Here is a 57,208-nt window from a genome sequence, read left to right as displayed (position 1 = left end):
TGAGGAGCTGTATGGATATTACCGAGCTGCTGGCCTTCAGTGCCAAGCAAGGCGCGTCGGACTTGCATCTCTCTGCCGGCCTGCCGCCGATGATCCGCGTCGATGGCGATGTGCGGCGGATCAACCTGCCCGCACTGGACCAGAAAGAGGTTCACGGGCTGATCTACGACATCATGAACGACAAGCAGCGCAAGGACTTCGAGGAAGATCTGGAGACAGACTTCTCATTCGAAGTGCCGGGCGTGGCGCGCTTCCGGGTCAACGCGTTTAACCAGAATCGCGGCGCGGGCGCCGTGTTCCGGACCATTCCGTCGAAGGTCCTGAGCATGGAAGAGCTGGGCATGGGCGAAGTGTTTCGCAAGATTACCGACGTGCCGCGCGGCCTGGTTCTGGTCACCGGTCCGACCGGCTCGGGCAAGTCGACCACCCTGGCTGCCATGGTCGACTATCTGAACAGCAACAAGCATCACCACATCCTCACCATCGAAGACCCGATCGAGTTCGTACACGAGTCCAAGAAAAGCCTGATCAACCAGCGCGAAGTCCATCGCGACACCCACGGCTTCGCCGAAGCGCTGCGTTCGGCACTGCGGGAAGACCCTGACGTGATTCTGGTGGGTGAGCTGCGCGACCTCGAAACCATTCGTCTGGCGCTGACGGCGGCAGAAACCGGCCACTTGGTGTTCGGCACGCTGCATACCACCTCCGCAGCCAAGAGCATCGACCGTATCGTCGACGTGTTCCCGGCGCAGGAGAAGTCGATGATCCGCTCGATGCTCTCCGAGTCGCTCCACGCCATTGTTTCTCAGGCGCTGCTGAAGAAGGTCGGCGGAGGTAGGGTTGCGGCCCACGAGATCATGATCGGCACGTCGGCGATCCGTAACCTGATCCGCGAGGACAAGGTGGCGCAGATGTACTCGTCGATTCAGACCGGGGGATCGCTGGGGATGCAGACGCTGGATATGTGCCTGAAGGACCTGATCAGCAAGGGGCTGATCACGCGCGAGAGTGCGCGGGAGAAGGCGAAGACGCCTGATAATTTCTGATCAGGAATACAAACGACTGTGGGGAGCGAGTGAATTCGCTCCCCACAGTGTTTTTCAGACGGCGTGTGCGATCAGCGCTGGGCGATGCGCACGGTGCCTTTCTGACTTGGCGGCTGCTTTGGCAGCACACGCTTGGCGACGACGTAATGGCTGTCCCAATACGGCTTCTTCAGCGTGTCGATCGTCACGGATTTGCCACGGCGTGGCGCGTGAACGAATCGGTCGTTGCCGAGGTAAATCGCAACGTGGTTCACCGTGCGGCTCTTGATGTTGAAGAACAGCAAGTCGCCCGGCTTCAAATCCTTGCGGTCAACCTTCTGCCCGTGACCTTCGGCCATGGCGTTGGACGTGCGCGGCAAATCGACTTCGCTCACGTCGTTGAAGGCGTATTTCACCAGTCCGCTGCAGTCGAACCCTTTTGTTGGGCTGGTGCCGCCCCAACGATAAGGTGTACCGATGGCGTTAACGGCCCGGTTGACCACGGTGCTGCTCTGTTTGGTACCCATCTGCGCCGTGTTGGCCAGGGCGACAGTGTTCTGCGAAATCTTGCGAGTGCTGCGGGATGGTTTTCCCTTAACAGCTTTGGCTCGCTTGCCAGAGGTCTCGAGTGGAGTAGCCGTCTGTTCCAGTGCAGCCATTGCAGCTCGTTGAGCAGCGATGTTGCGTGAAACGGATTCCGGCGACTCGGACCTGGCGGTGAAACCGGTGAAGCTCGGTGGAAGCGTTTGCTCACGATTGGTGGCGTGGGCGGCCAGTGGCATAAATAGACAAATAGTCAGCCATGTCTTGAAAAATGGACGCATTAGGCAGGGCTCTTGTTGGTCAGCGCGCAACTTTATAACAGCTTTTTGCGAAATTCTGAGCCCCCTTGTCGAACAATTTACTGCCCTCAAAGTCAGTTTTGGCTGCAGAATCGTCATCTCAGTGTGCTGATCACCTTGCAGAACAAGGGTTTGCACGATTGAAAAGAGGTTCAAGCCATACGTCGGACGGCGTCACGAAAGTCACAAAACTTACGCATATTTTTTTCTATTGCAGCAAGCGAGGTCAACAATGAACACCTATCAACCCGACGTTCAACGTCCGGACACCCACAGCAAGGTCATGGGCTATCTGCTCTGGATTGTGGGATTTACCGGGGCGCATCGCTTTTATTACGGCAAGCCGGTGACCGGCACGATCTGGTTTTTCACGCTGGGCCTGTTTGGCATTGGCTGGCTGATCGACTTGTTCCTGATCCCTGCGATGGATCGGGAAGCGGACCTGCGATTCAACGCAGGCTCGACCGATTACAGCCTCGCCTGGATTCTGCTGACCTTTCTGGGCGTGTTCGGTGTGCACCGGATGTATCAGGGCAAATGGATCACCGGGATCATTTACCTGTTCACGGGAGGTCTGGCGCTGCTGGGCGTGCTGTACGACTTCTGGACGCTGAATGACCAGATCTCGGTGAAGAACGCCCGCCGGTAATAGAGGTTGCTTTGGGCTCGTCCGTGGAAGTGAGAGAGGTCATCCCACCATGAGGCGAGTCATCGGTGAAGGCAGCGCGCGACACAAAACCTGTGGGAGTGAGCTTGTTCACGAAGGAGCCGGCACATTCAGCCGTTTTCTCAGAGGCTGAAAGTAAGCCTTCGCGAGCAAGCTCGCTCCCACATAATCAACGTCTGCCTGAGGTTGGGCATCTCACCCGTTATAGCTAACCCGCCCATCCACAAACGTGTACTTCACGGCGCTTGGCAGGCAATGGCCGAGGAATGGGCAGTTCTCGCCTTTCGACAGCCATTTCTCGCCCGCCACCGTCGACGCAGCGGGGTCGAACAGCACCAGGTCCGCAGGCGAGCCGGCAATCAGTGTTCCGGCCGGCAGGCGCAGCGCAGCGGCGGGTCCGGAGCTGAGGCGTGCCAGCAGCGTCGGCAGGTCCAACAGGCCGTCTTCGACCAGCGTCATCGCCAGGGGCAGCAACAACTCCACGCTGCTGATGCCCGGCTCGGTTGCGCCAAACGGGGCCAGCTTCGCATCACGCTCATGGGGCTGGTGGTGACTGGAGATCGCCTGCACCACGCCCGACTTCACCGCCTCACGCAATGCGTCGCGATCCGCGCGGGTGCGCAGCGGCGGCTGCACATGATAAAGACTAGAGAAGCCTGTCAGCGCCTCGTCGGTCAGGATCAACTGATACAGCGCCACATCTGCCGTCACCGGCAGGCCTCGCGCCTGCGCCTGGGCAATCAAGGCCACGCCGCGCGCACTGGTCAGTTGCGTGAAATGGGCGCGCACACCGCTTTGCTCGACTAGCAGCAGGTCACGTGCCAGTGCCACCGTCTCAGCCGTTTCCGGAATGCCCGGCAAACCCAGAAACGCAGCCGTCGGGCCGTCGTGGGCCAGGCCGCCTTCAGCAAGGTCGTGGTCCTGGGAATTGAAAATCACGGTCAGATCGAACGTCGCCGCATATTCGAGCGCGCGGCACAGCGTGCGATTGCTGCGGAAATTCACCATCCCGTTGGTGAACGCCACGCAGCCGGCGTCGCGCAGGGCAATCAGCTCGGCCAGTTGCTCGCCTTCCAGACCCTTGCTCAAGGCGCCGATCGGAAACACCTTGCTGTGGCCGGCTTCGCGGGCGCGGTCCAGAATCAGCTCGGCAACGGCAGAGGTGTCGAGCACCGGTTTTGTACGTGGCGGACAGCACAGGCTGGTGACGCCGCCGGCCGCCGCTGCGCGGGTTTCGCTGGCGATATTGCCCTTGCGGCTGTAACCGGGCTCGCGTAACGACACGTTCAGGTCGACCAGCCCGGGGGCGGCGATCAGGCCGGCGGCGTCGATGGTTTCCATAGGGCTGAAGCCGGCAGGTGCCGCGCCGAGGGCAAGAACCTTCCCCGCTTCAAGATGGATGTCGGTGACTTGATCCAGACCGCTGACAGGGTCGATGACGCGAGCGCCGAGGATGCTGAACTTCACTGGGCGATCTCCTGCTCGAACTGACGTTGTGCGGTTTGGCCACTCATGGCCATGGACAGAACGGCCATGCGCACGGCAATGCCGTAGGTCACCTGATTGAGAATGACCGAGTGCGCACCGTCCGCTACGGCTGATTCAATTTCCACGCCGCGGTTGATCGGGCCCGGGTGCATCACGATGGCATCGGGCTTGGCGCCGGCCAGACGTGCCGTGGTCAGGCCGAACAACCGATAGAACTCACTCTCGCTCGGCAGCAGGCCACCCGACATGCGCTCGCGCTGCAGGCGCAACATGATCACGACGTCGACGTCCTTCAGGCCCTCGGTCAGATCGGTGTACACCTTCACGCCGTATTGCTCGACGCCCACTGGCAGCAGGGTTTTTGGCGCGACCACGCGGATGTCCGGGCAGCCCAGCGCTTTGAGCGCGATCATGTTCGAGCGCGCGACGCGGGAATGCAGGATATCGCCGACGATCGCCACCGAGAGGTTTTCGAAATTGCCCTTGTGGCGACGGATGGTCAGCATGTCCAGCATGCCCTGGGTCGGGTGCGCATGGCGGCCGTCGCCGCCGTTGATGATCGCGACCTGAGGGCTGACATGTTCGGCGATGAAGTGCGCCGCACCGGAGTCACCGTGGCGCACCACGAACATGTCGGCGGCCATGGCTTCAAGGTTGCGCAGCGTATCGAACAGCGTCTCGCCCTTGCTGGTCGAGGAGGTCGACACGTTCAACGTAATGACGTCCGCCGACAACCTCTGGGCCGCCAGTTCGAACGTGGTGCGGGTGCGTGTCGAGTTTTCGAAGAACACGTTGCACACGGTCTTGCCGCGCAGCAACGGGACCTTCTTCACCGCCCGGGCGCCGACTTCGAGGAAGGAGTCGGCGGTGTCGAGGATTTCGGTGAGCAGTTCGCGGGGCAAACCGTCGAGGGAAAGGAAATGCTGCAGCTGGCCCTGATGGTTCAGTTGCAGCGGGCGCTTGGCGTCGAGAGGCGTCATCGCAAAGGACTCTTAGAGGGCGGCGGAATCGGTGGAGAGGTCTTGCAGTTCGAGCGTCAGCGGCGTTGGCCCGGACAGCTTGACCCGTTCATTCGGCCCCAGTGACAGGGTCGCGCCCGTCACGTTCGGCCGGATCGGCAGGTCAGCAGCGTCCAGATCCAGCAGCGACACCAGGGTCACGCTGGCCGGGCGGCCGTAATCGAACAGTTCGTTGAGCGCCGCACGAATGGTGCGCCCGCTCATCAGCACGTCATCGATCAGCACCAGATGCTGGCCTTCGATCTCGAACGGCAGCTCCGACGGGCGCACTTGCGGGTGCAGGCCGTTCTGGCTGAAGTCGTCGCGGTAAAAAGAGACGTCCAGCGTGCCCAGCGGCGACTGGATGTTGAGGGCTTCAAGGAGCGCCTGCGCGACCCACACGCCACCGGTGCGAATGCCGATGAAGCGAGGCTCCTGGATGCCGCGTTTGTTCAGGTGCGCGTTGAGATCAATCGCCATCTGGCTGATCAGTTCGGCGGGATTTGGCAGACTCATGGTTGCTCCTTCAGGTGCCCCGGCGTGCGCTGCACGAACGTCCTGGGTAAATCGAATTCGGTTCAGCGTAGATGGATCAGGTTTCAAACAGCGCGGTGTTGGCTTCCAGCCAGCTTTGCAACAGCAGCGCTGCGGCGATGGCGTCCACGGGATTGTCCCGGTAGCTGCCATGCTGGCCGCGAGAGGCGCGTTCGCCCTTGGCTTCGAACGTGGTGAGGCGCTCGTCGTGGGTGTAGACCGGCAGGTTGAAGCGGCCATTGAGCTTGCGCGAAAACTTCTCGGCACGGGCGCTCATCTCGCTCGGTGTGCCGTCCATGTTCAGCGGCAGGCCGACGACGATGGCGTCCGGTTTCCATTCGGTGATCAGCGCCTGCACCTTGTCCCAGTCCGGCACGCCGTTCTGCGCTTTAAACGTGCAAAGCTCGCGGGCCTGCCCGGTGATCACCTGGCCGACTGCCACGCCGATCTGTTTGGTGCCGTAGTCGAATCCCAGTAACAGACGCAGTCCGGCCATCAGGCGTGACCCGCCTGACTGGTCAGCAGATTGAGGTTGACGCCCAGTTTGGCGGCAGCGGCGTCGAGGCGGTCTTCGCTTTCGACGTCGAAAAGGATCGCCGGGTCGAATGCGCAGTTGAGCCACGCATTGGCGGCGAACTCGGCGTCAAGCTGGCCGGCGTCCCAGCCGGCATAGCCGAGGGTGATCAGATTTTGATCAGGGCCGTAGCCGTCTGCGATGGAGAAGAGGACGTCCTGAGAGGTCGAGAGCGAAATGCCGCCCAGGTCCACGGTCGCCTGGAACACCTGGCCGGAAGGGTGCAGGACAAAGCCGCGATCGGTTTGCACCGGCCCGCCAAGGTGAATGGCGATGTCCTTGCACCGCGCAGGTGGCGGCAATTCGGGGCGCAGCTGTTCCAGAATGTCTGCCAGCGACAGGCTTTGCGGTCGGTTGATGATCAGACCCATGGCGCCATTGGCATTGTGCTCGACGATGTAGGTCAAGGTCTGAGCGAAGTTCTCATCGTGCATGTGGGGCATGGCGATCAGAAACTGGTGTTTGAGGTACGACGGAGAGACGTTTTTCATGAGCCCTAGTGTGGCGTCGTGGGGCTGTTGTGACAACTGGCAGAACCGACTCACGGGCGGATAAATCGCGACGCAGGTCAGGTTTCATATTGCGCGGCATTGGCTGATCAATTACTCGACAGCTTGTCTCCGCGCGCGAATTTCCAGGTGCGGATGATTTCAAGCCGGTCGATATCGGCCAGATCGCCACTGAATGGCGCAAACGGTGCTGCCAGCCGGACAATCTTCTGCGCCGCCTGATCCAGCAGAGGCTGGCCTGATGACTCCAGAATCAGCACTTCGTAGAGTGAACCGTCACGGTTGATCGAGACCATCATCCGCAGGCTGCCGTAGATCTGCTTGCGGCGCGCTTCGTCCGGGTAGTTCAGGTTGCCGATGCGCTCGATCTTCTTGCGCCAGTCTTCTTTGTACCAGGCGCCCTTGTCGCGCATCGTTGAGGCCGCGCTCAGGCGGTGGATCTTCGGACGCTTGGCGTACGCCTGCTGCTCATCCGCCAGCTCGGCTTCAAGGCTGGCGATTTCGCTGTTCAGCTGCGTGCTGTCGATGGTCGGCGCGACCTTCTTCTGTTCTTCCGGCTTGACCTCATCGCGCCTGGCGACGGTCTTCTGCGGAGACTGGGCTTTCGTGGCGACAGCGGTCTTCGGCGCGTCCTGCTTGATCACCGGTTTGGCGGCAGGCGGTGGCGTGACCTTGTTGATCTGGTTGTCTTGATACGGGGCGATTTCGGTGGTCTTGGGCACCGCTTTCTTGTCGAGGGTGCCGCTGCCCTGCTGGTTTTCCTGGGCGAGGAAGTCGGCGTCCTTGGGCTTGGTGTCGCTTCTGAAGGGGGCGAGGGTGATCTCCAGGGTCTGGCTGATCTTTTCCGGTTTGACGTAGGTGAAACCGACGCCAAGGATCACCGCCAGATGCACCAGTGCGGCGATCATCAGGGTAAACCCGAGGCGATCGGCAGGGCGCACGCCGGTGCGGGTCAGGGACAGGGGGAGATCATCGTCGACCGCAGCGTTCATCCACGCTCCGGCAGCACATGTGCCAGCATTACTACTCACCTAGCGCAAAAATTCAGGCCGCGCATGATAACGCAATGTCAGGACTGGCTTGGCGTTTGATGTCACCGGGCCGATTAGTGGGCGGTGCCTTTCCCGTTGGGAGCTTGCTCACAAAGACCTGCTTCAAGCCCCAGAGAAAGAGGATGAATGTCCTGGCCTCTTCGTGAGCAAGCTCACTCCCGCCGGTTCTGCGACTTTCCCGATACCTCGAACAGACGAATATCCTGTGGGGGCGAGCTTGCTCGCGAAGCGGCCTGAGCATCCGCTGAATCCTCGGCGGCTGGAACGCCGCCTTCGTGAGCGAGGTGGAGCCCACCCCGGTCACTCCCACAAGGAGCCGGGTTAAGCTCGGGCCTGCAGCTTCTTCTCGATCACATCCATCAACATGCCGCCAATGTCCGTCCCGAACGCGTTATCGATCTCGCGGATGCACGTCGGGCTGGTGACGTTGATTTCGGTCAGGTGCTCGCCAATTACGTCCAGGCCTACAAACAGCAAGCCTTTTTCCCGCAGCGTCGGGCCGATTTCGGCGGCGATCGCGCGATCGCGGTCCGTCAGGGGGCGGGCTTCGCCACGACCACCTGCTGCCAGATTGCCTCGGGTTTCGCCGGCGGCCGGGATGCGCGCCAGGCAATACGGCACGGGTTCGCCGTCGACCATCAGAATGCGCTTGTCGCCGTCCTTGATCGCCGGCAGATAGGCCTGCGCCATGATCTGCTCATGGCCGTGCTTGGTCAGGGTTTCCAGGATCACCGACAAGTTCGGATCACCGACGCGGTGGCGGAAGATCGACGCGCCGCCCATGCCGTCCAGCGGCTTGAGAATGACATCGCCGTGCTTGGCGGCGAATTCGCGAATGATGTCCGCGCGACGGCTGACCAGCGTAGGCGGGGTGCATTGCGGGAACAGCGTGGCGAACAGCTTCTCGTTGCAGTCACGCAGGCTTTGCGGCTTGTTGACCACCAGCACGCCGGCGCGCTCGGCTTGTTCGAGCAGGTAGGTGGAGTAGACGAATTCCATGTCGAACGGCGGATCCTTGCGCATCAGGATCACGTCGAGGTCGTCCAGCCCGCTGTCGACTTCGGCCTCCAGCTCGAACCAGTGGGCCGGGTCGGCGAAGACTTTCAGCGGCTTCATGCGGGCGCGGGCCTGGCCGGCGTCCTGATACAGGTCGTGCTGCTCCATATAGAACAACGACCAGCCGCGGGCTTGCGCTGCCAGGAGCATGGCCAGCGAGCTGTCCTTTTTATAGGAGATGCGCTCGATGGGGTCCATGACGATTCCCAGGCGAATGCTCATGGGTAATATCCTCTGATCGGTAATGGCCACGACAGGCCGAAAATAGGCGTCAGGGTGGCGCCGCGCCGGCTTTGGGTCAAGGGGCAAGGCTTTATGGATTGACCGTGGAGAGTGTGCTAAAAAGGCTCGGCATCCGGTGTCGCGCCAGCTGTCTTTGGCGCCTCCCGATGATCCCGACCCAAAACCAGATGCCCGGCAGAAGGCAACCCATCTGATTCGCCGCGGCGATGGTAGAGCAGATATGGAACAGCATTCAGCCCCATTGAAAGTGATGGTCATCGACGACTCCCGGACGATTCGTCGCACCGCCGAGACCCTGCTGAAAAACGTCGGCTGTGAAGTGATCACCGCCATCGACGGCTTCGACGCACTGGCCAAGATTGCCGACAATCATCCCAGAATCATCTTCGTCGACATCATGATGCCCAGGCTCGACGGGTATCAGACGTGCGCGTTGATCAAGAACAACCGGGCGTTCAAATCCACGCCGGTGATCATGCTGTCCTCAAGGGACGGGCTGTTCGACAAGGCCAAGGGTCGCATCGTCGGTTCCGATCAGTTTTTGACCAAACCTTTCAGCAAGGAAGAACTGCTCAGTGCGATCAAGGCCCACGTGCCCGGTTTCGTTGCAGTAGAACAACAACTATCTTGATGCCGACCCCCTCGTGCGGGACGGCTGTTTCTATGGGGAAGCACCATGGCTCGAATTCTCATCGTCGATGACTCGCCGACCGAAATGTACAAGCTGACCGGCATGCTGGAGAAGCACGGCCATCAGGTCCTCAAGGCCGAGAACGGTGCCGATGGCGTGGCCCTGGCCCGTCAGGAAAAGCCCGATGCCGTCCTGATGGACATCGTCATGCCGGGCCTGAACGGTTTCCAGGCGACCCGTCAGCTGACCAAAGACGCTGACACCAGCATGATCCCCGTGATCATGATCACCACCAAGGATCAGGAAACCGACAAGGTCTGGGGCAAACGCCAGGGCGCGCGGGATTACCTGACCAAGCCGGTGGACGAAGAAACCCTCATGAAAACCCTGAACGCGGTGCTCGCGGGCTGACCCCCGGCTGACGCTCATGGCTCAGTCACAAACCGCCTTCCAGCTGCTGCTCGATATCGACCAGCGCTGCCGCTCCCTCGCTGCCGGCCTGCCGCTGCAGGAAACCCGCCAGCAAGGCTGGAGCGGCATTGGCTTTCGCATGGGCGAGCGCCATTACGTGGCCCCCATGGGCGAGGTCGACGAAATCCTCCACGAGCCGCGCTGTGCGGTGTTGCCGGGTGCCAAGGCGTGGGTCTGCGGGATCGCCAATCTGCGCGGCCGCCTATTGCCGATCATGGATCTGTGCGCCTTCTTCGGCCACGAACTCTCACCCCTGCGCAAACACCGCCGCGTGCTGGTCATCGACTTCGAGGGTGTGTTCGTCGGTCTGCTCATTGACGAGGTGTTGGGCATGCAGCATTTCAGCGAGCGCAGCCTGATGCCTGAACTGGCGCACGACGGCGAACCCCGCGTCGCGCCCTACATACAAGGACGGTTCGTCCGTGAGCAGGCCTGGCAGGTGTTCAGCCCGCGCGCTCTGGTGCAGTCGGCTGAGTTTATGGACGTGGCGCTCTGATGCGCCGGGCTGAACAGTGCAGGTCCAGAAGGCTGATGCCCTCCCTCAATCGAACATCAGGCGGAGCCCTGAGCAATGAGTAATACCGGCAAGTCACTGGAAGGCGCGCGCAGCCGATCGCAGATCGTTGTGCTGTTCATCTGCCTCATCGTTTTCATCATGCTGCTGTTCGTCAACTTCGCGTACCTCAGCACGCAGTCCAACTACGACAAACAATATATCGGCCACGCCGGCGAGCTGCGCGTGCTGTCCCAGCGCATCGCCAAGAACGCCACGGAAGCGGCGGCGGGCAAGGCGGCGGCATTCAAGTTGCTGGCCGATGCGCGCAACGACTTCGACACGCGCTGGCAGTATCTGAAGAAAGGCGACAAGAACACCGGCCTGCCTGCTGCGCCAGCTGCGGTGAGCGATGAGCTGAAAGCGGTGCAGACCGACTGGGAAAACCTGCGCAAAAGCACCGACGTGATTCTTGCCCGTGAGCAGACCGTGCTCTCGCTGCATCAGGTGGCGGCAACCCTTGCCGAGACCATTCCGCAATTACAGATCGAATCGGAAAAGGTCGTCGACATCCTTCTTCAAACCCGTGCGCCCGCCAGCCAGGTGGCCCTCGCCCAGCGCCAGTCCCTGCTGGCCGAGCGGATACTGGGCGCGGTCAACACCGTGTTGTCCGGTGACGAAACGGCGGTTCAGGCAGCCGATGCGTTTGGTCGCGATGCCAGCCAGTTCGGGCGCGTGCTCAACGGCATGCTCGAAGGCAACGCCACCCTGAAAATCGCCCAGGTCGAAGACCGCGATGCGCGAGCGCGGCTGGCCGAGATTGCCGAACTGTTCCAGTTCGTCTCCGGGTCGGTCGACGAAATCCTCGAAACCTCGCCGGAGCTGCTGGAAGTCCGTGAAGCGTCGGGCAGCATTTTCAACCTCTCGCAGACGCTCCTCGACGAAGCCTCGGTGCTGGCCAACAGTTTCGAGCACATGGCCGGTGGTCGCGCAGCCTACAGCTATGGCGGCTACATTCTGGGCCTGTTGGCGCTGGCGTCGATCATCCTGATTGGCTTGGTGATGGTGCGCGAAACCAACCGGCAACTGCGCGAAACCGCCGAGAAGAACGAGCGCAACCAGAACGCGATCATGCGCCTGCTCGACGAAATCGAAGACCTTGCAGACGGCGACCTGACCGTGGCCGCCTCGGTCACCGAGGATTTCACCGGCGCCATTGCCGATTCGATCAACTACTCCATCGATCAACTGCGCGAATTGGTGTCGACCATCAACCTCACCGCCGAGCAAGTGTTCGGCGCCGTGAAGGACACGCAGACCACTGCCACCCAACTGGCCGCGGCGTCCGAGCATCAAGCTCTACAGATTGCGGCGGCGTCCAATGCCATCAACGACATGGCGACGTCCATTGATCAGGTCTCGGCCAATGCGTCCGTGTCCGTCACGGTGGCCGAGCGGTCCGTGACCATTGCCAACAAGGGCAACGAAGTGGTGCACAACACCATCACCGGCATGGACAACATCCGCGAGCAGATTCAGGACACGTCCAAGCGCATCAAGCGTCTGGGCGAGTCGTCCCAGGAGATTGGCGACATCGTCAGCCTGATCGATGACATTGCCGACCAGACTAATATTCTTGCGCTCAATGCCGCGATCCAGGCGTCGATGGCTGGCGATGCCGGGCGCGGCTTTGCGGTGGTGGCCGATGAAGTGCAGCGGCTGGCCGAGCGCTCGTCGTCGGCGACCAAGCAGATCGAAACCCTGGTGCGCGCGATTCAGAACGACACCAACGAAGCAGTGATCTCCATGGAGCAAACCACGGCGGAAGTGGTGCGCGGTGCGCGGCTGGCGCAGGATGCCGGTGTCGCGCTCGAAGAAATCGAAGGCGTGTCGAAGATCCTCGCCGGGCTGGTCGAAAGCATCACCAACGCGGCGCAGCAGCAGGCTGCATTGGGTCAGCAGATATCCTCGACCATGCTGGTGATCCAGCAGACCACCACACAGACCACCTCAGGCACGGCGGCGACCGCCCGGAGCATGGGCAATCTGGCGAAGATGGCCAGCGAGATGCGCCGCTCGGTGTCCGGCTTCAAGTTGCCGGCCTCGCGGCATTGATGGCCTGCTTGATAGCCCCGTTAATAATCCAGTCAATGCACATGAAGCAGCGTCAAGGCACAGGCAACCGGAGTCACCATGGCTGACCGTCACGATTACGTGGCCCTGGAGTGGGTCAAAGGCGAAATAGCCGAAACCCTCACACACGCCCGACAGGCGCTGGACACGTTCGTCGCCCAACCGCACGACGCCGCGGCAATGGACGAGTGCCTGGAGCTCATCCATCAGGTTCACGGCAGCCTGCAGATGATCGAGTTCTACGGCGCCGCGCTGTTCGCCGAGGAAATCGAACAGCTGGCGCTGGCGCTGAAAGAGGGCCACGTCGCCCAGGAAAGCGAAGCGATCCAGCTGCTGAATCTGGCGATGACGCAATTGCCGGTTTACCTGGAGCGTGTGCACTCCGCCCGCCGTGACCTGCCGCTGGTGGTGCTGCCGCTGCTCAACGATTTACGCAGCGCCCGGGGCGAAAGCCTGCTGTCGGAAACCAGCCTGTTCTCGCCGCAATTGCTGTCTATCCCCGCGCTTGATGCTCAGGCATTGGCCGAACGCGACAATCCCGAATTGCCCGCGAAATTGCGCAAGCTGCGGCAGACGCTGCAAACCGCGCTGGTCGGGCTGCTTCGCGATCAGGACGTGCAGACTCAACTCGGTTACATGGGCAAGGTGTTCGCGCGGCTTGAGATGTTGTGCGAGGACGCGCCCCTCGAACCGCTGTGGCGTATCGCGTCCGCGCTGGTCGAAACCATGCTCAGCGGCAATTTCACCAACAGCCCGGCGCTGCGCAGCCTGTTCAAGGATGCCGACAAAGAACTCAAACGTCTGCTGGATCAAGGCATTGAAGGCATCAATCAGCCTGCGCCCGACGAACTCCTGAAAAGCCTGTTGTTTTACATCGCCAAGTCCGACAGCGAGGCGCAGAAGATGACGGACTTGAAGGATCAGTACGCACTCGCCGATGCGCTGCCCCACAGCGCCTTGGTCGCTGAAGAACGTGCGCGCATGGCCGGGCCGGATCGCGACGCCATGCGCTCGGTGATCATTGCCCTGTGCGACGAGCTGGTGCGGACCAAGGAACGGCTCGACGTTTTTGTGCGCGGGGACCGTCAGCACGTCAGCGAGCTGAACGCCTTGCTGCCCCCGTTGCGGCAGATCGCCGATACCCTGGCGGTGCTGGGTTTTGGCCAGCCGCGTAAAGTCATCATCGATCAGATGACCGTGGTGCAGGGCATGGCCCAGGGGCAACGCGCACCCGACGATGCCACCTTGATGGACGTCGCCGGTGCGCTGTTGTACGTCGAATCCACCCTCGCGGGCATGGCCGGAACGGTTAACCAGAGCAGCCCTGAAGAAAGCCGTCTGCCGACGACTGATCTCAGTCAGATTCACCAACTGGTCATCAAGGAAGCGCGCATCGTTCTGCAGCAGGCCAAGGACGTGATCGACGAGTACGTCGACGGTGAAATGGACCGGGCACGTCTTCTGCCGCTGTCCGAGCAACTGGTTCAGGTGCGTGGCGCGCTGGCGATGATCCCGCTGGCGCGGGCATCCGGCTTGCTGGCGGCCTGTAACGATTACATCACCGAACACTTGCTGGTTGACACCGAAAGCCCGGCGGCCTCGCAGCTCGATCACCTGGCGGACGTGATCATCGGCGTCGAGTATTACCTCGAACGCATGGCCGAAGACCCGGAAGCGCCGGGCGAACATGTACTGGATCTGGCCCAGGAAAGTCTCGCCCGGCTCGGCTACTCGCCGGTCCCCGATGCGCTGGACGTGCCGGTGCTCGAAGAAGTCATCAGCGAAGAAGAGCTGCAGGATTTGCACGAGCGGCAGGCCTTGGTCAGCCCGAGTCGGACCCTCGCCGAAGTGCTGGCCAGCCCGCTGTCGGCGGTCAACCCGCCGGCGCGGAACATGCCGGCCAGTCTGTTGCCGCCGCCGAAGGGTGAGCAGGCGATCGATGACGAGCTGCGCGAAGTCTTCCTCGAAGAAACCGACGAGATGCTCGAAGCACTGCGCGAGTACGTGCCGCGCTGGATTGCCGATCCCGGCAACCTTTCGGCGCTGGGCGAGATTCGTCGTGCGTTTCACACGCTCAAGGGCAGCGGCCGGATGGTGCGCGCGCTGATTCTGGGCGAACTGGCGTGGTCGGTAGAAAACCTCCTGAACCGCGTACTGGAGCACAGCGTCGAGCCGGACGCGCGGGTGCAGCAGTTGCTCACGGACGTTCAAGCCTTGCTGCCGGACGTGATTCGCGATTTCGCCGAGGACGTTCAGCGTCAGCGTGACGATGTCGACCAACTGGCCGCCCAGGCCCATGCGCTAGCCCAGGGCGAAGCGGGTGACATCGAGCCTGCGCAACGGCTGGAGGACGAAGAGGGGTTTGACCCGCAGTTGCTGGAAATTTTCCGTCAGGAAGCCCACACCCACCTGAACACGATAAGCCGCTACCTCGATGCTGCTCAGGATACTGACGCACCTGTATTCAGCAACGATTTGCTGCGCGCGTTGCACACCCTCAAGGGCAGCGCGTACATGGCGGGCGTCCTGCCGATCGCCGAGCTGGCGAGCCCGCTGGATCAACTGGTCCGCGAGTTCAAGACCAACCTGATCGAGGTCGGCCAGGCCGAGATCGACCTGCTGCGTGCGGCCGGGCCTTTGTTTCATTTAGGTCTCGCCCAGCTGAATGTCGACCCGCTGATGCCCATCGAAGGCGCAGCCCCCCTGATTCAACAGGCCCAGGAGCTGCTCGACGCACGGCTGGCCGATGCCTTGAGCGACGACAGCAATGGCCTGCGCACGCGGCGTAATCCGCAGTTGATCGCGAGCTTTCTGGCCGAAGGCATGGACATCCTGCTGGACGCCGACAACTTGCTCAAAGACTGGCGCCAGCACCCCGGCCACCGCCAGGAATTGAACGCGTTGCTCGACGAACTGACCATGCTCGGCCACGGCGCGCACGTCGCCGACCTGCCCCAGGTCGATGAGCTCTGCGAAGCGCTGCTCGACCTGTATGGCGCCGTAGAGGAGAGCAGCCTTGCCGTCAGCGAGCGTTTTTTCGACGAAGCCGAAAAAGCCCACGAAGCACTGATCAACATGCTTGATCAGGTCGCCGCCGGACAGGAAGTCCAGCCGTGCCCTGAGCGCGTGAGCGCCTTGCGCGGTCTGCTCGCCGAGGCGCTGGACCCCGGCGCGATGGGGGTGATCAAAAGTAATGGCGCCGGAGCAACAAGCATCACGGAGATGGAAGAGGTCAGCGAACGCCTCGCTCAACCCGCCCGGCCTTCGCGCGATGATTTCGATCAGGAAATCGTCGAGATCTTCCTCGAAGAGGCGGTGGATATTCTCGACATCGCCGGTCCTGCGCTGCAACGCTGGCTCGACGACCCGGAAAACCCGCTGCCGCTGTCATCGTTGCAACGTGACCTGCACACCCTCAAAGGGGGCGCGCGCATGGCCGAAATCGGGCCGGTGGGCGACCTCGGCCATGAGCTGGAATCGCTCTACGAAGGCCTGATTGATCGACGTTGCGGTTACTCGCCACAACTGGCGGAGCTGTTGGTGCACAGCCACGATCACCTGTCGCTGATGCTTGAACAGCTGCAGCACCGTTCGGCATTGACCAGTCCCGCGCCGCTGATCGAGAAGATTCGCGAGTTTCGCCAGCGCAATTGCTACCTCCTGCCCAATGACGGCCAGACGCGCAATGTCAGCTCGATGATTCACTCGCTGGACGAACGCGATCCGGAACTGCTGGAAATCTTCCTCGAAGAAGCCGACGACATCATCGAGAGCAGCAGCGCGGCGTTGGTGCGCTGGCAGACCGATCCGCAGAACATGCTGGAAGTGGAAAACCTGCTGCGCGATCTGCATACGCTCAAGGGCGGCGCGCGCATGGTGGAGATTGCGCCGATCGGCGACCTGGCCCATGAGCTGGAGTCGCTGTACGAAGGACTGTCGACCGGCGCGCTGAAAAACAGCGCGCTGCTCAACGGCCTGATGCAAAGCGGCCACGACATGCTCGCCGACATGGTCGATGCCGTTCGCGGTTACGAGCCATTGCCCAACCCGGCGCTGCTGATCGAGAGCATCGGTCATTACACGTCATCCGGGGCCGCCCGCGAACCTGTCGAAAAACCTCAGGAGGCGCCGGCTGTGCTGCCCGCGCCGGTTGTTGATACGGCGGCGCAGGCCGAGGCCGACGGCGAGCGCACCGGCCCGGAGATGATCAAGGTACCGGCCGAGCAACTGGAAGACCTGGCGAATCTGGCGGGGGAAACCTCGATATTCCGGGGCCGTGTCGAGCAGCAGGTCAGCGACGCGCAGGTCACACTGGTCGAGATGGAAACCACCATCGAGCGGATGCGCGATCAACTGCGCCGACTCGACATCGAAACCCAGGGCCGTATTCTCAGCCGCGATCACCCCGTTGATCGGCGCGGTTACGAAGCATTCGACCCGCTGGAAATGGACCGGCATTCGCAGCTGCAGCAGTTGTCCCGCGCGCTGTTCGAGTCCGCATCCGACCTGATGGACCTCAAGGAAACCCTCGACACCCGCGCCCATGAGGCCGAAACCCTCTTGCAGCAACAGGCGCGAGTGAACACCCAGCTTCAGGAAAGCCTGATGCGCACGCGCATGGTGCCGTTCGAGCGCATGGTGCCGCGCCTGCGTCGGATCGTCCGTCAGGTGTCGGGCGAGCTGAACAAGAAGGTCAAGTTCGACGTCATCAACGCCGAGGGCGAGATGGACCGCAACGTGCTCGAACGCATGGTCGCGCCGCTGGAGCACATGCTGCGCAACGCCGTCGACCATGGTCTGGAGAGCGTCGAGGAACGCCTGGCCGCCGGTAAATCCGAGTGGGGGCATATCACGCTGAGCCTGGCCCACGAAGGCGGCGACATCGTTATCGAGATGCGCGACGACGGCGCCGGTGTCGACTTCGAGGCTGTGCGGCGCAAGGCGATCAAGCGCGGCATCATCAGCCCCGACGCCGAGCTGAGCGAGCACGACATCCTGCAGTTCATCCTGCGCCCGGGCTTTTCCACCGCCGAGACCATCACCCAGATTTCCGGGCGCGGCGTCGGCATGGACGTGGTGCATGCCGAGGTCAAGGATCTCGGCGGTTCGATGGTCATTGATTCCAAGGCAGGAGAGGGCGCGCGTTTCCGTGTCCGCTTGCCGTTCTCGGTGTCGGTCAACCGTGCGCTGATGGTGCAGTGCGGCGAAGAACAGTACGCCGTGCCGCTGAACAGCATTGAGGGTATTGTGCGCGTGATGCCGAGCGAGCTGGAGACCTGTTATCAGTCCGTGCCGCCGCGCTATGAGTACAACGGGCGAACCTACGAGCTGCGTTATCTGGGCGAGCTGCTCAATAACGGTCATCCGCCGAAACTGGGCGGCCAGACACAGACCCAACCGCTGCCGGTGCTTCTCGTGCACGTACACGATCAATGGATTGCGGTGCAGGTGGATACGTTGGCCGGCTCGCGGGAGATCGTGGTGAAAAACCTGGGTCCGCAGTTTTCGTCGATACCCGGCATTGCCGGCGCGACTATTCTGGGCGACGGCCGCGTGGTGCTGATTCTCGACCTGTTTGCGCACATCCGGCGCTTTCACGCCAAGCTGCTGGCATTGCAGGTCGCCGGGCATGCGCCGGTGCGCTATGTCGAACCCGAACAGGCGCGGCCGTTGCTGGTGATGGTGGTGGATGACTCGGTGACGGTGCGCAAAGTCACCGGCCGCCTGCTGGAACGCAACGGCATGAACGTGCTGACGGCCAAGGATGGGGTCGATGCCATGGCGTTGCTGCAGGAGCACACCCCGGACATCATGCTGCTGGACATCGAAATGCCGCGCATGGACGGCTTTGAGGTGGTCAGCAAGGTTCGCGGAGACGACGCCCTGAAGCACCTGCCGATCATCATGATCACGTCGCGATCAGGGCAGAAGCACCGCGACCACGCCATGGCGCTGGGGGTGAACGAATACATGAGCAAGCCGTATCAGGAAGCCGCTCTGTTGCAAAGCATTGCTCACTGGAGCCACGCCCATGTCTGACACCACGACGCAAACGGCGCGGCTGACCAGCCTGACCGGATTGCTCATCCCCCTGAGTGATCGGCACCTGCTGTTGCCCAACGTGGCGGTCGCCGAGCTGATCGACTATCAAGACAGCGTCGCCGACCCCGCCGCGCCACAGTGGTATTTGGGACCGATCAACTGGCGTAACCGCAGTTTGCCGCTGCTCAGTTTCGAAGCCGCCTGCGGCAGCCGCGCCCGGGTCGGAGGCCGCGCCCGCATCGTCGTGCTCAACGCACTCGGCGGTCGCCCTGACCTCAAATTCATCGCGCTGCTGACCCAAGGCATTCCGCGCTCCTGCAAACTCGACAGCCAACTCAGCTACGTCGACGTGCCGCTGGCCGAGCTGGAACTGGCCGCGGTGCAAGTGGGCGAGACAGTCGCGAAGATCCCTGACCTCGTGGCGCTGGAGGAGTGGCTGGTGGAGGCGGGGTTGGTTCAGATGACGCCGAATTTGTAAGAGACTTCCCGGCTCTCAAACCCCGCAGACTGCATGCCGGACACAGCCCCCTGTAGGAGTGAGCTTGCTCGCGAAGGCTGCATTTCAGCCGCTGCAGATTTAGCGGCTGTCCCGGCCTATTCGCGAGCAAGCTCGCTCCCACGAATGCATGTCAGCCGCCGCAGATTGCATGCCGGACACAGCTCCCTGTAGGAGTGAGCTTGCTCACGAAGGCTGCAGTTCAGCTGCTGAAGATTTAGCGGCCTTCCCGGCCTATTCGCGAGCAAGCTCGCTCCCACGAATGCATGTCAGCCGCCGCAGGTAGCATGCCCAACACAGCCCCCCCTGTAGGAGTGAGCTTGCTCGCGAAAGCTGTATTTCAGCCGCTGAAGATTTCATGCCGGACACAGCCCTTGTGGGAGTGAGCTTGCTCACGAAGGCTGCATTTCAAACGCTGAAGATTTAGCGGCTGTCCCGGCCTATTCGCGAGCAAGCTCGCTCCCACGCCTGCATGTCAGCCGCCGCAGATTGCATGCCGGACACAGCCCTTGTGGGAGTGAGCTTGCTCACGAAAGCTGCATTTCAAACGCTGAAGATTTGGTGGATGTACCGGCCCCTTCGCGAGCAAGCTCGCTCCCACGCCTGCATGTCAGCCGCCGCAGATTGCATGCCGGACACAGCCCTTGTGGGAGTGAGCTTGCTCACGAAAGCTGCATTTCAAACGCTGAAGATTTAGCGGCTGTCCCGGCTCTTTCGCGAGCAAGCTCGCTCCCACCATTTGATCTCCAGCATGCTCAACTTGTGTCTGTCTGGAGCATCCAGGAACTGCCAGCGGAAGCCGGCTCATATCAGGCTGAAGTATTTCGCTTTTACAGATTCGATATCGGTAAGGTTTGCTGCGTTGGCATCTGCTATGCCGTCCGAAATAGCCTGCATCTGGCGCATCTCGGCTTCCAGGTAGCGGCTCAGTGCTTGCTGAAGGTGATATTGCCGATCACGCCCAATCCCTCCTAGACGATGAGCCGAATAAACCGCATATTCGGCTCATACCTTGAGCCGAATATGACGGGGTCTGGCAGAGTTGATGCTGGATGCCACCCAACAACATGACGCGCCGCTGACGTCCGAACGGCTGATGCATTGGCATCGCTTGTTGTTTCCCGAGACGATCGCGCCGACGGCAAACCCCATCCAGGTTGGCGTGCTTAGGGGCCCCGAACCCATGCAGGTCTTGTCCGGTCGCATTGACCGACCCGTGGTGCATTTCGAAGCACCTCCGCGCGAAGGCCTGGAGCAAAAGCTCGATGACTTTTTCTACTGGTTCAACAGTAGCCGCGCCGACCCTACCCTCGACCCGCTGATCCGCGCGGGCGTCGCACATTTCTGGTTCGTGACGCTGCACCCGTTCGACGATGGCAACGGACGTTTGACCCGCGCAATCACTGATCTGGCCATGGCCCAGGGCGAACACCAGGCCATACGCTTTTACGCCATGTCCGTCAGCATCCTCGCCCGCCGTCAGGACTACTACCGGGTCCTGGAGGCGACCCAGCGCGGTTGGCTGAATATCACTGAGTGGCTCGTTTGGTTTTTGCAGACGCTGCTCCATACGTTTGAGCAGGCCATCCAGCGCATCGACCGGGTTTTGGCGAAGGCGAGATTCTGGCAAGCCCATCGGGATGACGGGCTATCCACCGAGCAAATCAAAGTGCTCAACCGTTTGCTGAATGGCGACCTGTTGTCGGAGAGGCCGGACGCGGGTTTCACCGACGGCATCAGCGCCGCTCAATACCAGGCGGTCGCCAAGGTCAGTAAAGCCACCGCCACTCGGCATCTCGCAGATCTGTTGGGAAAAGACTGCCTGCGTAGACTTCCGGGCGGCGGGCGCAGCACCCGCTATCAGATCAACTGGCCCGACTGATCATTACTCTCACGGTAATGATTAGCGCATTTGCTTGATTGATGCCGAGCCGCCGCCCCTCCTAATCTGCCCCACGACAGCGAACTCGTGGAGTCAGCATGACCACAACAACGAAACTTGACCCGCGCTGGTCGCGTCGTCGCACTGAAAAACTGCGACGGCTCGACCTGGTGCGTTCCTTCGCCGATGGCGTTGTACTGCCCACCGACAAGATTGTCGCGGCGCTTGAGGCGCTGATTGCGCCGGGCGATCGCGTGGTACTTGAAGGCAACAACCAAAAGCAGGCGGATTTTCTTTCGCGCTCACTGGTGAAGGCCGATCCCGGCAAGCTCCACGACCTGCACATAATTATGCCCAGCGTGGGTCGGGCCGAGCATCTGGACCTGTTCGAACGCGGCATCGCCCGCAAGCTGGATTTCTCTTTCGCCGGTACCCAAAGCCTGCGCATCAGCCAGTTGCTGGAAGACGGGCTGCTGGAAATCGGCGCGATTCATACCTACATCGAGCTGTATTCCCGCCTGCTGGTCGACCTGATTCCCAACGTCGTGCTCTCGGCCGGTTTCATGGCTGACCGCGCCGGCAACATCTACACCGGCGCCAGCACCGAAGACACCCCCGCCCTGATAGAACCGGCCGCCTTCAGCGACGGCATCGTCATCGTGCAGGTCAACCAGTTGGTGGATGACGTCAGCGACCTGCCGCGCGTGGACATCCCGGCGTCATGGGTCGATTTCGTGGTCGTCGCCGACAAGCCGTTCTACATCGAGCCGCTGTTCACCCGCGACCCGCGCCACATCAAGCCGGTGCACGTGCTGATGGCGATGATGGCGATTCGCGGGATCTACGAAAAACACAACGTCCAGTCCCTCAACCATGGCATCGGCTTCAACACCGCGGCGATCGAACTGATCCTGCCGACCTACGGTGAATCTCTGGGCCTGAAGGGCAAGATCTGCCGCAACTGGACGCTCAACCCGCATCCGACGCTGATCCCCGCCATCGAAAGCGGCTGGGTCGAAAGCGTGCATTGCTTCGGCACCGAGCTGGGCATGGAAAACTACATCGCGGCACGGCCCGACGTGTTCTTTACCGGCCACGATGGCTCGATGCGTTCCAACCGGATGATGTGCCAGCTGGCCGGGCAATACGCGGTTGACCTGTTCATCGGCGCCACGCTGCAAGTCGACGGCGACGGCCATTCCTCCACCGTCACCCGTGGGCGCCTCGCCGGCTTTGGCGGCGCGCCAAACATGGGCCACGACCCGCGCGGCCGACGTCACGCCACGCCTGCCTGGCTGGACATGCGCCAGCAGAGCGGGGACGGGCCGGACGCCTATCTTGAGCGCGGCAAGAAGCTTGTCGTGCAAATGGTCGAGACCTTCCAGGAGGGCGGCAAACCCACGTTCGTCGAGACACTGGATGCCGTCGAAGTCGCGAAAAAAAGTGGCATGCCCCTGGCGCCAATCATGATCTACGGCGACGACGTCACTCACCTGCTGACCGAAGAAGGCATCGCCTATCTGTACAAGGCGCGCAGCCTGGAGGAGCGTCAGGCCATGATCGCCGCCGTCGCTGGCGTGACCTCCATCGGCCTGCGCCACAACCCCAAAGACACCGCCCGGATGCGCCGCGAAGGGCTGATTGCGCTCCCCGAAGACCTGGGCATTCGCCGCACCGACGCCAGCCGCGAACTGCTTGCCGCCAAGAGCATCGCCGAACTGGTGGAATGGTCCGGCGGTTTGTACAACCCGCCTGCGAAATTCAGGAGCTGGTGATGCGCGCATTCAACGTAGCTTTCGATGCCTTCGATGCAACGACGAACCCTGCATCACTGGCAGAGCGCCTGGCCGATCTGGCGGTGGATGCACTGATCGACGAAGCCGACCTGTCGCCAAAACCGGCGCTGGTTGACCGTCGCAGTAGTGGCGCCCACACGGATTTGCACTTGGGCCTGATGCACGCATCAGCGCTGTCGCTGTGGCCCGCGTTCAAGCAAATGGCCGACGCCGCCATTGCCATCGGCGAGATCAATCCGCTGTTGCGGGAAACCATCGGACGCCTCGGTCGCGAAGGCGAAGCGGCGATGATGCGCACGACTAACGGGGTGAATACCCATCGCGGCGCGATCTGGGCACTGGGTTTGCTGGTCACCGCTGCAGCGCTGAATCCCGATCACATTTCCCCGGAGGGGCTGTGCCAACGCGCCGGCCAGCTGGCATTGATCGAGGATCGTCACCAGACCGCCAACCAGAGCCACAGCCAGAGCCATGGCCAAACCGTTGCGCAGAAATACGGCGCAATGGGCGCCCGGGAGCAAGCGCAAGCGGGTTTCCCTGCCGTCATCCAAACCGGCTTGCCGCAACTCCTCCGCAGCCGCGCCGCCGGACATGGCGAGCAGAACGCGCGACTCGATGCGCTGCTGGCGATCATGACCACGCTGTCCGATACCTGCGTGCTGTATCGCGCGGGTGAAGCAGGCCTGCACGCCATGCAACACGGTGCGCAGCGGGTGCTGGACGCCGGCGGCAGCGCGACCCTCAGCGGCCGTCGCGCGCTGAATCAGCTGGATCAACAACTGCTGGGCCTGAACGCCTCCCCCGGCGGCGCCGCCGATTTGCTCGCCGCTTGCCTGTTTATTGATCGTCTGGAGCCTGCGCTCGGCGATGAAACGAGGAACGTCTGATCATGGAAACCCTGTCTTTTGAATTCCCAGCCGGGCAGCCGCCAAGGGGGCGCGCGCTGGTGGGTTGTGTCGGTTCGGGTGATCTGGAAGTGCTGCTTGAACCGGGCCAGCCGGGCAAGCTGACCATTCAGGTGCTGACGTCGGTCAACGGCAGTTCGGCGCGCTGGGAAAACCTCTTTCAGCGCATGTTCGACGGCCAGACGCCGCCGGCCATGAGCATCGACATTCATGATTTCGGCGCCACGCCGGGCGTGGTTCGGCTGCGCCTGGAGCAAGGTTTCGAGGAGGTCGGTCATGACTGACAGCACGCGGCTTCTGCAGCAGCACAGTTTCGTCGAGCTCGGCGCCCGGCAACGCGCGCGCGCACTGCTGGACGACGGCAGTTTTCGTGAGCTGATCGATCCCTTCGAGCGCCTCGTCTCCCCTTGGCTGGCCAAGCAAGGCGTCGTGCCCCAGGCCGATGATGGCGTGGTCATCGCCAAAGGCACCATCGATGGCAAACCGGTGGTGATCTGCGCCATCGAAGGCGGCTTTCAAGGCGGCAGCATGGGTGAAGTCGGCGGCGCGAAGATGGCTGGCGCGCTGGAGCTGGCCGCCGAAGACAATCGCAAGGGCATTCCCACCGCAGCCGTTCTGTTGCTGGAAACCGGGGGCGTTCGCTTGCAGGAAGCCAATCTCGGGCTGGCGGCCATCGCTGACATTCACGCCGCGATTGTTGATCTGCGTCGCTATCAGCCGGTAATCGGCGTAGTGGCGGGCAGCGTCGGCTGCTTCGGCGGCATGTCGATTGCGGCGGGCTTGTGCAGTTATCTGGTCGTCACCCAGGAAGCGCGTCTCGGCCTGAACGGCCCGCAAGTGATCGAGCAGGAAGCCGGCATTGAAGAATACGACTCCCGCGACCGGCCGTTCATCTGGAGCCTGACCGGGGGCGAGCAACGTTTTGCCAGCGGTCTGGTGGACGCCTTTGTCGCCGACGACATCAGCGCCATTCAGCAACAGGTGCATGCGTTGTTGCACAAGGGCAAGCCCGAGCAGGAACGCAGCAGTCGATACGCGTGGTTCCTCGAGCGTTTGTCGCACGTGGAGACTGCCCAGCAGATAGCGCCCGCTTCGGTGCGCGCTGCCTATCAAGGAGACCGGTCATGAGTGCTTACTCACTCCGTGGATTGAACTGGTTCAACGCGCTGGCCGCAAACGCCGCTGAAGTGGCGGGGCTGCCTGCGTCGGTGAAAGCAGCGGATGGCGTACTGGGTGATCGCCCGGCGCGATTCCTGGCGGTGGTCGCTGACCCTGCCAACCGCTTTCCCCGCGCACAAAGCGGCGAAGTCGGATTGCTTGAAGGATGGGGTCTGGCCCAGGCCGTGGACGGCGCCATCGAACTGGATCAGAACAGCGACACCAAGCGCACGCTGATTGCGATCATCGACGTGCCGAGTCAGGCCTATGGTCGCCGCGAAGAAGCGCTGGGTATTCACCAGGCACTGGCCGGCGCGGTAGACGCCTATGCTCGGGCGCGCCTGGCCGGGCATCCGGTGATTGGGCTGTTGGTGGGCAAGGCCATGTCGGGGGCGTTCCTCGCCCACGGCTATCAGGCCAATCGCCTGATTGCCCTGCGGGACCCGGGCGTCATGGTTCATGCCATGGGCAAAGCTTCCGCGGCGCGGGTGACTCTGCGCAGCGTCGAGGAACTGGAAAAACTCGCCGCCAGCGTGCCGCCGATGGCCTATGACATCGACAGCTATGCCAGCCTTGGTTTGCTGTGGGAAACCCTGTCGGTCAGTCAGATCGAGCAGCCCACGGCGTCTGATCTTACGCTGGTCCAGGACTGCTTGATTGCAGCGATCAAAGACACCCTCGCCGGCGCCAATGACCTGAGTTCACGCCTCGGCGCGCCGAACCGTGGGGCGTCGTCGAAAGTCCGCGAGCTGTTGCGGGCGCAGTGGTAATGAGTGCTTTCCAGCCGGTGCTGCCCCACGACCTGTTGTGGGGTTTGCCGACGGCTGCGTTGCCGATCGACGCACCGGCGTGGGCGTTCGAGGCCATCGGCCTGGGTCATCCAGTGGTAGTGCGCCGCGCTCGTGTCGGGGCAGGACTGGTGGCGGTGGGCGTGAGAGGTCAGTCCCGGGATCAGCGCTACGCCACCCACATGAAACTTGATGATGTGCAGCGGCGCGTGCCGCCTGAAGAGTTGATCGCCATGACGCCCGAAGCTGACTGGCCGGCGTTGCGCGCCTTGCAGCAGATTCGTCCAGTGATGGACTCGCTCGGCCTGCCGTGGGGCGTGGCGGGTGGCGCCGGTTTTGAGCTGGCGAGTGGCGTGGCAGTACTGCACGCGGACAGCGACCTCGATCTCATTCTGCGCACCCCTGAACTCTTAGATCGCCAGCACGCCGCTCGTTTGGTCGAGCAGCTTGCCGGCGCGGTCTGCCGCATCGACCTTCAGTTGCAAACACCGTCTGGTGGCGTGGCGCTGCGCGAGTGGGCAGGACCGTCACGCCAGGTGCTGCTCAAAGCCGAAGACGGCGCGCGGCTTGTGGATAACCCTTGGCTGGCGCAGGCGGTTGCGGCATGAGCAGTTTCTGGGCGTTTCCCGGCCAGGGCGCGCAACAGCCGGGCATGCTCCATGGGCTGCCGGAGCATCCCTTGGTTGAACAGTGCCTGGCAGAAGCGAGCGCTGCATTGAGCGAGGACGTCCTGACGCTGGATACGGCCGCCTCCCTGCAATCGACGCGAGCTGTTCAGCTGTGCCTGTTAATCGCGGGCGTCGCGTGCGCCCGGGTGCTGATGGCCGATGGGAACACTCCCGACATGGTCGCAGGTTTGTCCATCGGTGCTTATCCGGCGGCAGTGATCGCGGAGGCTCTGGATTTTTCGGATGCCGTGCGTCTGGTGGCGCTGCGGGGTGAGCTGATGCAAAGCGCTTATCCACAGGGCTATGGCATGACCGCGCTGATCGGGCTGGACCAACCCACGGTCGAAAGCCTGATCGCACGCATTCACAGCGTTGAGACGCCGGTCTATCTGGCCAACATCAACGCTGATACCCAGTTCGTTATTGCTGGCCGAGACGAAGCCATGACGGCCGTCGCTGCGCTCGCGAAAGAGCAGGGCGCTGCGGCGGCCAAGCGGCTGGCGGTCAGCGTACCGTCCCATTGCGAACTGCTGGCCGAACCGGCACGCGCCCTTGCCGATGCATTCGCCCGAGTTTCCGTGAAAGCGCCGACGCTGAAATACCTCAGCGGCAGCACCGCGCGGCCGATGCTCAGCGCCGACAAGGTCCGTGACGATCTGGCGTTCAACATGTGCCGGGTGATCGACTGGCGCAGCACGGTGCAAACCGCCTACGAGCGAGGTGCGCGGCTGCACATCGAGCTGCCGCCGGGCACCGTGCTGACAGGCCTGGCGCGTCGCGTTTTCGAACAAGGATCGGTCGTCGCCTTTCAGGGCGCCCGGCTGGACACGCTCAGCGCGCTGTCGCGAGAGGAGGAACGCCGCCACTCATAAACCGACTGCTGCTTTCGAAGGAACACAAAAACAACAACTTCGACGATGCAATTTGAGGATAAGAACAATGGTGATTTATGGCGTGGCGTTACTCGCAATCTGCACCCTCGCGGGGGTGATTCTCGGTGATCTGCTTGGCGTGCTGCTGGGCGTCAAATCCAACGTGGGCGGCGTGGGGATCGCGATGATCCTGCTGATCTGCGCGCGGCTGTTCATGCAAAAGCGCGGCGGCATGAGCGAAGGCTGCGAAATGGGCGTCGGCTTCTGGGGCGCCATGTACATCCCGGTCGTCGTGGCCATGGCCGCTCAGCAAAACGTCGTGACGGCGCTCAAGGGCGGGCCGATCGCGGTCATCGCGGCGGTGGTGTCAGTGGTGGTCTGTGGCTGCACCATTGCAGTCATCAGCCGCATCAACAAGGGCGAGCCACTGCCCAAAGAAGACGAACTCGCGCACCCGCTTCCGGTAATCGCGCCGACTGTTTCGCCAGCAGGAGGCCGCTGATATGTGGGAGCTCATTCAGAAAGACCTGATCAGCCAGGGCCTGGTCACCGCGTTCGCCGTGGTGGGCGTGGTGATGTGGATTTCGGTGGTGCTGTCCAAGCGCCTGACGTTCGGGCGCATTCATGGTTCGGCCATTGCGATCGTCATCGGCCTGGTGCTGGCGTGGGTGGGTGGCACGATGACCGGTGGCCAGAAAGGGCTGGCGGACCTGGCGTTGTTTTCCGGGATCGGCTTGATGGGCGGGTCGATGCTGCGTGATTTCGCCATCGTCGCCACGGCCTTCGAAGTGCAGGCCACCGAAGCGAAAAAGGCCGGCTGGATCGGCGCGTTCTCGCTGCTGTTGGGTACGTTGCTGCCATTCATTGTCGGTTGCTGTGTGGCGTACGCGTTTGGCTATCGCGATGCGGTGAGCATCACCACCATTGGCGCGGGCGCAGTGACGTACATCGTCGGGCCGGTGACCGGTGCGGCATTGGGCGCGACCTCGGATGTGATGGCGCTGTCGATCGCGACCGGTCTGATCAAAGCCATTCTGGTGATGGTCGGCACCCCGATGGCTGCGCGCTGGATGGGGCTGGATAACCCGCGCTCGGCGATGGTTTTCGGCGGCCTGGCCGGCACCGTGAGCGGCGTAACGGCCGGGTTGGCGGCGACGGACCGGCGGCTGGTGCCTTACGGCGCGCTGACGGCGACATTCCACACGGGGCTCGGCTGTCTGTTGGGGCCTTCGCTGCTGTACTTCATCGTGCGCGGGATTCTGGGCTGAGGTTCCAGGATGCGTGGCGTCAGCAACGTGCTGCCGTTCCGCGCCAGAACGCTGATGTATCTGCCGGCATCGGAATTGCGGGAGCGAGCTTGCTCGCGAAGGGTTCGTTACAGCCACCAAATTTTCAGCGACTGAAATGCCATCTTCGTGAGCAAGCTCACTCCCACAGGGGACGTGTTTGATGCAAGAAAGCGCGGTGTCAGAGTGAGCCGCAGATGTATCTACTGACAGGTAATTTGTGGGAGCGACCGGGGTGGCGATCCACCTTGCTCGCGAATGGGCCGGTACATCCGCTATAAATTCAGCGGCTGAAATGCCGCCTTCGCGAGCAAGCTCATTCCCACAAGGGATGTGTTTGATGCAAGAAAGCGCGGTATCAGAAGACGCCGCAGATGTATCTACTGACAGGTAATTTGTGGGAGCGAGCTTGCTCGCGAAGGGGCCGGTACATCCACCGAACTTTCAGCGGCTGAAATGCCGTCTTCGTGAGCAAGCTCACTCCCACAGGGGATGTGTTTGATGCAAGAAAGCGCGGTGTCAGAAGGTGCCGCAGATGTATCTACTGACAGGTAATTTGTGGGAGCGACCGGGGTGGCGATCCACCTTGCTCGCGAAGGGGCCGGTACATCCACCCAACTTTCAGCGGCTGAAATGCCGTCTTCGTGAGCAAGCTTTCTTCCACACGGGGGAGTCAGACTCAGCCTTGCGCCAGCCGGTTCGAGTACATCCGGCATTCCGCCAGCAACGCCAAGAGATTCGGGTCACGCTCCCGGGCTTTGAGGAAGACCAGTCCGATGTGCTGCTGCATGCGATATCTCGCTTGCAGCGGCACCAGGCGGACGCGGTTTTCGTAGACGGCGGCGATTCGCCCGGGCAACAGCGCATAGCCCACTCCAGAGCTGACCATGCTCAGCAGCGTGAAGATGTCGTTCACTTGCATGGCGATCTTCGGTTCAAAACCGGCTTGTTCAAACACCCGCGCGCCATCGCGGTGGGTGGCGAAGCCTTGGGTCAGGGTGATAAAGGTCATTTCCCGCAGGTCGCTCAGGTCCACCTCGCTCTGTAGCGCAAAGGGTGAATCAGCCGGCGTGGCGAGAAAAATATCGTCGGAAAACAGCGGCAACTGCTCGCAATCCGGATCACTCACGGATTCGTTCAGCGACACCAAAATCGCATCCACTTCCATGTTTTTCAGCTTGTAGAAGAGATCGATATTGGAGCCCAGGATCAGGTCGATGTTGAGTTCGCTGCGGCGGATCTTCAGGCCCATGATCAGCTGCGGCACGGTTTTAACCGTGAGTGAATACAGCGCCCCCAGTTTGAACCGCGCCGCCGAAAACCCCGCCGCCTGCCGCGTCTGTTCGATGGTGCTGAGCACGTCCTGCACCAGCTTCTGTGCGCGCTCCTCCAGCACATAAGCGCCTTCGAGGGGCGTTAGGTTGCGACCCTCGTGCTTGAACAGCGGACACCGCAACGCGCTTTCCAGCGAGTGAATCGCCCGGTGCACGCTGACCGTGCTCGTCTGCAGCTCCGCCGCCGCGCGCGCGAGATTCCCGGTGCGCATGAACGCCAGAAAGATTTCCAGCTTCTTGAGGGTGAGCTCTTCGTCGATCTGCATCGTGTGGATCCGCGCCGGATTCTTGTTTTGAGAGCGCCCGATTGTGCCGAAGAGATCGGCGGCTGACTGCATTAAATTCTCGATAACACCACACTAGACGTTGTCATCGCGGTTCAGAAGCAGGACGCTTGGCGCGTGTCATGCAATTGAGAGAGGTAAATTGCGGATGTACTACGGAGAAAAATTCAACGCCTGGACCCATTTGGTCGGCGCGATCCTGGCAACGATCGGTGCCGTCTGGATGCTGGTTGTCGCCACGATGACGGGGGATATCTGGAAGATCATCAGCGTTGCGGTCTACGGTGTGGCGCTGGTGATGCTGTACAGCGCGTCGACGGTTTACCACAGTGTTCGCGGCCGGGCGAAAGTGATCATGCAGAAGGTTGATCACTTTTCGATCTATCTGCTCATCGCGGGCAGCTACACGCCGTTTTGTCTGGTGACGCTGCACGGGACGTGGGGCTGGACGTTGTTCGGTATCGTCTGGGCGCTGGCGATCATCGGCATCCTCCAGGAAATCAAACCCCGCTCCGAAGCGCGGGTGATGTCCATCGTCATTTACGCGGTCATGGGCTGGATCGTGCTGGTCGCGGTCAATCCGCTGATCGCCGCGCTGGGCATTGCCGGATTCATCTGGCTGGCGCTGGGTGGCGTGTTCTACACCGTGGGGATCATTTTTTTCGCGTTCGACACCAAGGTCCGACACTTTCATGGGGTCTGGCACCTGTTTGTCATCGCCGGCAGCCTGCTGCACTTTGTTGCGATTTCGCGTTACGTGCTTTAGGCGTATGGGGCAAGACTGGCGCTCCCGCTTGCTCGCGAAGATGACGATTCATCTGCTGGATTTTCAGCGGCTGGGATGATGTCCTCGTGAGCAAGCTCACTCCCACAACAGGCGATATCCGACGCACCGCGAGCAATCCATGCGCCGCTTCGGTGCATATCATCTTTCACATCACTGATCATTTTCTGTACACCCCACAGCCTTGCGCGCTTTCCGCTCTGCACCAATGCGGATAACTTTCGCACCCCATTGAAGCATTTAATTCATTTATTTTATTTGTTGAATTATTTGATTCGTCATCCTAGTCTGATCCTCGAAACGCCCCCTCTGTGGTAAGGCGGCCTTCTTGAACTGACTGATCAATCGGGGAGCAAGACATGAATGTGAAAGTACTCTTGAGCATGGCCGTGGCAACCGCCTTTTCCGCATCCACCTGGGCCGCTGACTGGACCGTCGGCGCCAACGTGGGCAACGTACCGTGGGAGTTTCAGGACGCCAAAGGCGAGATCGTCGGCTTTGAAGTCGACGTCGTGAAAGAAGTCGCCAAACGCGCCGGCAAGACCGTGGAATTCGTCAACATCCCGTTCAACGGCCTGTTCAGCGCCGTGCAATCCAAAAGGGCTGACATCGCCATTTCATCGATCACCATCACCCCCAAGCGCCTTGAATCCGTTGGCTTTGCCCAGCCGTATTACGACAGCGACCAATCCCTGTCGGTGCTCGCCAAATCCGGCATCAACGGCCTGAAGGACATGGACGGCAAGGTGGTCGGCGTCGACACCGGTTCCACCGGCGACATGTGGGTCAACGCCCATCAGGCCGAGTACAAGTTCAAGGAAGTCTCACGCTACGAAGGGCTGTCGCCTGCGATGCTCGATCTCGCGTCCGGCCGCATGGACGGCTACATCAGCGATATCCCGGCGGTCCTGTACTACATCAAGGACAAGCCGCAATACAAAGTCGTCGCGAAAATTCCTACCGGTGAGAAGTACTCGTTGATGCACGCCAAGGGCTGGGCATCGGCCGGTCAGGTCAACGACATCATCACCACGATGAAGAAAGAAGGCGTGATCGCCGACCTGCACAAGAAGTGGTTCGGTGCCGACGCTGATCCGGAGTCCAGCACCGTCAAAGTGGTCGATGTGCTCAAGTAACCCCTGACCGCTCACGCCCGCGCCCGCCACTGCTCGCCATCAAGGAATCGCAATGGAGTTGTTAGAAACGTTCTTCAACTGGAGCGTGTTCGTCGATGCGCTGCCATTGATGCTCCGCGGCCTGGGCGTGACGGTGATGCTCGGCGTGGTCAGCATCATTCTCGGCCTGGTGGGCGGGCTGGTGCTGGCAATGCTGCGGCTGTATGGGTACGCCCCGGTGCGGTTTCTGGCGCGGGTGTACATCGACGTGCTGCGCTCGATTCCATTGCTGGTGCTGTTGGTGCTGATCTATTACGCGCTGCCGTTCGTAGGCATTCGCCTGTCGTCGTTCGCGGCGGCCACGGCGGCGCTGTCACTGGTGTCCTGCGCGTATTCGGCGGAGATCTTTCGCTCCGGCATCGAAGCCATTCCCCGCGGGCAATTCGAAGCCTCGGCCTCCCAGGGCATGGGCTTTTTCAACACCATGCGCGACATCATCCTGCCCCAGGCCATGCGCATCGTCATGCCACCGATGACCAGCAACTGCATCAACGTCATGAAAGACACCGCGCTGGCGTCGGTCGTGGCGATGCCCGATTTGCTCAAACAAGCCACTCAGGCCCAGGCGCTGGCGGCCAATCCAACACCGCTGGTGGGCGCGGCGGTCATGTACCTGTTGCTGCTTCTGCCGTTGGTGCAATTGGTGAGCTGGATCGAGCGACGTAACGGCGCCGGGAGGAAAAGCGCATGAGCACCGTGATTGAAATGGAAGGCGTGGCCAAATTCTACGGGCCATTCCAGGCCCTGACCGACATCAACCTGACCGTCGATCAAGGCGAAGTGGTGGTCATCCTCGGGCCGTCGGGCTCCGGGAAATCGACACTGATCCGCTGCATCAATCTGCTGGAGGAATATCAGCAGGGCGACATCCGCGTCGGCAGCCAACGCGTTGAAACGGGCCCGAAGCTGGCCGGCATCCGTTGCGAAGTCGGCATGGTCTTCCAGAATTTCAATTTGTACCCGCACCTCACCGTGCTCGCCAACGTGGCGCTGGCGCCGGTCCGTGTGCGCGGCATGTCTCGCCGTGACGCCAACGAACGCGCGCGCCTGCTGCTGGAGAAAGTCGGCATGGGCGCCCACGCGGCGAAATACCCGAGCCAGTTGTCCGGCGGCCAGCAGCAGCGCGTGGCCATCGCCCGGACCATGGCCATGGAGCCCCGGGTGATTCTGTTTGACGAGCCCACTTCGGCACTCGACCCGGAGATGGTCGGCGAAGTGCTTGACGTCATGCAGAACCTCGCCCGCTCCGGCGTGACCATGGTCGTCGTGACCCACGAGATGGGCTTCGCGCGGAAGGTCGCCGACCGGGTGATCTTCATGGAGAACGGCCGAATCATCGAACAGAACAACCCGCACGATTTCTTCACGGCCCCGCAAGAGCCGAGAACCCGCGCGTTTTTGCAGGCCATCCTGCATCACTGATCAGACTCTGGAGCTCATCCCTTGAATGCCTTGGACATCGATTACGTACGCAGCCAGTTTCCCGCCCTCGCCAGCGGCTACGCCTACCTGGACAACGCCGGCGGCTCGGCCGTGCTCAAGCCGGTCGCCGAGCGCATCACGGATTACTTGCTCAACAGCGCCGTGCAACTGGGCGCGTCCTACAGTGAGTCGGTGGACGCTGGTGCGCGGGTCATGCAGGCGCGGGAATCGGTCGCGCAATTGATCAACGCGCGCTACCCGGAAGAGTGCGTGATGGGCGGCTCGACCACCCATCTGCTGCAAATCCTCTGCCGCGCCATCGCGCCGTCGATCCAGGCCGGGGACGAGATCATCGTCACCAACTGCGACCACGAGGCCAACATCGGACCGTGGGTGCGGCTGTGCGAAGAGCGCGGCGCGACGTTGCGCGTCTGGGCGGTGAACGCCGAAAGCATGGACTTGGAGCTTGGCGATCTGGACGCGCTGCTCAGCGACAAGACCCGCTACCTGGCCATGACCCATGCGTCGAACATCCTCGGCAGCGTCAACCCGGTCGCCGAGGTTGCGCGCCGTGTGCACGCGGTGGGTGGCAAGGTGTGCGTCGATGCCGTGGCCTACGCGCCCCATCGGCTGGTCGATGTGCAAGCCAGCGGCGCCGATTATTACGTGTTCAGTTTCTACAAGACCTTCGGCCCGCACTTCGCTGTGCTATGGGGCAAGCGCGAGGCGTTGCTGGAGCTGCCGAGCCTGAACCACTTTTTCATCAGTCAGGAAGTCATTCCCTACAAGCTGCAGCCCGGCAACTTGAACTACGAGCTGTCCTACGGCTGCATCGGCATCAGCGATTACCTGATCGACATCGGCCGACGCCTCGGCGCCAGCGGCAGCGAACGTCAATTGATGCAGGCCGCCTTCGATGCCTTTGAAGTGCAGGAAGACCTGCTAGCCGAGACACTGCTGGCGTTTCTGCGGGAGACACCGGGTGTACGAACTATCGGAAAATCCCGTGTGACCGACGGCGATCGCGTGCCGACCATCAGCTTCGTGGTGGAGGGCGTTCAGTCGGAAGCCATCGTGCGCCGCGTGGATAATCACCGCATGGGCATCCGCTTTGGTGACTTCTATGCGCGCCGCCTGATCGAACAGTTGGGCCTGACCCCTTACGGCGGCGTGGTCCGTGTGTCGATCGCACACTACAACAGCGTCGATGAGCTGAATCGTCTGGTTGAGCACTTGGCCCAAGCGATCACAGAACTGCGTCCCTCCTGATTTCTATCGAGCCTTTTTATGCCTGTACCCCAAACTCTGGCCGAGCTGCGCGCCGCCATCGTCGAACATCAGGAACGCCTGACCGCGCGGCAGCGTGATGCGGCGCATTACCTGAACGAGCACCCCCACGACGTGGCGCTGAACACGGTCGCGGCGCTGGCGAAAATCTCCGGCATCCCGTCGTCGGCGTTCATTCGGCTGGCCCAGGCGCTGGGGTTTGGCGGGTTCAGCGACCTGCAGCGCCTGTTCAAGCAGCCGTTGCAGCAGGCCGGGCAGGGCAGCTTTAAAGAGCGCATCCGGCACTATCGCGGCGAACAATTGCTCGACGATCCCACCGATGTGGGCGCCATGCTCTCGGCGTTCAGCCGCGCGAATATTGTGTCGCTGGAGCACTTGGCCGAAGGCGAGCAAGTCGAGGCCATCGAGCGCGCCATCGAGCTGTTGGAACAGGCGCGCACCACCTTCGTGGTCGGCATGCGCCGTTCGTTTCCCATGGCGTCCTACCTGAGTTACGCCCTCAGCCGTGTCGGTCGTCGTGCCGTACACATTAGCGGTCTGGGCGGCAGTTTGCGCGAGCAGGTCGGCGCGCTCCACGGCGATGACGTGCTGGTGGCGGTGAGTTTTCCGCCGTACGCGCAGGAAACCATCGACGCCTGTGAGCAAGCCGTCGCCGCAGGGACGCCCATCGTGGCGATCACTGACAGCATTCTCAGCCCCATCGGACAAACCGCGTCGGTGATGATCGAGGTCAACGACGCCGAGCTGCTGGGCTTTCGCTCGCTCACCGCCGCGTTCTGCATCGCGCAGACCCTGGCCATGGGCCTGGCCTTTCGCACCGGCCAGAACCTCGATGGCCCCGACCACGATGCACTGAAAACCATCGACTGCTGAGCCTTGGCTTGGCGGTCTGCCGACTGTTCGAACGTTGCAGGAGTAGGCTTTTATGGCATCACCCATTCGAGATCTGGTCGGCTACGGCCGGCAGCGGCCCCAAGGCACGTGGCCCAACGGTGCGCGGCTGGCCGTCAACTTTGTCATAAATTACGAAGAAGGCTCGGAGCGTTCCTTGGCCATGGGCGATCCTGACCAGGAGAGCATGACCGAATGGGGCAGCTATCAGTTTCCCGACGGCGTGCGCAATCTGGCGATGGAATCGATGTACGAGTACGGCGCCCGCGTCGGCATCTGGCGGATCCTCGACATCCTGCAACAGGCCAACGTCCCGGCGACCTTTCATGCCTGCGCGGTCGCCTTTGAACAGAATCCGGATGTCGCTAAGGCGGCGGTCGAGTTGGGCCATGAAATCTGCAGCCACGGCTATCGCTGGGAAGAAGTGTTCCGCCTGACCGAAGCCGAGGAGCGCGAGCACATTCGTCTGGCGATCGAGTCGTTCGAGCGCACCTGCGGCAAGCGTCCGGTGGGCTGGTATTGCCGCTACGGCGCCAGCGTTCATACGCGGCGGCTGGTGGCAGAAGAGGGCGGTTTTCTCTATGACTCGGACGCCTACAACGATGACGTGCCGTATTTCGTCGACGTCGAGGGCAAGCAGCATCTGGTGGTGCCGTACACCAGCGACGTCAACGACTTCCGTTACTGGAACTCCCCGGGCTTGTCCCAGGCGTCCGATTTCCTCGAGTACATGAAGGAAAGCTTCGATGTGCTGTACGAAGAATCCGCCGACGGCTTGCGAATGATGTCCATCGGGCTGCACCCACGCATGGTCGGACGTCCAGGCCGTGTCCGCGCGATCAAGCATTTCATCGAGTACGCCCAGGCCCGCGAAGGCGTCTGGTTCACCACCCGCGAAGAGATCGCCAAGGCCTGGCTGACCCGCGCCTGACGGAGTGAACGACATGCAGGTTTTTGATCTGATCATCCGCAACGCCAATGTGGTGACGGCGGCGGACGGTTTCCTGTGCGACATCGGCGTGCGCGACGGCCGAATTGTCGCGCTGGGCCTGGGCCTGCAAGGTACCGCAGAGGAAGTCGATGCGCGGGGGCGAACTGTGACGCCGGGCGGGATCGACAGCCATGTGCATCTGGATCAGCCGACCGGCGACGGTTCGGTCATGGCCGATGATTTCGAAAGCGGCACCCGTTCAGCCGCGTGTGGCGGGACGACAACGGTGATTCCCTTTGCCTGCCAGCAGAAGGGACAAAGCCTGCGGGCGGCGGTCGAGGATTACCATCGGCGCGCGGACGGTCGGGCAATCATCGATTACGCGTTTCACCTCATTGTCACCGACCCCACCGACGACGTGCTGCGCCGCGAGCTGCCCGAGCTGATTGCCGAGGGCTACACCTCGTTCAAGATCTACATGACCTACGACGCCCTGAAACTCAACGACCGCGAGATTCTGGAAACCCTGTCGGTGGCGCGGGCGGAGGGCGCGATGGTGATGCTGCACGCCGAAAACAGCGACTGCATCGCCTGGCTGACCGAGCGCCTGCTCGCCGCCGGTCACAGCGCGCCGCGTTATCACGCCACGTCGCGGCCAATGCTGGTGGAGCGCGAGGCCACGCACCGGGCCATTGCGCTGGCCGAGTTGGTGGATGTGCCGATTCTCATCGTCCATGTTTCGGGGCGTGAGGCCATTGAACAGATCCGCTGGGCGCAGAGCCACGGCTTGAAGGTCTACGGCGAAACCTGTCCGCAGTATCTGTTTCTGACCGCGGAATCGCTGGGCTGCGATGACAGCTTCGAAGGCGCGAAGTGCATCTGCAGCCCTCCGCCGAGAGACGCCGGCAATCAGCAAGTGGTCTGGGACGGCCTGCAGAATGGCTCGTTTGAAGTGTTCTCGTCGGATCACGCGCCGTTTCGCTACGGCGGCCCGGACGGCAAGCGAGCCCACGGCGAGGCGGCGCCGTTTTCCGAAGTGGCCAATGGCATTCCGGGCGTCGAGACACGCATGGCGCTGCTCTGGTCGGAAGGCGTGCGCAAAGGGCGAATCACCCCGCAGGCATTTGTCGCGCTGACGGCGACTAACGCGGCGCGGTTGTACGGTTTGTATCCGCGCAAGGGCAGCATCGCCATTGGATCGGACGCGGATCTGGTGATTTGGGATGAAGACCTGGACATCGAGCTAACCAATGAAATGCTGCACCACAACGTCGATTACACCCCGTACGAGGGTATGCGCTTGAGTGCATGGCCGGCGATGACCTTCGCCAGAGGTGAACGGGTGTGGGATGGCAGTCCGTTGGGTGAACCGGGGCGCGGAGAATTTCTGCCCTGCGCCCGGCCGGAGCCTGCGAAAGCCCGGCGTCGAGAGTCGGAGTTACCGGAGTGATGACGGTGATACGCGTCGTGCATCAGATACCCCGCAATATGAGCTGATTCACCCCATTCCTGTGGGGGCCGAGCTTGCTCGCGAACAGGCACTCACATCCGCTAAATCTTTGGCGGATGTACGCGACCCCTGTAGGACCGGCTTCAGCCGGGAAGAGGCCGGTGTGTGCGCCATCAATCTTGCAGCGTGACGCCTGACGCTTTCCCGGCTGAAGCCGGTCCTACAAATCCCCCCACAACTGCTGTGCGATGCTCAGCGCAACCACTGGCGCGGTTTCGGTGCGCAGCACGCGTGGGCCGAGGCGGGCGGCGTGGAAACCGGCGTCTTGCGCCTGGGCCACTTCAGCATCGTTCAGCCCGCCTTCAGGGCCGATCAGAAACGCCAGACTGCCGGGCTTTTCGTGACTGTTCAGCGGCTCGGCCACGGGGTGCAGCACCAGTTTCAAGTCCGCTTCAGTCTGCTTGAGCCAGTCGGCCAGGGTCACTGGTGCATGAATCACCGGTACCACCGAGCGCCCGCACTGTTCGCAGGCGCTGATCGCGATCTGCTGCCAGTGCGCCTGACGCTTTTCCGCACGCTCGTCCTTCAAACGCACTTCGCAGCGCTCGCTGATGATCGGGGTAATCTGCGTCACGCCCAGCTCGGTGGCTTTCTGAATCGCCCAGTCCATCCGCTCACCCCGGGAGAGACCCTGGCCGAGATGGATGTGCAACGGCGACTCCGGCTGACCGGCGAAGCTTTCAGTCACCTGCACCCGCACCTGCTTTTTGCCGACTTCCGCCAGCGTGGCGCGAAACTCATTGCCCGAGCCATCGAACAGCTGCACCGCGTCACCTTCGGACATGCGCAACACGCGGCTGATGTAATGGGCCTGGGCCTCTGGCAGTTCGTGCTCACCGACGCTGAGGGTGGCATCGACGAAAAAGCGGGACAGTCTCATGGTTGTGTCTCTAAAGATTGTGTTGAATGCAGCACCTGGAAAATGGGTGTAACGGCCTGCTAGCCCGGATCACGAAAGTCCGGATGGAAGTTTTCCCTCACCGCCACACTCACGCTGCTGCGCGTCGCGATGTCGATCCCCTCGGTCGCCACTTCCGCCAGGAAGTCGATCTGCTCTGGCGTAATCACGTAGGGCGGCAGGAAGTACACCACGCTGCCCAGCGGACGCAGCAGCGCGCCTCGGGTCAGCGCGTGCTCGAACACCTTCAGCCCGCGCCGCTCCTGCCACGGATACGGCGTTTTGCTGGCCTTGTCCTGCACCATCTCGATGGCAATCGCCATCCCGGTCTGCCGCACTTCGGCGACATTCGGGTGATCGACCAGATGCGCCGTCGCGGTCTTAATCCGCTGGGCCAGCGCCTTGTTGTTTTCGATGACGTTGTCCTGCTCGAAAATATCCAGCGTCGCCAACGCCGCCGCGCAGGCCAACGGGTTGCCGGTGTAACTGTGGGAGTGCAGGAAAGCGCGCAGGGTCGGGTAGTCGTCGTAAAACGCGTCGTACACATCATCGGTGGTGATGCAGGCCGCCAGCGGCAGATAACCGCCAGTCAGTGCCTTGGACAAGCACAGGAAATCTGGGCGGATGCCGGCTTGCTCGCAGGCAAACATGGTCCCGGTACGACCAAAGCCCACCGCGATCTCGTCATGAATCAAGTGCACGCCATACCGGTCGCAGGCCTCGCGCAGCAGCTTGAGGTAAATCGGGTCGTACATGCGCATGCCGCCGGCGCCTTGAATCAGCGGCTCGATGATCACAGCCGCAACGCTGTCGTGATGCTCGGCCAGGGTCTGCTCCATCACCGCGAACATCGTGCGGGTGTGCTCTTCCCAGCTCACGCCTTCAGGGCGGTGGTAGCAGTCCGGGCTCGGTACCTTGATGGTGTCCATCAGCAGCGCTTTGTAGGTCTCGGTGAACAGCGGCACGTCACCGACCGCCATCGCCGCCATGGTTTCGCCGTGGTAGCTGTTGGTCAGGGTGACGAAGCGTTTCTTGTCCGGCTTGCCGCGATTGAGCCAGTAATGAAAGCTCATCTTCAGCGCGACTTCGATGCAGGACGAACCGTTGTCGGCGTAGAAGCAGCGCGTCAGGCCTTCGGGCGTCATCGCCACCAGACGCTCGGACAGCTCGATGACCGGCTGATGACTGAAACCCGCCAGGATCACGTGCTCCAGCTGATCGACCTGATCCTTGATGCGCTGATTGATGCGCGGGTTGGCGTGGCCGAATACGTTGACCCACCACGAGCTGACTGCGTCGAGGTAGCGCTTGCCTTCGAAGTCCTCCAGCCAGACCCCTTCGCCACGCTTGATCGGAATCAGCGGCAGTTTTTCGTGGTCTTTCATCTGGGTGCAGGGGTGCCAAAGGACCTTCAGGTCGCGCTGCATCCACTGGTCGTTAAGGCCCATTACTCTTCTCCACATAGCGGCTCGCATGGCGCGAGGGCAAACAATCGCGCAAGCCTATGCAATGCATGCCAGCGGGACAACCTTTAGCGCGTTGTTTCAGTCGCCGCGCGCGCGAAAATCAGGCTCGCCGACATTGCTGGCGGGCGTTTCGCGGCTCGCGTATCCTTCGCGCTCTTCGAAAAATCGGACAACAAAATCCGACAATTCCCCCCGTTTTTCTCCGGAGTTCGCTGAATGCTTTCAGGTTGGCTGCGCGCCTGTGCGCTGGTGATGGTTGGGCTGGTCAGCGCTTCAGCGCTTGCCGTGGATAAACCGCATACGGTGATCGTCGTCGGCGGCGGTCTGGCGGGACTTACAACGGCTTACGAGCTGCAGAGCAAAGGCTGGCAGGTCACCTTGCTGGAAGCCAAACCCAACGTCGGCGGCCGCTCCGGTCTGGCCGGCAGCGAATGGATCGGCAACGCCAAGGCTCAGCCGGTCCTGAATCAATACATCGATCGCTTCAAGATCAAGGCGGTGCCTGCGCCGGAATTCGTGCGGACCCCGAGCTACCTGATCGAAGGCGAATACTTCACTGGCGCCGACCTGGCGACCAAACAACCGGCGACCGCTGAAGCCATCAAACGCTACGAAGCGGCGGTGGATGACCTGGCCCGCTCGATCACCGACCCGGACAACCCGGCTGCCAACAGCACGCTGTTTGCGCTGGACCAGATCACCGTCGCCAACTGGCTGGACCGTCTGAGCCTGCCACCGACCGCGCGCCAGCTGATCAACCAGCAGATTCGTACGCGCTACGACGAGCCTTCGCGTTTGTCGCTGCTGTATCTCGCACAGCAGACGCGGGTCAATCGCAACGTTGACGACCGCGACCGTCGCGCCGCTCGCCTGCCAGGTGGCAGCGCGGTGTTGGCCGAGGAATTCGTCAAACAGCTGAAAGTCATCAAGACCAATTCGCCGGTGTCGGCGATCAATCAGGACAAGGACGGCGTGACGGTCAAGGTCGGGTCGCTGGGCTACGAAGCCGAGTACGTGGTCCTGGCCGTGCCGTTGCGCGCGCTGAGCAAGATTCAGATGACCCCGGCGCTGGACGCCCAGCGTCTGGGCGCGATCAAGAGCACCAACTACGGCTGGCATGACCAGATCATGCTCAAGTTCAAGACCCCGGTCTGGGACAGCAAAGCGCGCATGTCCGGCGAGATCTACAGCAACACCGGCCTGGGCATGTTGTGGGTCGAGCCTGCGTTGAAGGGCGGCGCTAACGTCGTGATCAACCTGTCCGGCGACAACGCTCGCATCATGCAGGCGTTCGGCGACAAGCAGCTGGTGGATCAAGTGCTGATCCGCATGCAGGCGTTTTATCCACAGGCGCGCGGCGCGTTCACCGGCTATGAATTGCGTCGTTCCAGCATCGACCCGTCCAGCGGCGGCGCGTACCTGGCGTTCGGCCCGGGCCAGATCAGCAAGTACTGGCGCTTGTGGGAACGTCCGCTGCAGCGTGTAGCCTTTGCCGGCGAACACACCGACACTTTGTACCCGGGCACCCTGGAAGGCGCATTGCGTTCAGGTCAGCGCGCGGCGATTCAGGTGCAGGGTCTGTCTGAGGGCAAGTCGTACGAACCAGTCAAAGCACCGCCACCGAAGGCCCCTGAACCGGCCAAGGAAAGCAGCGGCGGCATTGGCGGCTTCTTCTCGAACATGTTCGGCGGTTCCAAGCCTGAGCCGAAACCGGCCGAGAAAGCGCCAGCACCTGCTCCGGCCCCGGCTCCAGCGCCTGCCCCGGTAACGCCGCCGCCAGCTCCAGTGGTTGAGCCGGCCAAGCCTGCGGCTGTGGAACCTGCGAAAAAGGCACCGGCCAAGAAAGAACCGGCGAAGAAGGAGCCCGTCAAAAAGGCCCCGGCCAAACCGGCAGCCACCCACAAAGCCCCTGCCAAAACCGACGCTGCGAAAAAAGCGCCGGCCAAGGCCACAGGTGACAAGGCGGCACCGGCCACTCCGGCGGCTCCGGCAACGGCTCCGGCAGCACCCGCGACCGACAGCAAAAACTGATCGGTAACGGCTGAAAACAAAGGCGCGGCTTGATACCGCGCCTTTTTTTCGCCTGGATGAACCGTAACGCTGGCTTAATCTCATTCGGACGAAAATATGTCAGGAGATTTCAATCGGATTTCCTGATTCTTCAAAGCAACATTTTGCGCTTTCTTTCGATAGGTAAAGCGCTAGTCTCTCCCTCGGCCCTCACAGGATATTCAGCATGCAGCTACGCAACTCTTCTTCTCGCTATGGCTGGGTCAGCATCGTTTTGCATTGGGGTGTCGCGCTGACGGTGTTTGGCATGTTTGCGCTAGGGTTGTGGATGGTGGGGCTGGGCTATTACGACACGTGGCGCAAGGCTGGCCCGGACCTGCACAAGAGCATCGGCATCACGCTGTTCCTGTTCATGCTGATCCGGGTGATCTGGCGCTTCGTCAGCCCGCCGCCAGCAGCGCCTGCCACCCACAGCCGGTTTGTGAAAACCGCTGCGAAATTGGGGCATGCGTTTCTGTACCTGGACCTGTTTTTGGTGATGTTCGCCGGTTACCTGATTTCCACCGCAGACGGTGTCGGGATTCCGGTGTTTGGATTGTTCGAAGTGCCTGCATTGATCAGCGGACTGCCCGACCAGGCAGACGTCGCAGGCACCGTGCACTTGTACCTGGCCTGGACCCTGGTGATTTTCGCTGGACTCCACGGGCTGGCCGCTTTGAAGCATCACTTCGTTGATCGTGATGCCACGCTTGTACGTATGCTTGGCCGCAAGGCCTGATACTCAATTCAACTGAAAAGGAAGAAGACGTATGTTGAAAAAGACACTGGCTGCACTGGCCCTCGGTACCGCGCTGCTGACAGCGGGTCAGGCCATGGCCGCTGATTACACGATCGACAAGGAAGGCCAGCACGCCTTCATCAATTTCAAGATCAGTCACCTGGGCTACAGCTTCATCTACGGTACGTTCAAGGACTGGACCGGCACATTCAGCTTCGACGCCGCCAAGCCTGAAGACAGCAAGATCAGCATCGACCTGAAGACCGCCAGCGTCTTCACCAACCACGCTGAACGTGACAAGCACATCAGCAGCAAGGACTTCCTCGACGTCGCGACCTATCCTGACGCCAAGTTCGTTTCCACCAAGGTCACTAACATCGGCAAGAATGCTGATGGCAAGACCACTGCTGACGTGATCGGCGACCTGACCCTGCACGGCGTGACCAAGCCGGTCACCGTCAAGACCACTTTCCTGGGTGAAGGCAAGGATCCATGGGGCGGCTACCGTGCCGGCTTCGAGGGCACAACCTCGATCAAGCGTTCTGATTTCGGCAAGATGATGGACCTGGGTCCACAGTCCGATACCCTGGACCTGATCATCTCGTTCGAAGGCGTCAAAGCCAAGTAAGACGAGTTGTTGTGGTGATAAAGCGCCGACCTTTGGGTCGGCGTTTTTGTGTGTGGCATTGCTTGAATCACGCAAACAAAAACGCCCCGAACCAGTCGGGGCGTTTTATTGGCTGCAGAACAACCGGCGCTGCTTAACCTTCGCGGTTGCGGGTCAGCAGGGCTGGTTTTTCACCGCGAGGGCGGCTTGGCAGCTGATCAAGTTGTTCAGCCGAAGGGAAACGATCACCCTTGGACTCTTTGTGCATGATCTTCGGTGCTGGCTGACCGTCGCGAGGCCCGCGAACCGCTGGCTCCTGACGCGCTGGTTGCTCTTCGCGTGCCGGACGACGGGCACGCGGCGAGTCTTCACGGCGAGCCTGACCATCACGGCCGGAGCCATTGCGAGGACCGCTGCGCTTGGCCTGAGCGCCGGCGCTGTCGGTGCTGGCAGGGGCGCCAGATGCCGAACCGCCGCCTGAACCACTGCGCGGGCCGCTACGGCCTGGCGCCTGACCACGCGGTGCCGGTGCAGCGCCAGTGGCAGGAGCGCCCGGACGACGACCGCGGCTCTGGTTCTTGTTCTGGTACGGGCTGACGTAGTCGGCGCGGTTGCCGAAGTTGTCCACTTCGTCATCCAGGAATTCGTCGGGTGCGCGATTCGCACCTGACGCTGCTGGCTGCGACTGACGTGACTCGCTCGACGCGGTGCCCTGACGCGGCTTTTGCGGACGCGCCGTACGTGCCGGACGCTCACCCGAAGCGGCGGCCGCTGCCGGCTTTTCCTTGCCCTTGTCTTTGCCTTTGTCCTTGCGACCGCCACCACCACCGCCGCCGTTCGGACCGTCGCCACGGGGGCCACGGGCATTGCGCGGGTTACGCACGTCCGGACGCTCGCGGACTTCCGGCTTCTCGGCTTCAACGGCCGTGATGTCAAAGCCCATCAGATCGCCGTCGGCAATCTTCTGCTTGGTCATGCGCTCGATGCTTTTCAGCAGCTTCTCTTCGTCCGGCGCAACCAGCGAGATCGCCTCGCCGCTACGGCCTGCGCGACCGGTACGACCGATGCGGTGCACGTAGTCTTCGTCGACGTTAGGCAGTTCGAAGTTGACCACGTGGGGCAACTGGTCGATGTCCAGACCACGGGCAGCGATGTCGGTCGCGACCATGATGCGAACGGTGCCGGCCTTGAAGTCGGCCAGCGCTTTGGTGCGCGCGTTCTGGCTCTTGTTGCCGTGGATCGCCACAGCGCTGAGGCCGTGCTTGTCCAGGTACTCGGCCAGGCGGTTGGCGCCGTGCTTGGTGCGGGTAAACACCAGCACTTGCTCCCACGCGCCTTGAGTGATCAAGTGCGCCAGGAGCGAGCGTTTGTGGTTGGCCGGCAGACGGAAAACGCGTTGTTCGATGCGCTCGACCGTGGTGTTCGGCGGCGTGACTTCGATGCGTTCCGGGTTGTGCAGCAGTTTGCCGGCCAGCGCGGTGATGTCCTGAGAGAACGTTGCCGAGAACAGCAGGTTCTGACGCTTGGACGGCAGGCGCGCGAGGACTTTCTTCACGTCGTGAACGAAGCCCATGTCGAGCATGCGGTCGGCTTCGTCCAGCACAAGGATTTCAACGTGGGACAGATCGACGCTGCCCTGACCGGCCAGATCGAGCAAACGACCCGGGCAGGCGACCAGTACGTCAACGCCGCGGGCCATGGCCTGAACCTGCGGGTTCATGCCGACACCGCCGAAGATGCAGGTACTGACGAACTTGAGGTTCTTGGCGTAGATCTTGAAGCTGTCGTGAACTTGAGCGGCCAGTTCACGAGTCGGGGTCAGGACCAGAACACGCGGTTGGCGCGGGCCGTGACGCTGGGATTTGTCCGGATGACCGTTGGGAAACAACCGCTCCAGGATAGGGAGGGCGAAACCACCGGTTTTACCAGTACCTGTCTGGGCGGCGACCATCAGATCGCGGCCTTGCAACACGGCGGGAATGGCCCGCTGTTGCACTGGGGTAGGCTGGGTGTAGCCAGCAGCCTCGATGGCGCTGACTAAAGCCTCGGAGAGACCGAGGGAAGCAAAGGACATGAGTAATCCTGTCTTGAGTTGGGGCCATAGAGGCCCAAATAGGGATGATCTTCCAGGCGCAGACTAAGGTTCTGCACGTAACGTGAATGCGCTCGACCCTGCTGCGGTCATCGCACACTCCTTGGAAGGTGCAATGGCGTCCGGTCCTGTGGAGGTCTGTAAGTTCAACTCGGGGCAGGGGCGCAAAAAGTGCGCTGCTGACGTGTTCGAGAAGTCTTCTGTGAGACCGTGCACCCGGGCGCAAGCCTGGCGGGGACGCCGGAGTATAACAGAGCAATCACAACGCGCTGCTTTCCTGCTGCTCAACGGTTTTATCGACACTTTCTCCCGATTCTGCAGGGATCGTCGTCGGTGTTTCGCCGGTATACCGCTCCACCAGTTTCGCGTAGGCGGGTTCTTGCTTGAAACGCTTCAGTTCTGCACTGAATCGCTGGGCCAGCAAGTCCATACCGGCATTGCGGCGCAGCGCCAGGTACTGCCCCCTGTGAGTGAGCACGACCGGCAACTGACTGACCTGGTCTTGCAGCTTGAGCCGCTCAATCATCTGCCGCCCCAGCAGGCGATCGGTCACCATTAAATCGATGCGGCCGCGAATCAGTTTGCCGAAGTTCGCTTCATGGCTTGGCGCAGGCTCACGGATGAACGCCGTTGAGCTGTCGAACTCCGGCGTGTATCGATAACCGGGAGAGACGCCGACAGTCAGCCCGTGCAGGTCTTCCACGCCATTGAAAGCATGCGGCCTGGCATTGGCCTGAAACAGCACCCAATCGATGGTCGACAACGGTTCGTTCGGATACAACAGATCCGCGCGCGTCTCGTCCTTGAAGATGTCGAGCACGCCGTCAGCTTCGCCGTCACTGAGCATCATCAGGCAGCGTTTCCACGGGAGAAACTGCCACTCGACGTCGATGCCCAAGCGCTCGAAGACAATTGCCGTAGCGTCGTAATCCAGGCCGGAGGCATGGTTGCCGTCCACGATGACGTAGGGAGACCAGGGTTCGGTGACGATCCGCAGTTTTTCACCCAGCGCGCTGAAGCTCAGGCAGGTGAGGAGTGCAGCAACGGATAGGGAGAGGATGAGCGGCATGCGCGCGAGATTACGACGCGAGCTAACTAAATAGAAGCAGTGATTCTCAACAAAAACAGAAGCCTGGACGCAACGACCCGACTGGCAGGCGTCTTGGTTACTAAGCCTGCCGGTGAAGCCAGCGCGGTTTCAATCCGTATGGATTGAAACCGATATTACGCAGAAAGCTTCAGGTTGTTCCACACCGCCAGACTCGGTTCGGCCTGATTCAGCGTGTAGAAATGCAGACCGGGGGCGCCGCCGTGCAGCAGTCGCTCGCACATTTCAGTGATGACCTGCTCTCCGAACGCCTGAATGCTTGCCGTGTCGTCGCCGTACGCTTCCAGCTGCTTGCGAACCCAGCGCGGGATCTCCGCACCGCACGCGTCCGAAAAGCGCGCCAGCTTGCTGTAGTTGGTGATCGGCATGATGCCCGGCACGATCGGAATGTCCACGCCCAGCTTCTGCACGCGCTCGACGAAGTGGAAGTAGCTGTCGGCGTTGAAGAAGTACTGGGTGATCGCACTGTTGGCGCCGGCGTTGGCCTTGCGCACGAAGTTTTTCAGATCGTCTTCGAAGTTGCGCGCCTGCGGGTGCATCTCCGGGTAGGCCGCGACTTCGATGTGGAAATGATCGCCGGTTTCTTCACGGATGAAGCTCACCAGATCATTGGCATAACGCAGCTCACCGCTGGCCATGCCCATGCCGGAGGGCAGGTCACCGCGCAGGGCGACGATGCGTTTGATGCCGGCTTCCCGGTACTGCGTCAGCAAGCTGCGCAGGTCGGCCTTGCTGTCACCGACACACGAGAGGTGCGGTGCGGCCGGAACGTGTACTTCTTTTTCCAGCTGCAGCACGGTGTTGATCGTGCGGTCGCGCGTGGAACCCCCTGCACCATAAGTGCAGGAGAAAAAACTTGGGTTGTAGCTGGCCAGCGTACGCGCCGTGGCAAGCAGTTTTTCATGACCAGCGTCGGTCTTCGTCGGGAAGAATTCGAAGCTGTAGCTACGGTCTTGGCTCATGGAGCGAGTCTCCAGCGGCAAGCTACAAGCCGTAAGCTGCAAGAGTGGCGGTGCGCCGTATCCTGCAGCTCAAGGCTTGTCACCTGGTGCTGCTAAATGCTTGGACGATTTAAAGCCTGACGCGGCAAGTCATGACAATGGTGATGCCTTTACTTGCCGCTTGAAGCTTGCCGCTTACTGCTTAGTAGCGATAAGCGTGCGGCTTGAACGGACCTTCGACGGTCACGCCGATGTAGTCGGCCTGGGTCTTGGTCAGCTTGGTCACGACGCCGCCGAAGCCACGTACCATTTCCAGCGCCACTTCTTCGTCCAGCTTCTTCGGCAACACTTCGACGGTCAGACGCTCGGCTTTCTGGGCAGGGCTCAGGTCAGCGTACTTCTGGCCGAACAGGAAGATCTGCGCCAGCACCTGGTTGGCGAACGAGCCATCCATGATGCGGCTCGGGTGACCGGTGGCGTTGCCCAGGTTCACCAGACGGCCTTCGGCCAGCAGGATCAGGTAGTCGTCATTCTGAGGATCGAACGAGCCCGAGCCGGTGCGGTGGATCTTGTGCACTTGCGGCTTCACTTCTTCCCATGCCCAGTTCTTGCGCATGAAAGCCGTGTCGATTTCGTTGTCGAAGTGACCGATGTTGCAGACCACTGCGCGTTTCTTCAGCGCCTTGAGCATGTTGGCGTCGCAGACGTTGACGTTACCGGTGGTGGTGACGATCAGGTCGATCTTGCCCAGCAGTGCTTTGTCGATGCTCGCTTCGGTGCCGTCGTTCTCGCCGTCGATGAAAGGCGAAACCAGTTCGAAACCGTCCATGCACGCTTGCATGGCGCAGATCGGGTCGACTTCGGTGACCTTGACGATCATGCCTTCCTGACGCAGCGACTGAGCCGAACCCTTGCCCACGTCGCCGTAGCCGATGACCAGCGCTTGCTTGCCGGACAACAGGTGGTCGGTGCCGCGCTTGATGGCGTCGTTCAGGCTGTGACGGCAGCCGTACTTGTTGTCATTCTTGCTCTTGGTGACCGAGTCGTTGACGTTGATCGCCGGGATCTTCAGTTCGCCCTTGGCCAGCATGTCCAGCAGGCGGTGAACGCCCGTGGTGGTTTCTTCGGTCACGCCATGGACGCGGTCCAGGATGGCCGGGTATTTCTTGTGCAGCAGCTCGGTCAGGTCGCCGCCGTCGTCGAGGATCATGTTGGCGTCCCATGGCTGACCGTCCTTGAGGATAGTCTGCTCCAGGCACCACTCGTACTCGGCTTCGGTTTCGCCTTTCCAGGCGAAAACAGGAATCCCGGCAGCAGCAATAGCGGCAGCGGCCTGATCCTGAGTCGAGAAGATGTTGCAGGACGACCAGCGTACTTCGGCACCCAGGGCAACCAGGGTTTCGATCAGCACGGCAGTCTGAATGGTCATGTGGATGCAGCCGAGAATCTTCGCGCCCTTGAGCGGTTGCTCGGCAGCGTACTTGCGACGCAGGCCCATCAGGGCAGGCATTTCGGATTCGGCGATGATGGTTTCGCGACGGCCCCAGGCAGCCAGGGACATGTCGGCGACTTTGTAGTCGTTGAAATCGTTGGGCGTCAGTACAGCACTCATTAAGAGTCTCCATTCGTAGGGTGCGAATGGGCGCCGTTGTGCGTTTAAAGCTTGACCGGCGGGAAGCCTGATCAAACAACGCCCTCTCCGAGCCTGACAGGTCTGACCTGCTGCAGCGCCCCTCGGAAAGGTGGCGGGAAAACGGTAACAAGGTGTGATGACCGTTTTTTGAAGCGGTGGCGATTATCTTTCTTTGAGCTGCAAGTGGCAAGCTGCAAGCGGCAAGCGGTAAACAACAGCGGACCTGCTTTTGACTTGCAGCTTCAGGCTTGAAGCTTGAAGCTGGAGCACATCCACCACCGTCGCCCAAACACCCCGGAGTCCCCATGAACTTCCACACCCGCAAATGGGTAAAACCCGAAGACCTCAACCCCAACGGCACGTTGTTCGGCGGCAGCCTGCTGCGCTGGATCGACGAAGAGGCGGCCATCTACGCCATTGTTCAGTTGGGCAATCAGCGCGTCGTGACCAAGTACATTTCCGAGATCAACTTCGTCAGCGCCTCGCGTCAGGGCGACATCATTGAGCTGGGGATCACTGCCACCGAGTTCGGCCGCACCTCCATCACCCTGACCTGCCAGGTCCGCAACAAGATCACCCGCAAGAGCATTCTCACGGTCGAGAAAATGGTCTTCGTCAATCTGGGTGAAGACGGCCTGCCGGCGCCACATGGCAAGACCGAAATCAGCTACGTGAAGGATCAGTTCAAGGAAGACGTGATCAACGAGTGATCGCGCAATGGACGCGGATGACTGATCAAGGAAGACCTCGTAGGAGTGAGCTTGCTCGCGATTGCGGTGTGTCAGGCGAAGAAGCTTCGTCTGGTCTGACGCATCGCGAGCAAGCCCACTCCCACAGTAAAAAGACAGCGCCTGTTATGCCGGATGACGTGCCTGCCAATCGCGCAGCCACTGCAGGCCTTCGCTGGTATCGCCTTTCGGACGGTATTCGCAGCCGACCCAGCCGGTGTAGCCCAAGCGGTCGATCTCTTCGAACAGCCACGGGTAATTCACTTCCCCCACGCTCGGCTCATGGCGGTCCGGCACGCCGGCGATCTGGATGTGGCCGATGCCGGCGAAGTCGCGGCGCAGTTTGCTGGTGACGTCGCCTTCCACGATCTGGCAGTGGTAGCAGTCGAACTGTACCCGCAGATTGTCGGCGCCCACTTCTTTAAGCACAGCCTGGCCCTGATCCTGACGGTTGAGGAAGAAGCCCGGAATATCGCGGGTGTTGATCGGCTCGATCAACACCGTCAACCCGACCTTGGCGGCTTGCTGTGTGGCGAAGCTCAGGTTTTCCAGGTACACCGCGTGATGCTTCTGGCGCAGGTCTTCACTGGGCAGCAAACCGGCCATGACGTGAATCCGGTCGTTGCCCAGCACCGCTGCGTAATCCAGCGCCTTCTGGAAACCGTCGCGGAATTCACTCTCCCGGCCCGGCAACGAAGCAATGCCACGCTCGCCCTTGGTGAAGTCGCCGGGCGGGGCGTTGAACAGCGCCTGGGTCAAACCGAAGTCGTCCAGACGCAGCTTGATTTCCTCGGCCTTGAAGTCATACGGAAACAGATACTCCACGCCCTTGAAGCCGTCACTCGCCGCAGCCGAGAAACGCGCCAGAAAGTCGTGTTGCGGATACATCATGCTGAGGTTGGCAGCGAAGCGAGGCATGGTTATCTCCCAATTGAAGCCGTTAGACGAAAGGCCAGAGCAGCAGCGTCATCAAGAAACCGAGGGTGCCCAGAATGGTCACCAGAAAGGTCCAGGTGCGCAGGCCATCGGCAACGTTCAGGCCCGCCAGTTTGGTGAACATCCAGTAACCGGCGTCGTTGATGTGCGACATGGCCAGACCGCCACCGCCCATGGCCAGGCAGAGCAGGGCCATGTGGTTGGCGCTCAGGTTCAGCGTGGCGATCAGCGGGCTGAGAATACCGGCCGTGGTCACCAGCGCCACTGTGGTCGAGCCCTGTACGGCGCGCAACAGCAGTGTCAACAGAAAGCCCAGGGCGAGAACCGGCAGGCCGGTGTTGCGCAGCGCTTCGGAGACGACCGCGCCAATACCGGTATCGACCAGCACCTTGCCGAACACGCCGCCCGCGCCTGCAATCAAAATCACCATCGCCACGCCGGGCAGTGCCGAACCCACGACATCGGACACCTGACTGCGGCTCCAGCCCCGGCGCGAACCCAGTAACCACGCGCAAAGCAGCGTGTCGATCAGCAGCGCCACCAGCGGTGCACCGAGAACGGTCAGCACGCTGCGCAGCATTGAGTCGGCCGGCAACATCGTGGTCGCCAGTGTGCCCAGCAGGATCAGAATGATCGGCAGCAGAATCAGCGCGATGATGATGCCTGCGCCCGGCGCCGGCGCTTTTGGCAGACGTGCCGCCAGGCTGCTGGCGCTTTCTTCCAGGCCCAGCACCTTGGCGTGTGCCGCTTCGGAGGTCGTTGAGTAATCGTTGTTCGCCCACGCCACCAGATCCTGGTTGGTGATGTGCGGACCGTAGACTTCGCTCCGAATATCGTCAGTCATCGGGTAGGTCTTGCGGGTGATGCGACCGGCAATCAGGTAGCCGATCAGGCACAACACAGCAACGATCGGCAGCCCGAACATCAACACGCGACCCAGGTCCGCCCCCAGCTGACCGGCTGCCGCAACGGCGCCCGGATGTGGCGGCAGGAAGGCGTGAACCGACAGCAGCGCGGCGCACATGGGCAGCGCGAAAATCAGCAGCGGTTTACGTGCGGCGCGAGCGACACCATAGGCCAGTGGCATAAGGATGATCACGCCCACTTCGAAGAACACCGGAATACCGACCATGAACCCCGCGACGGTCAGGGCCAGCGGCGTGCGCCGGTTGCCGAAGCGGTTGATCAGCGTCTTGGCCAGCGCCTCGGCGCCACCGGACAGCTCGATGATGCGGCCGATCATGGCGCCCAAGGCAATGATGATCGCGATGTGGCCGAGGGTTTTGCCCATGCCGCCTTCGATGGTCGCCACCAGATCGCTGGGTTTAACCCCGGCCACCAGCGCCACGATAATGCTGACCAGCATCAGTGCCACGAACGGTTGGAATTTGTATTTCAGGACCAGAAGCAGCAACAGCGCAATGCCGGCTCCGGCGATGATCATGAGCAATAGAGGAGTCATGTTGTGTCCCGTTGTTATTGTTTTCCGGCGAAGCCGGTCCGCCGAAAACCGGGAGTCCGGTTTTCGATCAAAACGCCGTTGGGGTTACCAGTTCACGCCAAACGTCTGGCGCAGTTCTTCCAGAGCCGCTGCGTCCAGCGGTTCAGGTTTAGGGTTGCTCATCAGCCAGAGGCGTGCCGTCTCCTCCAGCTCTTCCAGCGCATAAGAAGCCCTGGCGACCGAGCTTTCCCAGATCACCGGGCCGAGTCGCTCGAGCATCACGCCGCGCACGCTGTTCGCCAGTTTCGCCACCTGATCGGCAACGTTCGGCGAGCCGGGGCGCTCGTAGGCAATCAGGGGAATGTGCCCGACTTTCATCACCTGATACGGCGTGATGGGCGGGAGGATGTCGTCCGGTTTCCAGACGCCGGCCAGTGTCAGCGCGACCAGATGCGTCGAGTGGGTGTGCACTACGCCGCCGACGCTGGCATTGCGGTCGTAGACCTGACGATGCAGGGCCAGGGTCTTCGAGGGCTTGTCGCCGGACACCCATTCGCCGGCCAGATTGACCTTGGCGATGGCGTCAGGATCAAGACGCCCCAGGCACGCGTCAGTTGGCGTGATCAGCCAGCCATCGTCGAGACGCGCGCTGATATTGCCTGCGCTGCCAACGGTGTAGCCGCGCCCGAACAGCAAGCGGCCGATGGTGCAGATTTCTTCACGCTGCTGGTTTTCGGCGCTCACTGAACTGCTGGTTACGTTGCTCATTGCGCACTTCCTGCCAGCTGCTTGAGGGCTTTGTCGAAAAAGTCGCGGCCACCGAAATTCCCGGACTTCAGCGCCAGGGCCAGAGGCATCGCGCCGCTGCTGATGGTCGCTGGAACACCCGGGTCGATCTGCGCGCCGATCTTCAGCAGGCTCACGCCCAAAGCCTGAACCACGGCACCGGAGGTTTCGCCGCCGGCGACGACAAAGCGCTTAACGCCCGCGTCCAGCAGTCCGCGAGCGATCTGGCCCAGTGCGTCCTCGACCAGCGCGCCGGCACGTTCGACGCCGAGTTTTTGCTGCACGGCTTTGACTTCTTCCGGGCTGCTGGTCGCGTAGATCAACACGGTTTGCCCGGCATCGCGGGCGAACGCCAGCGCATCGGCAACAACCGGTTTGCCTTCAGCCAGTGCCAGTGGATCGATGCGCAGCGCAGGCCGGCTGGCCTCAAGCCAGGCGGCCACCTGGCCGTTGGTGGCGACCGATGCGCTGCCCGCCAGCACCACTTCACCGCCGTCGATCTGCTCAAGCTTCGCGGCATCGATATCACGCAATTTGCCCGCTTTACGGAAATTGCCCGGCAGCCCCAGCGCCAGACCCGAGCCGCCCGTGAGCAGCGGCAGGTCGGCGCAGGCCTCGCCCAGCGTGTACAGATCAGCGTCCGACAATGCGTCGGCAATCGCCATGATGACGCCTTCGGCACGCAGCTCGCTGATGCGTGCCCGCACGCCGTTGACGCCTTTGGCGATGCTGTCGTAACGCAACAAGCCCACCTTTTGGGTGGTTTGCGATTGCAGCACGCGTACCAGATTGGCGTCGGTCATCGGCGTCAGCGGATGGTTCTGCATGCCGCATTCGCTGAGCAATTGGTCCTGCACGAACAAGTGGCCGCGGAAAATCGTGCGACCGTTTTCCGGAAATGCCGGGCACGCCAAGGTGAAGTCGCTGTTCAGCGCCTTGAGCAGCGCCTCGCTGACCTGACCGATGTTGCCTTTGGCGGTGGAGTCGAACGTCGAGCAGTACTTAAAGAAGATCTGCTCACAGCCGCGATCACGCAGCCACTGCAGCGCGGCAAGGGATTCCTCAACCGCTTCTGCAGCCGGCGTGGTGCGGGATTTCAGCGCGATGACGATGGCGTCGGCATCCAGTTCGGCCAGGCTGTCGGCGCTTGGGATGCCAATGCTCTGCACGGTGCGCATGCCGCCCCGCACCAGCATGTTGGCCAGGTCGGTGGCGCCGGTGAAGTCATCGGCGATGCAGCCCAACAGAGGGCGCGGAGTCGTGGTGCTCATCAGCGTCATCTCAGTTGTTTTCAGGCTTGGCGGTCGGCAGTTCGATGCCCGGGAAAATCTTGATCACGGCGGAGTCATCCTCACGGCCAAAGCCTGCGGTGGAGGCCTGCATGAACATCTGGTGGGCGGTGGACGACAGCGGCAGCGGGAATTTGCTGGCGCGGGCGGTATCCAGCACCAGGCCCAGGTCTTTGACGAAGATATCCACAGCCGACAGCGGCGTGTAGTCCGCCTTGAGGATGTGCGGCACGCGGTTCTCGAACATCCACGAGTTACCGGCGCTATTGGTGATCACTTCGTACAGCGCGTCCGCGTCGACGCCTTCGCGCAGGCCCAGGGCCATGGCCTCGGCGCTGGCGGCGATGTGTACCCCGGCCAGCAACTGATTGATGATTTTGACTTTGGAGCCCAGGCCGTGGACGTCTCCCAGGCGATAGACTTTGCCGGCCATGCCGTTGAGGATCGCGTCGGCCTTGGCGTAGGAATCAGCCGGGCCGGAGGTCATCATCGTCATTTCACCCGCAGCCGCTTTGGCCGCGCCACCGGAGATCGGAGCGTCGAGGTAAAGCAGGCCTTTTTCGGTGAGGCGTTGACCCAGTTCGATGGCGAAGGTCGGTGCGACCGTGGCGCAACCGATGATCAGGCTGCCCGGGCGCAAGGCGGCGACTGCGCCGTTGTCGCCGAACAATACGGTTTCGGTCTGCTCGGCGTTGACCACGACGGTGATGATCACGTCGCAGGCAGCGGCCATGCTCGCAGGAGATTCACAGGCAACGCCGCCTTCGCTGGCGAATTGCTCGGTGACGGCCGCGCGCACGTCACAGGCATGAACGTTGAAGCCGCTGCGCAGCAGGGAGCGCGCAATGCCCAGGCCCATCGCACCCAGACCAATGACGCCGACATTCTTGTTATTCATGAATCTCTCCTCGGGTGAGCGCCGAAGTTCATCAGCACTCGAACGGTGTTTGTTCTGATCTGTTAAAGATAGTGAACCTGTGATCGGATAATGTGAAGTGCTTTTTTGAGTTAACAAAAATTAACATCAGCCTGATCGGGCACAAAAAAGCCCTGGCTGGCTGCCAAGGCTTGGGTGCACGGTTTTGGGTGGGATGTCTCTGTCAGCACGTAAATTGTGGGAGCGAGCTTGCTCGCGAAGCAGCAGGAGCATCCACCGCATCTTCAGCGGCTGAAAGACCGCTTCGCGAGCAAGCTCACTCCCACACCAGGGATGTCAGCCTCAGGAGAGCACGACCTTACCCACTGACGCCAACATCAACTCAACCCCCAGGGCGCGGATGCTGTCCGCAGCACCGTGGGCAAGACGGTCATCGCTGATGATCGTGTCGAATTGCTCCAGGCCCGCGACCTTGTACATGCCAAAGGTGCCGTATTTCGTGCTGGTCGTCAGGAGCACCGTGCGTGACGCGGACTGCATGGCCGCTTGCTTGACCTCAACCTTCAGCGCGGAAGGCGTAGTCGTGCCGCGCTGCAGGTCCCACGAGCTGGTGGACATGAACGCCACGTCGGTTGCCAATTGCCGCAAGGTTGCGGCGGCCAGCCCGCCGACACAGGATCGGTTCGGATGATCCAGCAGCCCGCCGGTGTGAATCACATCCACATGGGTCGCATCGGCGAGGGCGTTGACCACGCCAAAGTCGTTGGTCACCACCGTCATGCCCGCCAGCGCGACGATGTGCGGGACGATTTCCAGCGTGCTGGTGCCGGCGTCCAGGTACACGGTCATCTCGGGGTGCAGCAGGCTGGCGGCCAGTTTCGCCATCGCCTGTTTGTGCGGCAACTCGACCACCGCTTTGGACTGGTGACTGGGCTCGCTGTGAACCTGGCTGGCGATGCGCACCCCGCCGGTCACCGAGTAAGCGCGGCCACTTTGCTCAAGCAGCGCGATGTCGCGGCGAACGGTCATGTGTGAGCAGTCGAACATTTCCATGAGCTGATGCACGCTCAGCACCTGATGCTTGCGCAACTGACGCAGCATCAACTCCCGACGCTGATCGGGAATCATCGGCGCTGCGCCACTGAGGGTGGCGTCTTCTTCGCTGGACATGCAGGCTCCTGGGCAACGAGATACAGCCGACGTCGGCTGGGTGGCTGGCATCTTAGCCAATCGGGATGGCTGTGGCAGTAATGGCGAATAATCAGTGCGGCGTTACGCTCGTTTTACTGACTGAATGCGATGTTTAGTGGGACCGGCTTTAGCCGGGAAGGGGGCCGGTGTGTGCGCATCAAATTTGCGGTGTGGCGGGTGACGCCTTCCCGGCTAAAGCC

At 61.7% G+C, this 57,208-nt stretch carries 50 protein-coding genes, 1 pseudogene and 1 riboswitch; of the genes and pseudogenes, 30 read left to right on the top strand and 21 right to left on the bottom strand.

Annotation, left to right across the window (positions count from 1 at the left end):
* Nucleotides 1–11: 11 nt before the first annotated feature.
* Complete coding sequence (locus tag QMX88_RS09540) at nucleotides 12–1,046, top strand: type IV pilus twitching motility protein PilT (protein WP_282368610.1); 1,035 nt, start codon at nucleotides 12–14, stop codon at nucleotides 1,044–1,046.
* 71 nt (nucleotides 1,047–1,117) lie between these two features.
* Here QMX88_RS09540 and QMX88_RS09535 read toward each other — a convergent pair whose 3' ends face one another.
* The gene (locus QMX88_RS09535; RefSeq protein ID WP_133775605.1) at nucleotides 1,118–1,849 is read right to left on the bottom strand and encodes a C40 family peptidase; all 732 of its coding nucleotides are present in this window, start codon (nucleotides 1,847–1,849) and stop codon (nucleotides 1,118–1,120) included.
* Nucleotides 1,850–2,099: 250 nt separating this feature from the next.
* On the opposite strand from QMX88_RS09535, the gene QMX88_RS09530 reads away from it, so the two are divergent.
* Nucleotides 2,100–2,516, top strand: a complete 417-nt coding sequence (locus QMX88_RS09530; protein ID WP_133775604.1) for an NINE protein — start codon at nucleotides 2,100–2,102, stop codon at nucleotides 2,514–2,516.
* 213 nt (nucleotides 2,517–2,729) lie between these two features.
* On the opposite strand, the gene QMX88_RS09525 is transcribed toward QMX88_RS09530, so the two are convergent.
* The 7 genes from QMX88_RS09525 to gshB form a co-directional block, all read right to left on the bottom strand.
* A complete protein-coding gene (locus QMX88_RS09525; protein ID WP_282368606.1) occupies nucleotides 2,730–4,001 on the bottom strand; it encodes a dihydroorotase in 1,272 nt (423 codons plus the stop codon).
* The gene (locus QMX88_RS09520) at nucleotides 3,998–5,002 is read right to left on the bottom strand and encodes an aspartate carbamoyltransferase catalytic subunit (protein WP_282368604.1); all 1,005 of its coding nucleotides are present in this window, start codon (nucleotides 5,000–5,002) and stop codon (nucleotides 3,998–4,000) included. The genes QMX88_RS09525 and QMX88_RS09520 overlap by 4 nt, the downstream gene beginning before the upstream one ends.
* A gap of 12 nt (nucleotides 5,003–5,014) precedes the next feature.
* Nucleotides 5,015–5,536, bottom strand: a complete 522-nt coding sequence (gene pyrR, locus QMX88_RS09515) for a bifunctional pyr operon transcriptional regulator/uracil phosphoribosyltransferase PyrR (RefSeq protein ID WP_172610020.1) — start codon at nucleotides 5,534–5,536, stop codon at nucleotides 5,015–5,017.
* 76 nt (nucleotides 5,537–5,612) lie between these two features.
* Nucleotides 5,613–6,050, bottom strand: a complete 438-nt coding sequence (gene ruvX / locus QMX88_RS09510; RefSeq protein WP_282368601.1) for a Holliday junction resolvase RuvX — start codon at nucleotides 6,048–6,050, stop codon at nucleotides 5,613–5,615.
* Nucleotides 6,050–6,619: a YqgE/AlgH family protein gene (locus QMX88_RS09505; RefSeq protein WP_192172975.1), complete on the bottom strand. Its 570-nt coding sequence runs from the start codon at nucleotides 6,617–6,619 to the stop codon at nucleotides 6,050–6,052. Before QMX88_RS09505 ends, ruvX begins: the two co-directional genes overlap by 1 nt.
* 107 nt (nucleotides 6,620–6,726) lie before the next feature.
* The gene (locus QMX88_RS09500; RefSeq protein ID WP_192172974.1) at nucleotides 6,727–7,629 is read right to left on the bottom strand and encodes an energy transducer TonB; all 903 of its coding nucleotides are present in this window, start codon (nucleotides 7,627–7,629) and stop codon (nucleotides 6,727–6,729) included.
* A gap of 381 nt (nucleotides 7,630–8,010) precedes the next feature.
* Nucleotides 8,011–8,967, bottom strand: coding sequence for a glutathione synthase (gshB, locus tag QMX88_RS09495; RefSeq protein WP_282368597.1), 957 nt, complete (start codon nucleotides 8,965–8,967; stop codon nucleotides 8,011–8,013).
* Between the two features lie 241 nt (nucleotides 8,968–9,208).
* On the opposite strand from gshB, the gene pilG reads away from it, so the two are divergent.
* From pilG to madM, 16 genes and pseudogenes are all read left to right on the top strand, one after another.
* A complete protein-coding gene (gene pilG, locus QMX88_RS09490) occupies nucleotides 9,209–9,619 on the top strand; it encodes a twitching motility response regulator PilG (protein WP_065991170.1) in 411 nt (136 codons plus the stop codon).
* A 45-nt stretch (nucleotides 9,620–9,664) separates the two neighbouring features.
* A complete protein-coding gene (gene pilH / locus QMX88_RS09485) occupies nucleotides 9,665–10,030 on the top strand; it encodes a twitching motility response regulator PilH (RefSeq protein WP_065991171.1) in 366 nt (121 codons plus the stop codon).
* A gap of 16 nt (nucleotides 10,031–10,046) precedes the next feature.
* Nucleotides 10,047–10,586, top strand: coding sequence for a chemotaxis protein CheW (locus QMX88_RS09480; protein ID WP_192172972.1), 540 nt, complete (start codon nucleotides 10,047–10,049; stop codon nucleotides 10,584–10,586).
* 75 nt (nucleotides 10,587–10,661) lie between these two features.
* Nucleotides 10,662–12,698: a methyl-accepting chemotaxis protein gene (locus QMX88_RS09475; RefSeq protein WP_192172971.1), complete on the top strand. Its 2,037-nt coding sequence runs from the start codon at nucleotides 10,662–10,664 to the stop codon at nucleotides 12,696–12,698.
* 78 nt (nucleotides 12,699–12,776) lie between these two features.
* Nucleotides 12,777–18,755, top strand: a complete 5,979-nt coding sequence (locus QMX88_RS09470; RefSeq protein WP_282368590.1) for an Hpt domain-containing protein — start codon at nucleotides 12,777–12,779, stop codon at nucleotides 18,753–18,755.
* Nucleotides 18,748–19,236, top strand: a complete 489-nt coding sequence (locus QMX88_RS09465; protein WP_122536410.1) for a chemotaxis protein CheW — start codon at nucleotides 18,748–18,750, stop codon at nucleotides 19,234–19,236. The genes QMX88_RS09470 and QMX88_RS09465 overlap by 8 nt, the downstream gene beginning before the upstream one ends.
* 1,048 nt (nucleotides 19,237–20,284) lie before the next feature.
* Nucleotides 20,285–21,136: pseudogene (locus QMX88_RS09460) on the top strand (Fic family protein); the annotation flags it as partial.
* A gap of 98 nt (nucleotides 21,137–21,234) precedes the next feature.
* Entirely contained in the window at nucleotides 21,235–22,911 is a 1,677-nt protein-coding gene (gene mdcA, locus QMX88_RS09455) for a malonate decarboxylase subunit alpha (protein ID WP_282368587.1), read from the top strand.
* Complete coding sequence (locus tag QMX88_RS09450; protein WP_282368585.1) at nucleotides 22,911–23,819, top strand: triphosphoribosyl-dephospho-CoA synthase; 909 nt, start codon at nucleotides 22,911–22,913, stop codon at nucleotides 23,817–23,819. The genes mdcA and QMX88_RS09450 overlap by 1 nt, the downstream gene beginning before the upstream one ends.
* 2 nt (nucleotides 23,820–23,821) lie before the next feature.
* Nucleotides 23,822–24,121: a malonate decarboxylase subunit delta gene (locus QMX88_RS09445; protein ID WP_133775589.1), complete on the top strand. Its 300-nt coding sequence runs from the start codon at nucleotides 23,822–23,824 to the stop codon at nucleotides 24,119–24,121.
* On the top strand, nucleotides 24,114–24,965 hold the full coding sequence (locus QMX88_RS09440; protein WP_282368581.1) for a biotin-independent malonate decarboxylase subunit beta: 852 nt from the start codon (nucleotides 24,114–24,116) through the stop codon (nucleotides 24,963–24,965). The genes QMX88_RS09445 and QMX88_RS09440 overlap by 8 nt, the downstream gene beginning before the upstream one ends.
* Nucleotides 24,962–25,765 carry a biotin-independent malonate decarboxylase subunit gamma gene (mdcE, locus tag QMX88_RS09435; protein WP_282368580.1) on the top strand — a complete coding sequence of 268 codons (804 nt, stop codon included), beginning with the start codon at nucleotides 24,962–24,964 and terminating at the stop codon, nucleotides 25,763–25,765. Before QMX88_RS09440 ends, mdcE begins: the two co-directional genes overlap by 4 nt.
* Nucleotides 25,765–26,391, top strand: a complete 627-nt coding sequence (locus QMX88_RS09430; protein WP_282368578.1) for a malonate decarboxylase holo-ACP synthase — start codon at nucleotides 25,765–25,767, stop codon at nucleotides 26,389–26,391. The genes mdcE and QMX88_RS09430 overlap by 1 nt, the downstream gene beginning before the upstream one ends.
* Nucleotides 26,388–27,323, top strand: a complete 936-nt coding sequence (mdcH, locus tag QMX88_RS09425) for a malonate decarboxylase subunit epsilon (protein ID WP_282368576.1) — start codon at nucleotides 26,388–26,390, stop codon at nucleotides 27,321–27,323. The genes QMX88_RS09430 and mdcH overlap by 4 nt, the downstream gene beginning before the upstream one ends.
* Before the next feature lie 67 nt (nucleotides 27,324–27,390).
* Nucleotides 27,391–27,825, top strand: a complete 435-nt coding sequence (gene madL / locus QMX88_RS09420; protein ID WP_192172962.1) for a malonate transporter subunit MadL — start codon at nucleotides 27,391–27,393, stop codon at nucleotides 27,823–27,825.
* Nucleotide 27,826: 1 nt separating this feature from the next.
* Entirely contained in the window at nucleotides 27,827–28,591 is a 765-nt protein-coding gene (gene madM, locus QMX88_RS09415) for a malonate transporter subunit MadM (RefSeq protein WP_122624431.1), read from the top strand.
* A 697-nt stretch (nucleotides 28,592–29,288) separates the two neighbouring features.
* Here the strand turns inward: madM and QMX88_RS09410 are convergent.
* Nucleotides 29,289–30,209, bottom strand: a complete 921-nt coding sequence (locus QMX88_RS09410; RefSeq protein WP_192173225.1) for a LysR family transcriptional regulator — start codon at nucleotides 30,207–30,209, stop codon at nucleotides 29,289–29,291.
* Between the two features lie 166 nt (nucleotides 30,210–30,375).
* Here QMX88_RS09410 and trhA point away from each other — a divergent pair, with 166 nt between their 5' ends.
* The 8 genes from trhA to hydA all read left to right on the top strand — a co-directional run bounded on the left by trhA (nucleotide 30,376) and on the right by hydA (nucleotide 38,167).
* Nucleotides 30,376–30,993: a PAQR family membrane homeostasis protein TrhA gene (gene trhA / locus QMX88_RS09405; protein ID WP_282368567.1), complete on the top strand. Its 618-nt coding sequence runs from the start codon at nucleotides 30,376–30,378 to the stop codon at nucleotides 30,991–30,993.
* 377 nt (nucleotides 30,994–31,370) lie between these two features.
* Entirely contained in the window at nucleotides 31,371–32,147 is a 777-nt protein-coding gene (locus tag QMX88_RS09400; RefSeq protein WP_282368565.1) for a transporter substrate-binding domain-containing protein, read from the top strand.
* Between the two features lie 52 nt (nucleotides 32,148–32,199).
* Entirely contained in the window at nucleotides 32,200–32,877 is a 678-nt protein-coding gene (locus QMX88_RS09395; RefSeq protein ID WP_282368563.1) for an amino acid ABC transporter permease, read from the top strand.
* Nucleotides 32,874–33,608: an amino acid ABC transporter ATP-binding protein gene (locus tag QMX88_RS09390; RefSeq protein WP_037018914.1), complete on the top strand. Its 735-nt coding sequence runs from the start codon at nucleotides 32,874–32,876 to the stop codon at nucleotides 33,606–33,608. Before QMX88_RS09395 ends, QMX88_RS09390 begins: the two co-directional genes overlap by 4 nt.
* A gap of 21 nt (nucleotides 33,609–33,629) precedes the next feature.
* Nucleotides 33,630–34,877, top strand: coding sequence for a cysteine desulfurase-like protein (locus QMX88_RS09385; RefSeq protein WP_282368558.1), 1,248 nt, complete (start codon nucleotides 33,630–33,632; stop codon nucleotides 34,875–34,877).
* 18 nt (nucleotides 34,878–34,895) lie between these two features.
* Nucleotides 34,896–35,768, top strand: a complete 873-nt coding sequence (locus QMX88_RS09380; RefSeq protein WP_192173220.1) for a MurR/RpiR family transcriptional regulator — start codon at nucleotides 34,896–34,898, stop codon at nucleotides 35,766–35,768.
* A 52-nt stretch (nucleotides 35,769–35,820) separates the two neighbouring features.
* On the top strand, nucleotides 35,821–36,717 hold the full coding sequence (locus tag QMX88_RS09375; protein WP_065991211.1) for an allantoinase PuuE: 897 nt from the start codon (nucleotides 35,821–35,823) through the stop codon (nucleotides 36,715–36,717).
* A 13-nt stretch (nucleotides 36,718–36,730) separates the two neighbouring features.
* Nucleotides 36,731–38,167, top strand: a complete 1,437-nt coding sequence (hydA, locus tag QMX88_RS09370; RefSeq protein WP_282368554.1) for a dihydropyrimidinase — start codon at nucleotides 36,731–36,733, stop codon at nucleotides 38,165–38,167.
* A 220-nt stretch (nucleotides 38,168–38,387) separates the two neighbouring features.
* Here hydA and QMX88_RS09365 read toward each other — a convergent pair whose 3' ends face one another.
* Complete coding sequence (locus QMX88_RS09365; protein ID WP_282368552.1) at nucleotides 38,388–39,107, bottom strand: 16S rRNA (uracil(1498)-N(3))-methyltransferase; 720 nt, start codon at nucleotides 39,105–39,107, stop codon at nucleotides 38,388–38,390.
* Nucleotides 39,108–39,166: 59 nt separating this feature from the next.
* Entirely contained in the window at nucleotides 39,167–40,573 is a 1,407-nt protein-coding gene (locus QMX88_RS09360) for an adenosylmethionine--8-amino-7-oxononanoate transaminase (protein WP_282368550.1), read from the bottom strand.
* 234 nt (nucleotides 40,574–40,807) lie between these two features.
* Here QMX88_RS09360 and QMX88_RS09355 point away from each other — a divergent pair, with 234 nt between their 5' ends.
* The 3 genes from QMX88_RS09355 (at nucleotide 40,808) to QMX88_RS09345 (ending at nucleotide 44,007) form a co-directional block, all read left to right on the top strand.
* On the top strand, nucleotides 40,808–42,622 hold the full coding sequence (locus QMX88_RS09355; protein ID WP_282368548.1) for an FAD-dependent oxidoreductase: 1,815 nt from the start codon (nucleotides 40,808–40,810) through the stop codon (nucleotides 42,620–42,622).
* A 205-nt stretch (nucleotides 42,623–42,827) separates the two neighbouring features.
* Nucleotides 42,828–43,379, top strand: a complete 552-nt coding sequence (locus tag QMX88_RS09350) for a cytochrome b (RefSeq protein ID WP_065991217.1) — start codon at nucleotides 42,828–42,830, stop codon at nucleotides 43,377–43,379.
* A gap of 31 nt (nucleotides 43,380–43,410) precedes the next feature.
* Complete coding sequence (locus QMX88_RS09345) at nucleotides 43,411–44,007, top strand: YceI family protein (protein ID WP_282368546.1); 597 nt, start codon at nucleotides 43,411–43,413, stop codon at nucleotides 44,005–44,007.
* A gap of 133 nt (nucleotides 44,008–44,140) precedes the next feature.
* On the opposite strand, the gene QMX88_RS09340 is transcribed toward QMX88_RS09345, so the two are convergent.
* The 4 genes from QMX88_RS09340 to ahcY form a co-directional block, all read right to left on the bottom strand.
* Nucleotides 44,141–46,060, bottom strand: coding sequence for a DEAD/DEAH box helicase (locus QMX88_RS09340; RefSeq protein ID WP_282368544.1), 1,920 nt, complete (start codon nucleotides 46,058–46,060; stop codon nucleotides 44,141–44,143).
* Nucleotides 46,061–46,337: 277 nt separating this feature from the next.
* A complete protein-coding gene (locus QMX88_RS09335) occupies nucleotides 46,338–47,147 on the bottom strand; it encodes a substrate-binding periplasmic protein (protein WP_282368542.1) in 810 nt (269 codons plus the stop codon).
* A gap of 155 nt (nucleotides 47,148–47,302) precedes the next feature.
* The gene (gene metF, locus QMX88_RS09330) at nucleotides 47,303–48,148 is read right to left on the bottom strand and encodes a methylenetetrahydrofolate reductase [NAD(P)H] (RefSeq protein WP_192173212.1); all 846 of its coding nucleotides are present in this window, start codon (nucleotides 48,146–48,148) and stop codon (nucleotides 47,303–47,305) included.
* 181 nt (nucleotides 48,149–48,329) lie between these two features.
* On the bottom strand, nucleotides 48,330–49,739 hold the full coding sequence (gene ahcY / locus QMX88_RS09325) for an adenosylhomocysteinase (RefSeq protein ID WP_192173211.1): 1,410 nt from the start codon (nucleotides 49,737–49,739) through the stop codon (nucleotides 48,330–48,332).
* Between the two features lie 21 nt (nucleotides 49,740–49,760).
* A riboswitch (S-adenosyl-L-homocysteine riboswitch) is annotated at nucleotides 49,761–49,869 on the bottom strand.
* Nucleotides 49,870–50,065: 196 nt separating this feature from the next.
* On the opposite strand from ahcY, the gene QMX88_RS09320 reads away from it, so the two are divergent.
* Nucleotides 50,066–50,470 carry an acyl-CoA thioesterase gene (locus QMX88_RS09320; RefSeq protein WP_192173210.1) on the top strand — a complete coding sequence of 135 codons (405 nt, stop codon included), beginning with the start codon at nucleotides 50,066–50,068 and terminating at the stop codon, nucleotides 50,468–50,470.
* A 144-nt stretch (nucleotides 50,471–50,614) separates the two neighbouring features.
* Here the strand turns inward: QMX88_RS09320 and otnI are convergent, their stop codons facing one another.
* From otnI to QMX88_RS09290, 6 genes are all read right to left on the bottom strand, one after another.
* Nucleotides 50,615–51,406 carry a 2-oxo-tetronate isomerase gene (gene otnI, locus QMX88_RS09315; protein WP_282368538.1) on the bottom strand — a complete coding sequence of 264 codons (792 nt, stop codon included), beginning with the start codon at nucleotides 51,404–51,406 and terminating at the stop codon, nucleotides 50,615–50,617.
* Between the two features lie 22 nt (nucleotides 51,407–51,428).
* Nucleotides 51,429–52,886, bottom strand: a complete 1,458-nt coding sequence (locus QMX88_RS09310) for a GntT/GntP/DsdX family permease (RefSeq protein WP_282368535.1) — start codon at nucleotides 52,884–52,886, stop codon at nucleotides 51,429–51,431.
* An 84-nt stretch (nucleotides 52,887–52,970) separates the two neighbouring features.
* Entirely contained in the window at nucleotides 52,971–53,633 is a 663-nt protein-coding gene (gene otnC, locus QMX88_RS09305) for a 3-oxo-tetronate 4-phosphate decarboxylase (protein WP_282368533.1), read from the bottom strand.
* Nucleotides 53,630–54,922, bottom strand: a complete 1,293-nt coding sequence (gene otnK / locus QMX88_RS09300; RefSeq protein ID WP_282368531.1) for a 3-oxo-tetronate kinase — start codon at nucleotides 54,920–54,922, stop codon at nucleotides 53,630–53,632. The genes otnC and otnK overlap by 4 nt, the downstream gene beginning before the upstream one ends.
* Before the next feature lie 10 nt (nucleotides 54,923–54,932).
* Nucleotides 54,933–55,955: an L-threonate dehydrogenase gene (gene ltnD, locus QMX88_RS09295; protein ID WP_282368529.1), complete on the bottom strand. Its 1,023-nt coding sequence runs from the start codon at nucleotides 55,953–55,955 to the stop codon at nucleotides 54,933–54,935.
* A 204-nt stretch (nucleotides 55,956–56,159) separates the two neighbouring features.
* Nucleotides 56,160–56,987 carry a DeoR/GlpR family DNA-binding transcription regulator gene (locus QMX88_RS09290; RefSeq protein WP_192173205.1) on the bottom strand — a complete coding sequence of 276 codons (828 nt, stop codon included), beginning with the start codon at nucleotides 56,985–56,987 and terminating at the stop codon, nucleotides 56,160–56,162.
* Nucleotides 56,988–57,208 lie beyond the last annotated feature (221 nt).

Source organism: Pseudomonas sp. PS02290 (assembly GCF_029960075.1).
Classification (GTDB): Bacteria; Pseudomonadota; Gammaproteobacteria; order Pseudomonadales; family Pseudomonadaceae; genus Aquipseudomonas.
This window is presented reverse-complemented; position numbering and strand designations above follow the sequence as displayed.

Excerpts from the sequence above, each read along its gene's own strand:
- QMX88_RS09475 (WP_192172971.1), top strand. The coding sequence starts at position 10,662 with ATGAGTAATACCGGCAAGTCACTGGAAGGCGCGCGCAGCCGATCGCAG.
- QMX88_RS09335 (WP_282368542.1), bottom strand. The coding sequence starts at position 47,147 with ATGCCGCTCATCCTCTCCCTATCCGTTGCTGCACTCCTCACCTGCCTG.
- QMX88_RS09365 (WP_282368552.1), bottom strand. The coding sequence starts at position 39,107 with ATGAGACTGTCCCGCTTTTTCGTCGATGCCACCCTCAGCGTCGGTGAG.
- QMX88_RS09400 (WP_282368565.1), top strand. The coding sequence starts at position 31,371 with ATGAATGTGAAAGTACTCTTGAGCATGGCCGTGGCAACCGCCTTTTCC.
- QMX88_RS09375 (WP_065991211.1), top strand. The coding sequence starts at position 35,821 with ATGGCATCACCCATTCGAGATCTGGTCGGCTACGGCCGGCAGCGGCCC.
- QMX88_RS09520 (WP_282368604.1), bottom strand. The coding sequence starts at position 5,002 with ATGACGCCTCTCGACGCCAAGCGCCCGCTGCAACTGAACCATCAGGGC.
- QMX88_RS09395 (WP_282368563.1), top strand. The coding sequence starts at position 32,200 with ATGGAGTTGTTAGAAACGTTCTTCAACTGGAGCGTGTTCGTCGATGCG.
- QMX88_RS09500 (WP_192172974.1), bottom strand. The coding sequence starts at position 7,629 with ATGAACGCTGCGGTCGACGATGATCTCCCCCTGTCCCTGACCCGCACC.
- QMX88_RS09355 (WP_282368548.1), top strand. The coding sequence starts at position 40,808 with ATGCTTTCAGGTTGGCTGCGCGCCTGTGCGCTGGTGATGGTTGGGCTG.
- QMX88_RS09440 (WP_282368581.1), top strand. The coding sequence starts at position 24,114 with ATGACTGACAGCACGCGGCTTCTGCAGCAGCACAGTTTCGTCGAGCTC.
- QMX88_RS09535 (WP_133775605.1), bottom strand. The coding sequence starts at position 1,849 with ATGCGTCCATTTTTCAAGACATGGCTGACTATTTGTCTATTTATGCCA.
- QMX88_RS09320 (WP_192173210.1), top strand. The coding sequence starts at position 50,066 with ATGAACTTCCACACCCGCAAATGGGTAAAACCCGAAGACCTCAACCCC.
- QMX88_RS09430 (WP_282368578.1), top strand. The coding sequence starts at position 25,765 with ATGAGTGCTTTCCAGCCGGTGCTGCCCCACGACCTGTTGTGGGGTTTG.
- mdcA (WP_282368587.1), top strand. The coding sequence starts at position 21,235 with ATGACCACAACAACGAAACTTGACCCGCGCTGGTCGCGTCGTCGCACT.
- QMX88_RS09360 (WP_282368550.1), bottom strand. The coding sequence starts at position 40,573 with ATGGGCCTTAACGACCAGTGGATGCAGCGCGACCTGAAGGTCCTTTGG.
- QMX88_RS09340 (WP_282368544.1), bottom strand. The coding sequence starts at position 46,060 with ATGTCCTTTGCTTCCCTCGGTCTCTCCGAGGCTTTAGTCAGCGCCATC.
- QMX88_RS09540 (WP_282368610.1), top strand. The coding sequence starts at position 12 with ATGGATATTACCGAGCTGCTGGCCTTCAGTGCCAAGCAAGGCGCGTCG.
- otnI (WP_282368538.1), bottom strand. The coding sequence starts at position 51,406 with ATGCCTCGCTTCGCTGCCAACCTCAGCATGATGTATCCGCAACACGAC.
- QMX88_RS09410 (WP_192173225.1), bottom strand. The coding sequence starts at position 30,209 with ATGCAGATCGACGAAGAGCTCACCCTCAAGAAGCTGGAAATCTTTCTG.
- trhA (WP_282368567.1), top strand. The coding sequence starts at position 30,376 with ATGTACTACGGAGAAAAATTCAACGCCTGGACCCATTTGGTCGGCGCG.
- madL (WP_192172962.1), top strand. The coding sequence starts at position 27,391 with ATGGTGATTTATGGCGTGGCGTTACTCGCAATCTGCACCCTCGCGGGG.
- madM (WP_122624431.1), top strand. The coding sequence starts at position 27,827 with ATGTGGGAGCTCATTCAGAAAGACCTGATCAGCCAGGGCCTGGTCACC.
- QMX88_RS09480 (WP_192172972.1), top strand. The coding sequence starts at position 10,047 with ATGGCTCAGTCACAAACCGCCTTCCAGCTGCTGCTCGATATCGACCAG.
- otnK (WP_282368531.1), bottom strand. The coding sequence starts at position 54,922 with ATGAGCACCACGACTCCGCGCCCTCTGTTGGGCTGCATCGCCGATGAC.
- QMX88_RS09380 (WP_192173220.1), top strand. The coding sequence starts at position 34,896 with ATGCCTGTACCCCAAACTCTGGCCGAGCTGCGCGCCGCCATCGTCGAA.
- QMX88_RS09530 (WP_133775604.1), top strand. The coding sequence starts at position 2,100 with ATGAACACCTATCAACCCGACGTTCAACGTCCGGACACCCACAGCAAG.
- pyrR (WP_172610020.1), bottom strand. The coding sequence starts at position 5,536 with ATGAGTCTGCCAAATCCCGCCGAACTGATCAGCCAGATGGCGATTGAT.
- ahcY (WP_192173211.1), bottom strand. The coding sequence starts at position 49,739 with ATGAGTGCTGTACTGACGCCCAACGATTTCAACGACTACAAAGTCGCC.
- QMX88_RS09450 (WP_282368585.1), top strand. The coding sequence starts at position 22,911 with ATGCGCGCATTCAACGTAGCTTTCGATGCCTTCGATGCAACGACGAAC.
- metF (WP_192173212.1), bottom strand. The coding sequence starts at position 48,148 with ATGAGCCAAGACCGTAGCTACAGCTTCGAATTCTTCCCGACGAAGACC.
- QMX88_RS09345 (WP_282368546.1), top strand. The coding sequence starts at position 43,411 with ATGTTGAAAAAGACACTGGCTGCACTGGCCCTCGGTACCGCGCTGCTG.
- otnC (WP_282368533.1), bottom strand. The coding sequence starts at position 53,633 with ATGAGCAACGTAACCAGCAGTTCAGTGAGCGCCGAAAACCAGCAGCGT.
- mdcH (WP_282368576.1), top strand. The coding sequence starts at position 26,388 with ATGAGCAGTTTCTGGGCGTTTCCCGGCCAGGGCGCGCAACAGCCGGGC.
- QMX88_RS09505 (WP_192172975.1), bottom strand. The coding sequence starts at position 6,619 with ATGAAAAACGTCTCTCCGTCGTACCTCAAACACCAGTTTCTGATCGCC.
- QMX88_RS09465 (WP_122536410.1), top strand. The coding sequence starts at position 18,748 with ATGTCTGACACCACGACGCAAACGGCGCGGCTGACCAGCCTGACCGGA.
- QMX88_RS09290 (WP_192173205.1), bottom strand. The coding sequence starts at position 56,987 with ATGTCCAGCGAAGAAGACGCCACCCTCAGTGGCGCAGCGCCGATGATT.
- ruvX (WP_282368601.1), bottom strand. The coding sequence starts at position 6,050 with ATGGCCGGACTGCGTCTGTTACTGGGATTCGACTACGGCACCAAACAG.
- hydA (WP_282368554.1), top strand. The coding sequence starts at position 36,731 with ATGCAGGTTTTTGATCTGATCATCCGCAACGCCAATGTGGTGACGGCG.
- pilH (WP_065991171.1), top strand. The coding sequence starts at position 9,665 with ATGGCTCGAATTCTCATCGTCGATGACTCGCCGACCGAAATGTACAAG.
- mdcE (WP_282368580.1), top strand. The coding sequence starts at position 24,962 with ATGAGTGCTTACTCACTCCGTGGATTGAACTGGTTCAACGCGCTGGCC.
- QMX88_RS09445 (WP_133775589.1), top strand. The coding sequence starts at position 23,822 with ATGGAAACCCTGTCTTTTGAATTCCCAGCCGGGCAGCCGCCAAGGGGG.
- pilG (WP_065991170.1), top strand. The coding sequence starts at position 9,209 with ATGGAACAGCATTCAGCCCCATTGAAAGTGATGGTCATCGACGACTCC.
- QMX88_RS09350 (WP_065991217.1), top strand. The coding sequence starts at position 42,828 with ATGCAGCTACGCAACTCTTCTTCTCGCTATGGCTGGGTCAGCATCGTT.
- gshB (WP_282368597.1), bottom strand. The coding sequence starts at position 8,967 with ATGAGCATTCGCCTGGGAATCGTCATGGACCCCATCGAGCGCATCTCC.
- QMX88_RS09310 (WP_282368535.1), bottom strand. The coding sequence starts at position 52,886 with ATGACTCCTCTATTGCTCATGATCATCGCCGGAGCCGGCATTGCGCTG.
- QMX88_RS09470 (WP_282368590.1), top strand. The coding sequence starts at position 12,777 with ATGGCTGACCGTCACGATTACGTGGCCCTGGAGTGGGTCAAAGGCGAA.
- QMX88_RS09390 (WP_037018914.1), top strand. The coding sequence starts at position 32,874 with ATGAGCACCGTGATTGAAATGGAAGGCGTGGCCAAATTCTACGGGCCA.